At 70.4% G+C, this 56405-nt stretch carries 51 protein-coding genes (1 of these 51 cut by a window edge); 21 read left to right on the top strand and 30 right to left on the bottom strand.

Annotation, left to right across the window (positions count from 1 at the left end; genetic code table 11):
* The first annotated feature begins 125 nt into the window (after positions 1 to 125).
* Positions 126 to 797, top strand: coding sequence for a hypothetical protein (locus MKK64_RS13290; RefSeq protein ID WP_243935403.1), 672 nt, complete (start codon positions 126 to 128; stop codon positions 795 to 797).
* 44 nt (positions 798 to 841) lie between these two features.
* Here the strand turns inward: MKK64_RS13290 and MKK64_RS13285 are convergent, their stop codons facing one another.
* From MKK64_RS13285 to MKK64_RS13275, 3 genes are all read right to left on the bottom strand, one after another.
* A complete protein-coding gene (locus MKK64_RS13285) occupies positions 842 to 1123 on the bottom strand; it encodes a hypothetical protein (RefSeq protein WP_243935402.1) in 282 nt (93 codons plus the stop codon).
* Between the two features lie 199 nt (positions 1124 to 1322).
* Positions 1323 to 2051, bottom strand: a complete 729-nt coding sequence (locus MKK64_RS13280; RefSeq protein ID WP_243935401.1) for a MarR family winged helix-turn-helix transcriptional regulator — start codon at positions 2049 to 2051, stop codon at positions 1323 to 1325.
* A gap of 129 nt (positions 2052 to 2180) precedes the next feature.
* Positions 2181 to 2579, bottom strand: coding sequence for a response regulator (locus MKK64_RS13275; RefSeq protein WP_147725563.1), 399 nt, complete (start codon positions 2577 to 2579; stop codon positions 2181 to 2183).
* A gap of 170 nt (positions 2580 to 2749) precedes the next feature.
* On the opposite strand from MKK64_RS13275, the gene MKK64_RS13270 reads away from it, so the two are divergent.
* Positions 2750 to 3319 carry a hypothetical protein gene (locus MKK64_RS13270; RefSeq protein WP_243935400.1) on the top strand — a complete coding sequence of 190 codons (570 nt, stop codon included), beginning with the start codon at positions 2750 to 2752 and terminating at the stop codon, positions 3317 to 3319.
* A gap of 129 nt (positions 3320 to 3448) precedes the next feature.
* On the opposite strand, the gene MKK64_RS13265 is transcribed toward MKK64_RS13270, so the two are convergent.
* Positions 3449 to 4720, bottom strand: coding sequence for an adenosylmethionine--8-amino-7-oxononanoate transaminase (locus MKK64_RS13265; protein ID WP_243935399.1), 1272 nt, complete (start codon positions 4718 to 4720; stop codon positions 3449 to 3451).
* Positions 4721 to 4810: 90 nt separating this feature from the next.
* Between MKK64_RS13265 and MKK64_RS13260 the strand changes: the two genes are divergently transcribed.
* Complete coding sequence (locus MKK64_RS13260) at positions 4811 to 5932, top strand: aminotransferase class I/II-fold pyridoxal phosphate-dependent enzyme (protein WP_243935398.1); 1122 nt, start codon at positions 4811 to 4813, stop codon at positions 5930 to 5932.
* 6 nt (positions 5933 to 5938) lie between these two features.
* Here the strand turns inward: MKK64_RS13260 and MKK64_RS13255 are convergent, their stop codons facing one another.
* The 4 genes from MKK64_RS13255 to purE all read right to left on the bottom strand — a co-directional run bounded on the left by MKK64_RS13255 (position 5939) and on the right by purE (position 9327).
* On the bottom strand, positions 5939 to 6385 hold the full coding sequence (locus tag MKK64_RS13255; protein ID WP_243935396.1) for a DUF6894 family protein: 447 nt from the start codon (positions 6383 to 6385) through the stop codon (positions 5939 to 5941).
* 200 nt (positions 6386 to 6585) lie between these two features.
* The gene (locus tag MKK64_RS13250; protein ID WP_147725558.1) at positions 6586 to 7458 is read right to left on the bottom strand and encodes a tetratricopeptide repeat protein; all 873 of its coding nucleotides are present in this window, start codon (positions 7456 to 7458) and stop codon (positions 6586 to 6588) included.
* A gap of 274 nt (positions 7459 to 7732) precedes the next feature.
* Positions 7733 to 8833 carry a 5-(carboxyamino)imidazole ribonucleotide synthase gene (locus tag MKK64_RS13245; RefSeq protein WP_243935394.1) on the bottom strand — a complete coding sequence of 367 codons (1101 nt, stop codon included), beginning with the start codon at positions 8831 to 8833 and terminating at the stop codon, positions 7733 to 7735.
* On the bottom strand, positions 8830 to 9327 hold the full coding sequence (gene purE / locus MKK64_RS13240; protein WP_147841380.1) for a 5-(carboxyamino)imidazole ribonucleotide mutase: 498 nt from the start codon (positions 9325 to 9327) through the stop codon (positions 8830 to 8832). Before purE ends, MKK64_RS13245 begins: the two co-directional genes overlap by 4 nt.
* On the opposite strand from purE, the gene MKK64_RS13235 reads away from it, so the two are divergent.
* Positions 9296 to 9460, top strand: coding sequence for a hypothetical protein (locus MKK64_RS13235; protein ID WP_243935606.1), 165 nt, complete (start codon positions 9296 to 9298; stop codon positions 9458 to 9460). The two genes, purE and MKK64_RS13235, sit on opposite strands and share 32 nt — an antisense overlap.
* Here MKK64_RS13235 and MKK64_RS13230 read toward each other — a convergent pair.
* Positions 9450 to 9668 carry a YdcH family protein gene (locus MKK64_RS13230; RefSeq protein WP_147725555.1) on the bottom strand — a complete coding sequence of 73 codons (219 nt, stop codon included), beginning with the start codon at positions 9666 to 9668 and terminating at the stop codon, positions 9450 to 9452. The genes MKK64_RS13235 and MKK64_RS13230 overlap by 11 nt on opposite strands.
* A 157-nt stretch (positions 9669 to 9825) precedes the next feature.
* Here MKK64_RS13230 and MKK64_RS13225 point away from each other — a divergent pair, with 157 nt between their 5' ends.
* The 8 genes from MKK64_RS13225 (at position 9826) to MKK64_RS13190 (ending at position 18206) form a co-directional block, all read left to right on the top strand.
* Positions 9826 to 10008 (top strand): YdcH family protein, encoded by a 183-nt coding sequence (locus MKK64_RS13225; RefSeq protein ID WP_147725554.1) that lies wholly within the window; start codon positions 9826 to 9828, stop codon positions 10006 to 10008.
* A 151-nt stretch (positions 10009 to 10159) separates the two neighbouring features.
* Entirely contained in the window at positions 10160 to 12088 is a 1929-nt protein-coding gene (locus MKK64_RS13220) for an AMP-binding protein (RefSeq protein ID WP_243935393.1), read from the top strand.
* Positions 12089 to 12191: 103 nt separating this feature from the next.
* Positions 12192 to 13310, top strand: coding sequence for an NADH:flavin oxidoreductase/NADH oxidase (locus MKK64_RS13215; protein ID WP_147725552.1), 1119 nt, complete (start codon positions 12192 to 12194; stop codon positions 13308 to 13310).
* Positions 13311 to 13424: 114 nt separating this feature from the next.
* Positions 13425 to 14300, top strand: coding sequence for a glycosyltransferase family 2 protein (locus MKK64_RS13210; protein ID WP_243935392.1), 876 nt, complete (start codon positions 13425 to 13427; stop codon positions 14298 to 14300).
* Positions 14297 to 15256 (top strand): glycosyltransferase family 2 protein, encoded by a 960-nt coding sequence (locus MKK64_RS13205; protein ID WP_243935391.1) that lies wholly within the window; start codon positions 14297 to 14299, stop codon positions 15254 to 15256. Before MKK64_RS13210 ends, MKK64_RS13205 begins: the two co-directional genes overlap by 4 nt.
* Positions 15257 to 15310: 54 nt before the next feature.
* On the top strand, positions 15311 to 16069 hold the full coding sequence (locus tag MKK64_RS13200) for a glycosyltransferase family 2 protein (RefSeq protein ID WP_147858102.1): 759 nt from the start codon (positions 15311 to 15313) through the stop codon (positions 16067 to 16069).
* Positions 16066 to 16764 carry a TVP38/TMEM64 family protein gene (locus MKK64_RS13195; RefSeq protein WP_243935390.1) on the top strand — a complete coding sequence of 233 codons (699 nt, stop codon included), beginning with the start codon at positions 16066 to 16068 and terminating at the stop codon, positions 16762 to 16764. Before MKK64_RS13200 ends, MKK64_RS13195 begins: the two co-directional genes overlap by 4 nt.
* The gene (locus MKK64_RS13190) at positions 16761 to 18206 is read left to right on the top strand and encodes a DUF2142 domain-containing protein (protein WP_243935389.1); all 1446 of its coding nucleotides are present in this window, start codon (positions 16761 to 16763) and stop codon (positions 18204 to 18206) included. The genes MKK64_RS13195 and MKK64_RS13190 overlap by 4 nt, the downstream gene beginning before the upstream one ends.
* 13 nt (positions 18207 to 18219) lie before the next feature.
* On the opposite strand, the gene glgA is transcribed toward MKK64_RS13190, so the two are convergent.
* Both glgA and MKK64_RS13180 read right to left on the bottom strand, forming a co-directional pair.
* Entirely contained in the window at positions 18220 to 19755 is a 1536-nt protein-coding gene (glgA, locus tag MKK64_RS13185) for a glycogen synthase GlgA (protein ID WP_243935387.1), read from the bottom strand.
* Between the two features lie 177 nt (positions 19756 to 19932).
* Positions 19933 to 21519, bottom strand: coding sequence for an alpha-amylase family glycosyl hydrolase (locus tag MKK64_RS13180; protein WP_243935386.1), 1587 nt, complete (start codon positions 21517 to 21519; stop codon positions 19933 to 19935).
* 392 nt (positions 21520 to 21911) lie between these two features.
* Here MKK64_RS13180 and MKK64_RS13175 point away from each other — a divergent pair, with 392 nt between their 5' ends.
* Positions 21912 to 24374, top strand: a complete 2463-nt coding sequence (locus tag MKK64_RS13175) for a glycogen/starch/alpha-glucan phosphorylase (RefSeq protein WP_243935587.1) — start codon at positions 21912 to 21914, stop codon at positions 24372 to 24374.
* A 150-nt stretch (positions 24375 to 24524) separates the two neighbouring features.
* Here MKK64_RS13175 and MKK64_RS13170 read toward each other — a convergent pair whose 3' ends face one another.
* The 15 genes from MKK64_RS13170 to coxB all read right to left on the bottom strand — a co-directional run bounded on the left by MKK64_RS13170 (position 24525) and on the right by coxB (position 39939).
* The gene (locus MKK64_RS13170) at positions 24525 to 25454 is read right to left on the bottom strand and encodes a ferredoxin--NAD(+) reductase (protein WP_243935384.1); all 930 of its coding nucleotides are present in this window, start codon (positions 25452 to 25454) and stop codon (positions 24525 to 24527) included.
* A 34-nt stretch (positions 25455 to 25488) separates the two neighbouring features.
* The gene (locus MKK64_RS13165) at positions 25489 to 25875 is read right to left on the bottom strand and encodes a hypothetical protein (protein WP_243935382.1); all 387 of its coding nucleotides are present in this window, start codon (positions 25873 to 25875) and stop codon (positions 25489 to 25491) included.
* 305 nt (positions 25876 to 26180) lie between these two features.
* Positions 26181 to 26612, bottom strand: coding sequence for a DUF805 domain-containing protein (locus MKK64_RS13160; RefSeq protein WP_187275379.1), 432 nt, complete (start codon positions 26610 to 26612; stop codon positions 26181 to 26183).
* Positions 26613 to 26779: 167 nt separating this feature from the next.
* The gene (locus tag MKK64_RS13155; protein ID WP_147725207.1) at positions 26780 to 29650 is read right to left on the bottom strand and encodes an EAL domain-containing protein; all 2871 of its coding nucleotides are present in this window, start codon (positions 29648 to 29650) and stop codon (positions 26780 to 26782) included.
* A gap of 211 nt (positions 29651 to 29861) precedes the next feature.
* The gene (locus MKK64_RS13150) at positions 29862 to 31157 is read right to left on the bottom strand and encodes a M16 family metallopeptidase (RefSeq protein WP_243935381.1); all 1296 of its coding nucleotides are present in this window, start codon (positions 31155 to 31157) and stop codon (positions 29862 to 29864) included.
* Complete coding sequence (gene thrC / locus MKK64_RS13145) at positions 31154 to 32566, bottom strand: threonine synthase (protein WP_243935380.1); 1413 nt, start codon at positions 32564 to 32566, stop codon at positions 31154 to 31156. Before thrC ends, MKK64_RS13150 begins: the two co-directional genes overlap by 4 nt.
* Before the next feature lie 69 nt (positions 32567 to 32635).
* Positions 32636 to 33049 (bottom strand): DUF4864 domain-containing protein, encoded by a 414-nt coding sequence (locus tag MKK64_RS13140; RefSeq protein ID WP_243935379.1) that lies wholly within the window; start codon positions 33047 to 33049, stop codon positions 32636 to 32638.
* 63 nt (positions 33050 to 33112) lie between these two features.
* Positions 33113 to 33805, bottom strand: coding sequence for an SURF1 family protein (locus tag MKK64_RS13135; protein ID WP_243935586.1), 693 nt, complete (start codon positions 33803 to 33805; stop codon positions 33113 to 33115).
* A gap of 74 nt (positions 33806 to 33879) precedes the next feature.
* Positions 33880 to 34251, bottom strand: a complete 372-nt coding sequence (locus MKK64_RS13130) for a DUF983 domain-containing protein (protein ID WP_243935313.1) — start codon at positions 34249 to 34251, stop codon at positions 33880 to 33882.
* Between the two features lie 153 nt (positions 34252 to 34404).
* The gene (locus MKK64_RS13125) at positions 34405 to 35262 is read right to left on the bottom strand and encodes a cytochrome c oxidase subunit 3 (protein ID WP_243935378.1); all 858 of its coding nucleotides are present in this window, start codon (positions 35260 to 35262) and stop codon (positions 34405 to 34407) included.
* 166 nt (positions 35263 to 35428) lie between these two features.
* Positions 35429 to 36031 (bottom strand): cytochrome c oxidase assembly protein, encoded by a 603-nt coding sequence (locus MKK64_RS13120; RefSeq protein ID WP_243935377.1) that lies wholly within the window; start codon positions 36029 to 36031, stop codon positions 35429 to 35431.
* Positions 36031 to 36210, bottom strand: coding sequence for a hypothetical protein (locus tag MKK64_RS13115; RefSeq protein ID WP_147725195.1), 180 nt, complete (start codon positions 36208 to 36210; stop codon positions 36031 to 36033). Before MKK64_RS13115 ends, MKK64_RS13120 begins: the two co-directional genes overlap by 1 nt.
* Positions 36210 to 37154: a heme o synthase gene (locus MKK64_RS13110; protein WP_243935525.1), complete on the bottom strand. Its 945-nt coding sequence runs from the start codon at positions 37152 to 37154 to the stop codon at positions 36210 to 36212. Before MKK64_RS13110 ends, MKK64_RS13115 begins: the two co-directional genes overlap by 1 nt.
* Positions 37155 to 37391: 237 nt before the next feature.
* Positions 37392 to 39020 (bottom strand): cytochrome c oxidase subunit I, encoded by a 1629-nt coding sequence (gene ctaD / locus MKK64_RS13105; RefSeq protein ID WP_147725193.1) that lies wholly within the window; start codon positions 39018 to 39020, stop codon positions 37392 to 37394.
* 82 nt (positions 39021 to 39102) lie between these two features.
* A complete protein-coding gene (gene coxB, locus MKK64_RS13100; RefSeq protein WP_147725192.1) occupies positions 39103 to 39939 on the bottom strand; it encodes a cytochrome c oxidase subunit II in 837 nt (278 codons plus the stop codon).
* A gap of 285 nt (positions 39940 to 40224) precedes the next feature.
* On the opposite strand from coxB, the gene fdhD reads away from it, so the two are divergent.
* Entirely contained in the window at positions 40225 to 41100 is an 876-nt protein-coding gene (gene fdhD, locus MKK64_RS13095) for a formate dehydrogenase accessory sulfurtransferase FdhD (RefSeq protein WP_243935376.1), read from the top strand.
* 7 nt (positions 41101 to 41107) lie between these two features.
* Here the strand turns inward: fdhD and MKK64_RS13090 are convergent, their stop codons facing one another.
* Positions 41108 to 42097, bottom strand: coding sequence for a hypothetical protein (locus MKK64_RS13090; protein WP_243935375.1), 990 nt, complete (start codon positions 42095 to 42097; stop codon positions 41108 to 41110).
* A gap of 794 nt (positions 42098 to 42891) precedes the next feature.
* Here MKK64_RS13090 and gltB point away from each other — a divergent pair.
* The 5 genes from gltB to MKK64_RS13065 all read left to right on the top strand — a co-directional run bounded on the left by gltB (position 42892) and on the right by MKK64_RS13065 (position 50334).
* Positions 42892 to 47592 carry a glutamate synthase large subunit gene (gene gltB / locus MKK64_RS13085; RefSeq protein ID WP_243935374.1) on the top strand — a complete coding sequence of 1567 codons (4701 nt, stop codon included), beginning with the start codon at positions 42892 to 42894 and terminating at the stop codon, positions 47590 to 47592.
* Positions 47593 to 47617: 25 nt separating this feature from the next.
* Entirely contained in the window at positions 47618 to 47887 is a 270-nt protein-coding gene (locus tag MKK64_RS13080) for a BrnT family toxin (protein WP_243935373.1), read from the top strand.
* Positions 47850 to 48140, top strand: a complete 291-nt coding sequence (locus MKK64_RS13075) for a BrnA antitoxin family protein (RefSeq protein ID WP_147725183.1) — start codon at positions 47850 to 47852, stop codon at positions 48138 to 48140. Before MKK64_RS13080 ends, MKK64_RS13075 begins: the two co-directional genes overlap by 38 nt.
* A gap of 100 nt (positions 48141 to 48240) precedes the next feature.
* Positions 48241 to 48852: a glutathione S-transferase family protein gene (locus tag MKK64_RS13070; protein WP_243935585.1), complete on the top strand. Its 612-nt coding sequence runs from the start codon at positions 48241 to 48243 to the stop codon at positions 48850 to 48852.
* Between the two features lie 48 nt (positions 48853 to 48900).
* A complete protein-coding gene (locus tag MKK64_RS13065; RefSeq protein WP_147725179.1) occupies positions 48901 to 50334 on the top strand; it encodes a glutamate synthase subunit beta in 1434 nt (477 codons plus the stop codon).
* Between the two features lie 16 nt (positions 50335 to 50350).
* Here MKK64_RS13065 and MKK64_RS13060 read toward each other — a convergent pair whose 3' ends face one another.
* Both MKK64_RS13060 and MKK64_RS13055 read right to left on the bottom strand, forming a co-directional pair.
* Complete coding sequence (locus tag MKK64_RS13060; RefSeq protein ID WP_243935372.1) at positions 50351 to 51748, bottom strand: DUF459 domain-containing protein; 1398 nt, start codon at positions 51746 to 51748, stop codon at positions 50351 to 50353.
* 277 nt (positions 51749 to 52025) lie between these two features.
* Positions 52026 to 53708 (bottom strand): methyl-accepting chemotaxis protein, encoded by a 1683-nt coding sequence (locus tag MKK64_RS13055; RefSeq protein ID WP_243935371.1) that lies wholly within the window; start codon positions 53706 to 53708, stop codon positions 52026 to 52028.
* A gap of 281 nt (positions 53709 to 53989) precedes the next feature.
* On the opposite strand from MKK64_RS13055, the gene MKK64_RS13050 reads away from it, so the two are divergent.
* Entirely contained in the window at positions 53990 to 54736 is a 747-nt protein-coding gene (locus MKK64_RS13050; RefSeq protein WP_243935369.1) for a PAS domain-containing protein, read from the top strand.
* Positions 54696 to 54977 (top strand): multiprotein-bridging factor 1 family protein, encoded by a 282-nt coding sequence (locus MKK64_RS13045; RefSeq protein WP_243935367.1) that lies wholly within the window; start codon positions 54696 to 54698, stop codon positions 54975 to 54977. The genes MKK64_RS13050 and MKK64_RS13045 overlap by 41 nt, the downstream gene beginning before the upstream one ends.
* A gap of 345 nt (positions 54978 to 55322) precedes the next feature.
* Here the strand turns inward: MKK64_RS13045 and MKK64_RS13040 are convergent, their stop codons facing one another.
* A protein-coding gene (locus MKK64_RS13040) for a lytic murein transglycosylase (RefSeq protein ID WP_243935366.1) crosses the window boundary here: on the bottom strand, positions 55323 to 56405 show its 3' portion. It continues 141 nt past the right edge of the window; the window shows 1083 of its 1224 coding nt (coding positions 142-1224); the start codon falls outside the window, past its right edge — the gene reads right to left on this strand; it ends in the stop codon at positions 55323 to 55325.

Below are 56405 nucleotides of genomic sequence, written 5' to 3'. Positions count from 1 at the left end.
GAAGCGACCGGTCTCGGCGGGATCGACGACCCTTGGATGCCTAAGAAAACGGCACCGGGTCAACCGCCCGTCATATCATTCGGGATGATCCGTCGTTTCGGCGCCCGCCGCGAGGGCGCGCACGCATGGATCGCCATGCACCATGCGGGACTCGTGCCAGCGGTTGCGGATCGCCGACCGCGCCGGATCGATCTCGGCGGTGCATGACCTTTCCGAGGCCCCTCGACTCTCGATGCACCGTCGTCCACGGCTCTTCGCGCGCGCCGCGATCGGCGACGGGGGAGGTTGTCTTGAGAAACATCATTGCAACGACGGCGGTTCTTGGATTCCTTTTCGCAAACCCAGCATCCACCGCGTCGGCGAAGCCGTTCGAGCTGCCCGACACCAAGCCGATCGTGACGATCGACCTCCCGAACGCGTGGTCGCCCGAGGAAATCGAGAAGGGTGCCCAGGCGACGTCCCCGGATACGTCGATCTACGTCGCTTTCGAGGTGCAGAACCTTAAGAACCTCGAGAACGCCATCGTCGAAGGCGTGAAGTTCTTCGCCGAGAGCGGTGTGAAGATTGATCCGAAGTCGCAGAAGAAGTCCGAAGCCAAGATCAACGGCTTCGACGTGGTCGATCTCGGCTGGGACGGCGTCGACAAGGACGGCCCGACCAAGGTGAGCCTGTCGATCATCGTGCTGTCGGAGACCAAGGTCGGCATGCTGTCCTATTGGGGCTCGCCCGCTGGCGCGACGAAGTACGCGGCGCAGCTCAAGGCGATCGCCAGCAGCATCCAGCCGCTCGGCCGATAGGCGACTCGCTGTCGCCGGGCCGGACCTAGCTCGCCGGGGCGGACCTAGCTCGCCGGGCCGGACCTGCCCTCGCGGCGGTCGGGCCCGGCGCCGCCGCACAGGTGCTGGGAATCGCCGAGCGTCCGGAAATCCTGCGTGCGCAGGTTGGTCGTCGTGAAGACCTTGCCGCGGTCGTCGCCCTTCGGGATCGAGACCGGGCAGGTCTCCCTAGGGTCGCCGACCTTCGCGTTCGCGACCGCCGGGTCGAAGTCGTACGACACGCCGTGGACGCCGTTTCCAAGCTCGACGCCGGTGCCGTCGTCGGTGGCCTTGCTCTTGGGTCTCATCAGCGGAGCGCCGAAGCGCCTCCCGATCGCGGGAATCACCGTCGTCGCGCAGACCCCGACCCGCCTCGGCATCGCATCGCCGGCGACGGTGGGTCCGGCAAGGCGTGCGGCGATCACGACGGCGACGGCGAGGGGCGTGGGCGTGCCCGCAGCGTATCGCCCGCGGCCATCGTGTGCAGCGGCTCCGAACGGCGCCGCGTCAGTGCGCCGGGATCGGGGCGAGCGCGTCGGCTTCGTCCTCGTCGGCCTCGATTTCCGCATCGGCCTCGGTCTCGTGCCCGGTCAGCCCGCCGGCCTCGGCGAGTCCCTTGGCGGCCTTGCGCAGAAGCTTGCGCAGGCGTCGCCGCTCCTTGTTGTCGAGGCCGGCGAGCAGCTCCGCCTCGACCGCGTCCCAGATGCCCTCGATCGCCTCCGCCTTGGCGAGGCCCGCCTCGGTGAGGCGCACGCGCACGATGCGGCCGTCGCCGGCCTCCGCGCGCCGCTCGACGAAGCCGAGGGCGGCGAGCCGCGAGATCGTCTTCGATGCGGTCGGCGGGCGCACGCGCAAGGTCGCGGCGAGGTCGCCCATCGTCATCGTGCCGGAGGCCGCGAGCACCTGCACGACCTGCTCCTGGCCGGCGAACAGGTCGAGCGTCGCCAGCCGGTCGCCGATGCGGGCGCGATGCAGGCGCGCCGCCTGGACCAGCGCCCAGCCGACGCTCTTGGCGCCCGGTGGCTTCGATCCGGGCCGCTTCGCGGCCGCCGTTTCGGGGCTCGGAGCCGGGACTTCACCGGGGCGCTCAGCCGAGGCGTCGCGGCTCTTGCGCTTGATCCGCGCCGCGTCGGGAGCGGGCCGCGCGTCCTTCCGGTTCTTCGCCTTGCCGTTCACGGGCAGCCCCGGGTTCTCGATGACCGGCGCGGCTGCCGGGATCTCGTCCGCCGCTGACATCCCATACCCCGCGCTGCACGACCGAACACGCCGAAAATCCGGCCCCGGAAACGGGACCGGCCTCGTTCGCGGCCGGCTGTGCCTCGGGCGTGTGAAGCTGGGATGACGGTCGGGGCGGCGATCCCCTGCTCAGCAGGGCATGAGGCGGCGGAGCTGGTCGAGGATGTCCTCGCCGCTGCACGGGCGGGCGATGAAGTGCGCGCCGGCCGGCATCCGGGCCGGGTCGGGCGCGGCGCGGCCCGAGACGATCAGGATCGGCAGCTTCGGTCGCGCCTCGGCGACGGAGCTGGCGAGGTCGAAGCCGTTGGCCTTGCCCGATAGCTCCACGTCGGTGACGAGGCCGCAGATGTCCGGCCGCGCCTGAAGGATGCTCATCGCCCGCTCGGCCGATGCGCATTGCACCGTCTCGTAGCCGCCACCCTCGAGAACGTCGCCGAGATCCATGATGGTCAGCGCCTCGTCCTCGACGAGGAGGATCACGGGCCGGTCTTCCTGGGGACTCGTCTGCTCGCTCGTCACGATATGCATCTCCAGCGTTTCGGTCCGAGAGCGTCGCCGGGTCACGCCCCCCGCCGCACCCTCATCCTGGATGTCCAACGGCAGAGGGGCGTTCCGGTTGCAGCGACGCTGGCCGGTCCTCGAAGCGTCCGTGGCAGGTCGAATGCCACCGACATCGGGTCGGAAAGTCTTTCCCGTGGATGACGGCCGAAGGTCGTCGCTCCGCCCTGCAACGATCCGCCGCCGATCCGGCGATGTCCCCGCTTCGTGCCGGCGACCCGCAACGCGGCGTTCGGCGACACGGGCGGCCGCGATCTCTGTCGCTAGGTAATTATTCCGTGATAATGGGGCGCCTCCGGATCGTCGATCTCGGCGCGGTTCCGGCCCCCGACCGCGACGACGGATCGGAGGATGCCATGCGACGGCGTGACCTCGAGCAACTTCTCCCCCTCGCCATTCTCAGCGTTTCCACAGTGCTGGCCGTACGACTCGACACGCGGCCTGGAGCGCTGGCCATGGCCGCGAGCGCCGCTTGTTCGCCTCTGATGAAATGGTGGCTGGAAACCCGGCGAACGCCATCGGCATCCGATGACGGACGGGCGATCAGGAAGAGGCCTATCATCATCGCAGTGGGTTGGACGCTCCTCGGTACGGCGATCGCCGCGCGGCCGCTCTACGACCTCGTCGCCGCGCTTGATGGTGGAGTCGCGATCGGATCGGCCGTTTGCGTGGTCTGGAGCGGCACGCTGTACTGGATCCTGAGATCGTGACGGTCAGCGCGGTACCGCACGTCCGTGCGGGCCGGCGAGATGCGACATCCGGCGCGGCCTTGAGTGGGTGGGATCCCATTCCTTCGCGAAGCACCGCCCTCCTCGCCGCAGCCCGCGTCATGGTGCCCGTCAAATCGCCCTGTGCGACGCGACCCCCGTGGATACCGAGACGACGGATTCGATGAGGTGGTCGAGGTCGTCCCGGCCGATGGTCAGCGCCGGCGTCAGGTAGACGACGTCGCCGAACGGGCGCACCCAGACGCCGCGCTCCACGAGCCGCGCCTTGAGCGTCGCGAGGTCGGGCGGCTCGGCGAACTGCACCACGCCGATCGCGCCGAGCGTGCGGATGTCGGCGATGCCCGGCCGCCCACGGAGCGGTTCGAACCCTTCCGCGAGGCGCGTGCCGATCGCGCGGGCCTGCTCGAGCCGCGGCTCGCGCGCGAACAGGTCGAGGCTGGCATCGGCGGCCGCGCAGGCGAGCGGGTTCGCCATGAAGGTCGGGCCGTGCATCAGCGCGGCGCCGGGATCGTCCGACCAGAAGGCGGAGAACACCTCGCTGGTGGCGATCGTGGCCGCGAGCGCCATCGTGCCGCCGGTCAGCGCCTTCGACAGGCACAGGATGTCGGGCACGATGCCGGCCTGCTCGCAGGCGAACAGCGTGCCGGTGCGGCCGAAGCCGGTGAAGATCTCGTCGACGATCAGCGGCAGGCCGTGGCGGCGGGCGAGGCGCGCGATCGTCGCCAAGACATCGGGCGGATGCATCCGCATGCCGCCCGCACCCTGCACCAGCGGCTCGACGATCACCGCGGCGAGCTCGGTGCGGTGGTGCGCGAGGATGCCGTCGAGGGCGGCCGCCTCCGCCTCGGTCCGCGGCAGGTCGGAGAAGAGCTGGGTCGGCAGGAAGGCGCCGAAGCGGCGGTGCATGCCCTCCTCGGGGTCGCAGACCGACATCGCCCCGACCGTGTCGCCGTGGTAGCCGCCGCGGAACGCGAGGATGCGGGTGCGGCCGGCCTCGCCGCGGTTCAGCCAGAGCTGCACCGCCATCTTCAGGGCGACCTCGACGGCGACCGAGCCGGAATCGGTGAAGAACACGTGGTTCAGGTCGCCGGGCAGCAAGCCGGCGAGCCGGCGCGCCAGACGCTCGGCCGGGGCGTGCGTAAGGCCGCCGAACATCACGTGCGGCATGGTGCCGAGCTGCTCGGAGACGGCCGCGGCGATGTGGGGATGGTTGTAGCCGTGCACCGCCGTCCACCACGAGGCGATGCCGTCGACCAGCGCCCGCCCGTCGGCGAGCACGATGCGCGAGCCGTGCGTGCGCACCGCTTCCAGCGGGGGCGCCGCATGCTTCATCTGCGTGTAGGGGCGCCACAGGGGCGCGGCGCTCGGATCGTCGGTCGGCATCCGCAGATCGATGCGGGCATGCCGCGCGACGGTCAACCGGGCGCGACGCCGGACTTGACTCCGGCCGGCGCCGCGGGGCTTTGAGGCCCGATGTCGAGCCTCGAATCCTTCGCCCGCGACAAGCTTTCCGGCCTGGATGCCGCCGCCCTCCGCCGCCGCCTAGTGCCGACGATCCGCGCCGCCGACGCGATGGCCGAGCGCGGCGCGCGCCGGCTCGTCTCGTTCTCCTGCAACGATTATCTCGGCCTGAGCCACGACCCGCGGGTGATCGCGGCAGCGCAAGCTGCCGTCGCCGCCTACGGCGCCGGCTCCGGCGGGTCGCGGCTGGTGACCGGCAACCATCCGCTGCTGACCGCGCTCGAAGCGCGGCTCGCCGCGCACAAGGGCACCGAGGCGGCGCTGGTGTTCGGCAGCGGCTACCTCGCCAACCTCGGGATCACCCCGGCGCTGGTCGGTGCGGGCGACCTCATCCTCGTCGACGAACTCGCCCATGCCTGCATGTGGGGCGGTGCGCGGATCTCGGGCGCGACGATCCTGACGTTCCGGCACAACGACGTCGCCGACCTCGGCCGCCTGCTTTCGGCGCATCGCGCGCAGCATCGCCGGGCGATGATCCTGACCGAGCGGGTGTTCAGCATGGACGGCGACCGCGCGCCGCTCGGCGACATCCTCGGGCTCGGCGACGCCCACGACGTCTGGACGCTGGTGGACGACGCGCACGGGCTCGGCGTCGTCGAAGGCGGCCCGCGGGCGCCGCTGGAGATGGGCACCCTGTCGAAGTCGCTCGGCTCCTACGGCGGTTATCTCTGCGCGTCGCAGGCGGTGATCGACCTGCTCATCAGCCGCGCCCGCAGCTTCGTCTACACCACCGGGCTGCCGCCGGCCTCCGCGGCCGCCGCCCTCGAAGCGCTGGCGATCCTGGAGGCGGAACCGGAGCGGGGTGCCAAGCCCCTGGCGCTCGCCCGCCGCTTCACCGCGCGGCTCGGATTGCCGGAGGCCGAAAGCGCCGTGGTGCCGGTGATGGTCGGCGAGGCGCAGGCCGCGCTCGCGCGCTCGGCCGCCCTCGAAGCGCAGGGCTTCCTCGTGGTGGCGATCCGGCCGCCGACCGTCCCGGCCGGCACCGCGCGGCTGCGGGTGGCGTTCTCGGCGGCGCACGACGCGGCGAAGGTGGACGCGCTGGCCGACGGCATCGCCGCCCTGCGCTCGGCGTGACTTGACCTAAGAGGCGACGGCACCCGATCGCGGCGAGGCGCCCCATGGATCGGCCGCGCCGCTCGCGCGCGACCGGGCGACGATCAGCTGGGACATGCAGATCGTCTGGCTCAGGCGATCGATCGAGTCGGAGACGGCTGCGCGCAGATGCACCGCCCGCACCATCTCGCGGCGCTGCGTGGCCGACGAGACGTGAAGAAGCCGACGCCTGCTTCGGAGACCCTTGCTCAGCATCTCGCGGAACGGGACGTCCATGAGCAGGAGGCCGTCGGCATCCGTGATCTCGAAGGCGTAGGGCATCGGGTCGTGGCCGGACCGTGCCAGCTCCGCCGCCATGTCGAGGATGGCGCGGCAGACCTCGAGATACGCCGCATCGAGGTCGGCGAATTCCAGCCCGATCTCGTCGCGTTCATAACCGCTCGGGCCACGTAGATGACAGTAGAAGTACGGCATCCGACGAAGTGTGACAGGTTTCGAGCGCCGGCGCCATGGGTGTTCCTCGGCCCGATGGCGGCAAAGGTCGTCAGTTTCCTGTCGCTTTCACCCTACGGTCTTGGTTGTCTCGGCTGTTCGCGCGGTGGTAGTCATCGCGATCCGAAACGAAGAACGCCGCGCTCTCGCGCGGCGTTCTTCGTTCGAGCAAACCCCGGGCTTCAGTTGAACAGCGAGCCGACGCCGCCCTGCACCCGGCCGAGGCCCTGGCGGGCGATCGGGTTGCTCGGGTCGATGGTGGAGGCGCGCTGGTAGTTCTCCATCGCTTCCTTCTTGCGGTTCGACTTCTCGTAGGCGAGGCCGCGATAGGCCCAGGAGGTCGCGTCCTTGTTGTTCACGTTGAGGGCCGCGTTGTAGTCCTCGATCGCCTTGTCGTACTGGTTCGTGGCGATCAGGCTCTGGCCGCGGGCGGCGTAGGGCGCGCTGACGAAGGGATTGCGGTCGATCGCGGCGTCGAAGTCGCCGATGGCGGCGGTGTTCTGGCCCTGCTTCTGCCGGACCAAGCCGCGGGCATGATACGCCTCGGCCGATTCGGGCATCAGGCGGATCGCCACGTTGAGGTCGCTCATCGCGCCGTCGAGGTCGCCCTGCGCCCGCAGCACGTTGGCGCGGCCGATATAGGCGGGGCCGTAATTCGGGTCGGAGGCGATCGCCTTGGTGAAGTCCTGCAGCGCCGCGTCGTTGCGGCCGGTCTGGCGATAGGCCAGCGCGCGGTTGTTGTAGGCCGAGCCGGAATTCGGGTCGATCTGCACCGCCTTGGTGAAGTCGCCGATCGCGTCGTTGAACTGGCCCGCGCGGGCATAGGCCGCGCCGCGGGTGTTGTAGGCGGCGGCGTCGTTCGGGTTGCGCTGCACCACCTCGGTCAGCGAGGCGATGTTGACGTTGGTCGCGCCCGTGGTGTCCGCCTCGAGCACCGCGAATTGCCGTGGGCCGGCAGCGCTCCCCACGGTCTCGCAGCCGGCGAGCGCCACGCTCGCGAGCGCAGCGAGGCCGAGCAGGGCCGACCGTTGAAACCGCACGCTGTCTGACGTCATCGCCCCATTCCCCTCGGCACGGTGCTCAAGTCTGCAGCACGCCCGAACCTTGATCCACGCACCCCGAGCGGCGCGGCCGACACGGAACCGGTCCGATCCGGTCGCGTAGGCTCCGGCACGTTCGCGCATCGCGGTGAACGCCCGATTAAGCACGGGCGACGGACCCGTTGATGCGGGCCGATGTGGCGAACATATGGCTCGACTGGAAAAGACCTTGCGATCTTGGGAGCAGGGCGCACGCGAAGCATTCGCTGTTGTGCGGATGCATCGGATTTCAGGGCTCGAGGCGGGTGACGTGGCCCATCTTGCGGCCGGGCCGGGCTTCGCCCTTGCCGTAGAGATGCAGATGCGCGCCGGGCTCGGCCAGCAGCGACCGCCAGCCCGAAACCTCGTCTCCGATGAGGTTGCGCATCTCGGCACGCAGTCCGCCGGGGCGGGACGGATCGCCGAGCGGCCAGCCGCAGACCGCGCGCACGTGCTGGGCGAACTGCGAGGTCGCGGCGCCCTCGATCGTCCAGTGCCCGGAATTGTGCACCCGCGGCGCGATCTCATTGACGACGAGCCGCTCGCCGCCGTCGGCCTCGCGCACCAGGAACATCTCGACGGCGAGCACCCCGACGTAGTCGAGGGCGTCGGCGATCGTACTGGCGATGGCGAAGGCGGCCTGCGCCGTCTCCGGCGCGATCCCCGGCGCCGGCGCGCGGGTGACGGCCAGGATGTGGTTGCGGTGCTCGTTCTCGCACAGGTCGAAGGCGGCGAAGCTTCCGTCGGCCGAGCGCGCGGCCACCACCGAGACCTCGCGCTCGAACGCGACGAAGCCTTCGAGGATCAGCGCCGCGCCGCCGAACTCGGCGAAGATCGCGTTGCGATCCGATTCGGCCTCCGTCCGGATGATGCGCTGGCCCTTGCCGTCGTAGCCGAACCGGCGGGTCTTCAGCACCGCCGGGCGGCCGATGGCGTCGAGCGCACGGGCGAAGTCGTCCGGCGTGTCGACGGCGCGGAACGGCGCCGTCGGGATGCCGAGGCGGTTGATGAAGTCCTTCTCCGACAGCCGGTCCTGCGTCGTCGCCAGCGCCGAGGCGCTCGGGTGGAGCGGCGCGTGCGCCGCCAGCAGGTCGGCGGTCTCGCGCGGGATGTTCTCGAACTCGTAGGTGACCACGTCGACGCTCCGCGCGAAGCGCGCCAGCGCCTCGGCGTCGTCGTAGGCCGCACAGGTGGTCGCGGCCGCGACGTCGAAGGCTGGGCTGTCGGCGTCGGGGCAGTAGACGTGGACCTTGAGGCCGAGATTCGCCGCCGCGAGCGCGATCATGCGGCCGAGCTGGCCGCCCCCGACGATGCCGAGGGTGCTGCCGGGCGCGATGGTCTTCGTGGTCACGGGGTCTCGGTCTCCGGCCGTTCGGCGACGGATGCAGTCTGGGCCGCGCGCCACGCATCGAGGCGGGCGGCGAGGTCGTCATCGGACAGCGCGAGCACAGCGGCCGCCAGGAGCGCGGCGTTGACCGCGCCGGCCCGGCCGATCGCCAGCGTCCCCACCGGAATGCCGGCCGGCATCTGCACGATCGAGAGCAGGCTGTCCTGTCCTGACAGCGCCTTGGATTCGACCGGCACGCCGAAGACCGGAAGGCTCGTCATCGCGGCGGCCATGCCGGGCAGGTGCGCGGCACCGCCGGCGCCCGCGATCACCACCTGGAAGCCGGCCGCCTTCGCGCCCTTGGCGAAGGCCACCAGACGGTCCGGCGTGCGATGCGCCGAGACGATGCGCGCGTCATGGGCGACGCCGAGCGCGTCGAGCGTCTCGGCGGCGTGCCGCATGGTCGCCCAGTCGGACTGGCTGCCCATGATGATCGCGACCGCAGGCGCCGGCACCATCCGCGTCAAACCCATTCTCTGCGCGAAGGAAGCCCGTGAGCCCGAATCCGCCGCTGGCAAGCTCGCCGCTTACAGGCGCGGGCCCGATGCGGCAAGGCGAGGCGCGGCGGCATCCACCGGCATCAGGCGATGATGTCGGGGGTGATCTGGTCCTCGACGAAGGCGATCCGGTCGCGCAGCGTGAGCTTGCGCTTCTTCAGCCGCTGGATCTGCAGCTGATCGCCGGCGACGTTGCGCTCGAGGGCGTCGATGGCGTCGTCGAGGTCGCGGTGCTCCTGCCTCAGCCGCGCCAGCTCGACGTCCAGTTCGGACTGCTCATCCGGGACCAACTCAACCGTCATCGTCGCCTTCGAAACCCGCCGCGTGCCTGGAGCGAGCATGCGTCAGGCACGCCCGAGCGGCAAGCATTCGTGAGGCATAGGCTGAGGATTGCCTTCGACAGCCGGCTCGACATGTGCGAGATTCGACCGGTCGGAACGATGACAGGAGACACGACTCATGTCGCTGCAGACGCATCTGAGCCAGCTCACCCGGAAGCACGAAGCCCTCGAACGGGAAATCCACCAGGCGACGCTGAGGCCGTCCGAGGACGACCTTCGCATCGCGGAGCTGAAGCGGCGAAAGCTTCTCCTGAAGGACGAGATCAACCGGTTGCAGGCCGACGTCGACACCCTGCACTGACGCGCCTGATCCCCAGCACGGCACCGAGGTCCGCCGCGCCGTCCCTGACGGCGCGGTTTTTTTGTGCGGTCCGCCGATCCTGCGGCGAGCGCGAGTCTGCTAGGCTCGCCCCGTAAGGCGCCCCGTGAAGAGGTCGCCCCGAGGAGCCGCCATGCCGACCGACCCCTCCGCCGATGCGCCGTCGCGCTATGCCGACGTGCACGCCGCCGCGATGCGCGATCCCGAGGGGTTCTGGCTCGACGCGGCGTGGGCGATCGATTGGGCGACCCGGCCGACGCGGGCCTTCGACGCCGCCTCCGGCTCCTACGGCCGCTGGTTTCCGGACGGATCGCTGAACGCCTGCTGGAACGCGGTCGACCGCCACGTCGCGGCCGGCCGGGCCGACCAGGTCGCGATCCGGTACGATTCGCCGGTGACCGGGACCAAGCGCGCGATCACCTACGCGGAGCTGCTCCGCGAGGTCTCCGCCCTGGCGGCGGTACTCGGCGACCTCGGAGTGGTGCGCGGCGACCGGGTGATCCTCTACATGCCGATGGTGCCCGAAGCCCTGTTCGGCATGCTGGCCTGCGCCCGGATCGGCGCGGTGCATTCGGTGGTGTTCGGCGGGTTCGCCGCCAACGAGCTCGCCGTCCGGATCGAGGACGCGGCGCCGAAGGTGGTGCTCGCCGCTTCCTGCGGCATCGAGCCTAGCCGGTTGGTCGCCTACAAGCCGCTGCTCGACGCGGCGCTCGCCGCGGCCAAGCACAAGCCCGCCGCCTGCCTGATCCTCCAGCGTCCGCAAGCGGCCGCGAGCCTCGTCGAGGGGCGCGACCGCGACTGGGCCGAGGCGGTCGCCGCGGCCTCGGGACGGTCGACGGACTGCGTCGCGGTGACGGCGACCGACCCGCTCTACGTGCTCTACACCTCCGGCACGACGGGCAAGCCCAAGGGCGTGGTGCGCGACACCGGCGGCTACCTCGTGGCGCTGGCCTGGTCGATGCCGAACCTCTACGGCGTCCAGCCCGGCGAGACCTACTTCTGCGCCTCCGACATCGGCTGGGTGGTCGGGCATTCCTACATCGTCTACGCGCCGCTCCTGCACGGCTGCACCACGGTGCTCTACGAAGGCAAGCCGGTCGGCACCCCCGATCCCGGCGCGTTCTGGCGGGTCGTCGCCGAGACCGGGACCGTCTGCCTGTTCACCGCGCCGACCGCGCTGCGGGCGATCAAGAAGGAAGACCCGAAGGGCACTTACGTCGCCGGCCACGACCTCTCTCGCTTCCGCACCCTGTTCCTGGCCGGCGAGCGCGCCGACCCGGATTCGGTCGCCTGGGCCGAGCGGGTGCTCGACCGGCCCGTCATCGACCATTGGTGGCAGACCGAGACCGGCTGGCCGATCGCCGGCAACCCGGTCGGCCTCGGGATGCTGCCGGTCAAGCACGGCAGCACCTGCGTGCCGATGCCGGGCTACGACGTGCAGGTGCTCGACGAGGGCGGCAAGCCGGTGCCCGCCGGCACGATGGGCACCATCGCGATCCGCCTGCCGCTGCCGCCGGGCTGCCTGCCGACCCTGTGGGGCTCCGACGCCCGGATGCGCACGAGCTACCTTGAGACCTTCCCGGGCTGGTACGACACCTCGGACGCGGGCGTGATCGACGCCGACGGCTACATCACCGTGCTCGGGCGGACCGACGACATCATCAACGTCGCCGGCCACCGCCTCTCCACCGGCGGGATGGAGGCTGTGCTCTCCGCCCACCCCGACGTCGCCGAATGCGCCGTCATCGGCATCCGCGACGCGCTCAAGGGCGAGGCGCCCTGCGGCTTCGTCGTGCTCAAGGCCCAGGTCGCGCGCGATCCGGCGGAGATCGAGCGTGAGCTCGTCGCCAAGGTCCGCGACGAGATCGGGCCCGTGGCCGCGTTCAAGCTGGCGCTGACGGTCCAGCGGCTGCCGAAGACGCGCTCGGGCAAGATCCTGCGCGCCACGATGAAGCGCATCGCCGACCACGAGCCCTGGACCATGCCGGCGACCATCGACGATGCCGGCGTGCTCAACGAGATCGGCGAGAGCCTGAAGGCCCGCGGGATCGGGGAGGGGTGAGCCGCCCCCTGCTACGGCGCAAAGGGCCGGCATGAGGCGGCGAGCTGGCGTCCGTCCCGAGAGTGCGGCACACAGCCGATGCCCCCGCAACCCGGAGTTGCCGATGACCGCCCGCCTGTTCGAACCGCTGACGCTCGACGACCTGACGCTGGAGAACCGCATCCTGATCGCGCCGATGTGCCAGTACTCGGCCCGCGACGGCGAGGCGACCGACTGGCACATGATGCATCTCGGCCAGCTCGCGATGTCGGGCGCCGGGCTGCTGACGCTGGAGGCGACGGCGGTGTCGCCCGAGGCGCGGATCACCGCGTGGGACCTCGGGCTGTACTCCGACGGCTGCGAGCGCGCGCTCGGTCGGGTTCTGGCGGCGATCCGCGAGTACGCGCCGATCCCGGTCTGCATCCAGATCGCCCATGCCGGCCGCAAGGCGTCGAGCCGGGCGCCCTGGGACGGCGGCCAGCAGATCGCGCCGGATCATCCCTACGGCTGGCGCACCGAAGCCCCGTCCGCCCTGGCACACGGCGACGGCGAGGTGGCCCCGCACGCCCTCGACGGCGCGGACCTCAAGCGCATCCGCGACGACTTCGTCGCGACCGCCAAGCGCGCGGTGCGCCTCGGGATCGAGGCGTTCGAGCTGCACGGCGCCCACGGCTACCTGCTGCACCAGTTCCTCTCGCCGCTGGCCAACCAGCGCACCGACGCCTACGGCGGCAGCCTCGAGAACCGGATGCGGTTCCCGCTCGAGCTGTTCGAGGCGGTGCGGGCGGTGGTGCCCGCAGGCCACCCGGTGTGGATGCGGGTCTCGGCGACCGACTGGGTCGAGGACGGCTGGGACCTCGAGGAGACCGTGGAGCTCGGCCAGCGCCTGAAGCGCGCCGGCGCCCCCGCGATCCACGTCTCGACCGGCGGCGTCTCGCCGAAGCAGGCGATCAAGCTCGGGCCTGGCTACCAGGTGCCCTATGCCGAGCGGATCAAGGCCGAGACCGGGCTCGCCACCATCGCCGTCGGGCTGATTACCGAAGCGGACCAGGCCGAGGCGATCCTCGCCGAGGGCCGGGCGGACGCGATCTCGCTCGCGCGCGCCCTGCTCTACGATCCGCGCTGGCCCTGGCACGCGGCGGCCGCGCTCGGCGAGACGGTGCGCGCGCCCAAGCAGTACTGGCGCTCGCAGCCCCGCGAGCACAAGGACCTGTTCAAGGATCCGACCTTCGGCCAGCGTTGATCGCACCTATACCTGGGCCTGGGCCCGAGCCTCGGCCCGGGCCTCGCCCCGGGCGTGCGTTTCCGTTATCGGCTCGGGCCGCAGGCCGGCCGCGGCCTGTCCTGGATATGCGTGATGCTCGCCATCGGCCTGACCCTGTTCCACCCGAGCCGAGACCAGGTCGACGACATCGTCCGACGCTATGCCGGCAGCCGGCATCCGGTCCTCGCCTTCGACAACGGCGGCCTCGGCCCCGTGGATCGGATGAAGCTCGAGGCGGCCGGCGTGCGCTTGCTGTCGGCCGGGAGCAACGTCGGCATCGCGGCCGCCCTCAACGGCGTCGTCGAGGCCGCGACGCGGGTCGGCGCGGACGGCGTCCTCCTGCTCGACCAGGATGCGCAGGTCGGGCCGGAGATGATCGGCGCGCTCGCCGATGCCCGCACGCGGCTCCGTGCGGAGAATCGGCCCTGTGCGGTGATCGGACCGGTGCCGGGCCGCGCAAACGCCGAGGCCAAGCCGCCGCGGTTTCGGCGCCGGCCCCGGCAGGCGGCCGTCGGCACGCTGGTGCCGGTGGAATTCCTTGCGACCTCGGGCTCGCTCGTCGACGTCGCGGCGTTCCGCGCCGTGGGGCCGTTCCGGGCGGACTACTTCATCGACGGGGTCGAGCTCGAATGGTGCTTTCGCGCCTGGGATGCGGGCTACGGCTGCTGGATGGCGCAGGACGCCGCGATCGGCCACCGCGTCGGCGGCGGCACGATCCGCGCGCTCGGCATCGAGACGCCGCGCCAGCCGCTGTTCCGCATGGCGACCTACCTGCGCAACTCCGTCTACGGCTGGCGCCTGCGGCACATCCCGCTGCCGTGGAAGCTGGGCCAGGTCGCCTACCTCCCGGTGCAGACGCTCCTGTACTGGCGCGACAGCGGCTACCGCCCGGCGGTGCTGCGGCGGCTGGCCGGGGCGGTGCTCGATGGTCTCCGCGGCCGCCTCGGCCGCCCCTTCGACGCGCCATGACGACGCCCCGCACCGATCGACGGCCTGCCATCGACGTCGTGATCGTCAACTGGAACGGCGGCGCCCTGGTGCGCGCCTGCCTCGCCAGCCTAGCCGCCGCCGGCGACGATCCCGCCACGGACGTGGTCGTGGTCGACAACGCCTCGACCGACGGCTCCGCCGACGGCCTGGAGCGGCCGGACCTGCGCCTCACCGTGATCGGGAACGCCGACAATGCCGGGTTCGGGCGCGCCTGCAACCAGGGCGCGGCGGTCGGCCGGGCGCCGGCGATCCTGTTCCTCAACCCCGACACCGAGGTCGGGCCGGATGCGCTGCGTCTGGCGCTGGCGGCGCTTGACGCCGATCCGACGGTCGGCGTCGTCGGCGCACAGCTGGTCAACGAAGCCGGCCGTGTGCAGCGGATGTGCGCAAGGCGCCCGACCGCGGGCAGCCTGATCGGCCAGGAGCTTCATCTCGACCGGGTGATGCCGAGCCGGGTGCCGACGCATTTCATGACGGAGTGGGACCATGCCGCGTCCGGTCCGGTCGACCAGGTGATGGGCGCCTTCCTGCTGATCCGCCGGTCGCTGTTCGAACGGCTCGGCGGCTTCGACGAGCGCTTCCACGTCTATTACGAGGATGTCGATCTCTGCGCCCGCGCCTGGGATGCGGGCTTCACGGTGCGCCACGTCGCCGAGGCGACGGTCCGGCACGACGGCCAGGGGACGACCCGGCAGGTGAGGGCGCGGCGCCTGTTCTACATCCAGCGCAGCCGCATCCTCTATGCGGCCAAGCACCAGGGTGCGGCGACCGCCCTCGCGCTGCTGGCGGCGACCTTCGCGGTCCAGATCCCGTTGCGCCTCGCCCTGGCGCTGCGTCGCCGGTCCCTGCGCGAGGCCGGGGAGGTCGTCCACGCGGCGGCGCTGCTCGGCGGCGCCGTTCCCGCCCTTCTCGCGCGGCTGCGCCGCGCCGATTGACCCGAACACAAGCGCGACGGACCGTCCCGAAGCGCGCCGACGTCAGCAGGATCCATGCTTCACGGACAGAAGATCGCCGTCGTCCTCCCGGCCTACAACGCTGCCGCGACCCTTCAGAAGACGTTCGACGACATCCCCAAGGACATCGTCGACGACATCATCCTGATCGACGACGCGAGCCGCGACCGGACCGCCCTTATCGCCGAGGGCCTCGGCATCCACACCATCCGGCACGAGCGCAACCGCGGCTACGGCGGCAACCAGAAGACCTGCTACGAGGCGGCGCTGGCGCGGGGCGCCGACATCGTCGTCATGCTCCACCCCGACTACCAGTACGCGCCGCGCCTGGTCACCGCGATGGCCTCGATGATCGTCTCGGGCGAGTACGATGCGGTCCTCGCCTCCCGCATCCTCGGCAAGGGCGCCCTCGTCGGGGGCATGCCGCGGTACAAGTACGTCGCCAACCGCGTGCTGACGCTGCTGCAGAACCTCCTCATGGGCCAGAAGCTCTCGGAATATCACTCCGGCTACCGCGCCTGGAGCCGCACGGTGATCGAGACGATCCCCCTCGACCGCTGCTCGGAGGACTTCGTGTTCGACAACCAGATGCTCGCCCTGGCGATGCAGGCCGAGTTCCGGATCGGCGAGATCTCCTGCCCGACGCGGTACTTCCCCGAAGCCTCGTCGATCAATTTCCGCCGCAGCGTCGTCTACGGCTTCGGCGTGCTGCGGACGGCCTTCGCCTACCGCCTGCACCGCCTCGGGATCCGCCGGGAACCGCTCTTCGCCCCCACCGGGACGCCGCGGCGATGAACGCCGCACGTACCCGCCTCGTCCTGGCGGGCGGGGTCCTGCTGGCTGCGATCGCGGTCCCGATCGTGCTCGGAGCGGTCTTCCCCGGAACGATCCTCGACCTGCTCAACGCAGCGATGAGCGCCGGTGCGGCCTTCGGCGTGGCCGGATGGGCCTGCCTCGTCCTCGCGCAGACCCTCGTCGCCACCGTCGGGATCCTGCCGGCCTCCTTCATCGGCGTGGCGGCGGGCGCGCTCTACGGGCCCGGCCTCGGTTTCGCCCTCGCGACGGCGGGGACGCTGCTCGGCGCGGGCGCGAGCTTCGCCATCGGCCGGTCGTGGCTCCGCCCGCACCTCGCGGGCTGGGTTTCGGGCGGCCGCCGGCTGGCTGCCATCGACCGGATGATCGTTGCCGACGGTTGGAAGGCGGTCGGCCTGATCCGCCTGTCGCCGATCCTGCCGTTCGCGCCGACGAGCTTCGCCCTGAGCCTCACCACCGTGCACGCGGGCGCCTACGCCATCGGCACCCTTGCAGCCTTGCCCGGCCTCTTCGTCTGCGTCCTCACGGGCGCGGCCGGGCGCAGCGGCGTCCTGGCCGCGACCGGCGGAACGGCATGGCTTTCGCCGATCCTCCTCGGGATCGGGATTGCGGCGACCCTCGGCCTGACGATGAGGCTGCGCAGCGCGCTCGGGCCGTTCGAGGGCGCCGAGCGATGACCCTCGGCTCGGTTTCCGGCCGCGCAGCCGACGACCTCCGTCTCTGGCTCGGTGCGTTCCTGCTCCTGGCGATGCCGCTCTGCCTGGTGCTGGCGCTGGCGATCCCCCTCGGCGAGGTGGCGGACGAGCCCGCCCACCTCATGCGCGCGGCGAGCCTCGTCGACGGGCAGATCGTCGGGCATCGCGAGACCATCGTCGGCGCCGACGGGCGATCCGCGATGGCGGCGGGCGTCCGGGTCGATCCCGTCTGGGAAGAGCTGGCGCGCACCCGCATGCCGGACAACGCCAAGATCGCGGCGCCGCCCGTCGATCCGGCCGTCGGCACCGGCCCTTGGCGCCGGACCGGCGCCTTCGCGCCGCTCTACACGATCGCCACCTATTTCCCCGTCTTCTACCTGCCGGCGGCCGCCGGCCTCGGGATCGGTCATGCCCTCGACCTGTCGGCCCGGGCCACCGCCCGGCTCGGGCGCCTGTTCGACGTGGCGGCCTACGCGCTGATCGGCCTCTGCGCCCTCGCGGTGGCACGCCGCGGCCGGGCCTGGCTGTTCGCCCTCCTCGCGTTGCCGATGACCCTGTCGCTCGCCGCCTCGTTCAACCAGGACGGGCTGATCGTCGCCGTCGCGATCCTGGCCGTCGCGCTGCTCACCCATGAGCCGGACGACCCGCGTGCGCGGCGACGCTTCGCCGGCGCCGCCATCCTGATCGCGCTGATCCTCCTGGCGAAGCCGCCCTACGCTCCGATCGCGCTGATCCTGCTCCTGCCGCTCCCGCGCGGAACTGGGCGCCGGATCGGCGCCGGCCTGCTTTCGCGCCTGGCTGCGGTCGCGGCGGTCGTCCTGCCGGCCGTGCTCTGGACCGCATACGCCACCGCGACGATCGCGACCCCGGTTCCCCGGCCGCCCTACGAGGCCGGCCCGCTCTGGCCCGGCGACCGTCCGGCCACCTTCCACGGCACCGACCCGGCGGCGCAGCTTCGGGTGCTGATCGCGGAGCCGATGCGCTTCCTGACCGTGCCGGCGCGCTTCCTGCTGACGGTGAAGCACGCCGCGACGATGACCGAGGGCGTCGTCGGCATCCTGCGCTGGCACGACCGCCACCTTCCGGTCGTGCTGCACGCGCTGTGGATTCTCGCCCTCGCGGCGGCCGTGGCCGGCACCGGGCGAGCCCCCGGAAGCGGCGCCACGCTCGCGCTGCTGGTGCTCGCCGCCGCGCTCGCCCTATGGCTCGTCCTGATCTCGCAGTATCTCAGCTGGACCAATGTCGGCGATCCGCGCATCGACGGGCCCCAGGGACGCTACCTGCTGCCGATCCTGCCGATCTTCGCGCTGGTCCTGAGGCCCGATGCCGAGGCGGGCGTCGCGCCCCCCCGACGCCTCGTCCGCTACGCGGCGGTCGCCGTCGCGGCCCTCGGCCTCGTCGTGGTCCCGATCGTAGCCTTGTGAGCGGCGGCTCGGGTCAGGCCGCGCGCCAGCGCAGGGCGGCGCCGTTGCCGAAGGCGCGGCCGTAGAGGGTACCGTAATTGGCCGCGGCATCGTCCCAGCCGAAGGTGCGCGACATCGCCGTGCGGCGCATGGCGTTCAGGCGCTTCTTCTGGCCGAAGGTGTCGAGCGCCCGGCGGACGGCCCCGGTGAAGCCCTTCGACGAGGTGTCGGCGAAGGTGAAGCCGGTGACGCCGTCCTCGACCGTGTCGGCGAGGCCGCCCGTGCGGCGCACGATCGGCAGCGAGCCGAAGCGCTGGGCGTACATCTGCGCGAGACCGCAGGGCTCGAAACGCGACGGCATCAGCAGGAAGTCGCTTCCGGCGAACATCCGCCGCGCGTCGCGCTCCTCGAACCCGACATGGACGCCGACCGAATCGGGGTGCCGCCGGGCGAGGCCGCGCAGTGCATCCTCGAACCGCGCCTCGCCCTGGCCGATGGCCACGAGCTGCCCGCCTTCCGCGACGATGGTCTCGGCCGCCTGGATCGAGAGGTCGATGCCCTTCTGGTGCACGAGCCGCGAGACGATGGCGAAGAGCGGCCCGCGCGAGACCGCGAGCCCGAACTGGCGCCGCACCGATTCCGCGTTGGCACGCTTGCCCTTCCAGTCGTCGGCCTCGAACCGCGTCGCGAGGTGCGGATCGATCCGCGGGTCCCAGCTCTCGTCGATGCCGTTGAGGATGCCGGCGAGCCGCCCCTGCGCCGCGCGCGTGCGCAGCAGCCCGTCGAGGCCGCAGCCCGAATCCGGCGTCAGGATCTCGCGGGCGTAGGTCTCGCTCACGGTGGTGACGTGGGTGGCGTAGTATAGGCCGGCCTTGAGGAACGAGAGCTGCCCGTAGAACTCGACGCCGTTCATGTCGAAGGCGTCCTCGGGCATGCCGAGGCGCGCCATCGTCTCGCGCGGGAACAGGCCCTGGTAGGCGAGGTTGTGGATCGTCAGCACGCTCGGCACGCGGATCCGGCGCCAGGCGAGATAGGCCGGGGCGAGGGCCGACTGCCAATCGTTGAGGTGGAGGAGATCGGCCGCCCAGGCCGGGTCGGCGCCCTGCGCGATCTCGGCGGCGGCGAGGCTCAGCCGGGCGAAGCGCAGGTCGTTGTCGGGGAAGTCGCCGTCGGCGTTGCCGTAGGGGGTCCCGTCGCGCTCGTAGAGGCCGGGGCTGAGCAGGACGTAGATGCGTAGTCCGTCGCCGGTCTCGACGAGGCCGAGGTCGCAGGGCGGGACGCCGGCGAAGCCGTCGAGCCGCGCCACGACGGGCATGTTTGGAAACGCGTCGACCACCTGCCGGTAGCCGGGGATCAGGACGCGGACGTCGTAGTGCTTGCGCAGCGCCCGCGGCAGCGCGCCGGCGACCTCGCCGAGACCGCCGGTCTTCACGAAATCGGCCATCTCCGGCGTCGCGTAGAGGATGCGGGGCTGGAGTGCGGTGCGAAGGTCGGGCAGGGCGTGCGACGGCGTCAGGATCGGCCGATCGAGGTTCGCGGCGGCCGGGTGGTACGCGTGGGGCTCGACCATCGATGGGTTTCCGCGCCGTGCGGATCGGTCCTGGCGCACCGTTCCATCCGCAGCCGATCTCGACATTGCCAACGCCCTCGTTCTCCGCCGGGTTTCTGCTGCGACGCACAATCTAGGCCAGGCAGATCGTTAATGCGCAGTTCATCGCATTGCACTGCGGCATTTAGGTTCGCGGTTTCAGCACTTCTGCAGGATCAGCCCCTCGTCCGGCCCGAGCGCGATGGAAGCGACCGCGCCATCGCCGCCACGATGCCCGCGGGTCGAGAGAAGCACCGTCCAGGTCTCGTCGGCGGGCAGGGCCAGCGTGTGCGAGGCGCCGCCGAAGTTCAGCAGGATGCGGAACGCGCCGTCATCGCCGAACCGCTCATAGGCGAACACGTCGGCCGCTTCGGTCGCGATGCCGCGATACACGCCCACCGAAAGCGCCGCGTGCTCGCGCCGCAGCGCGAGGAGGCGTCGGTACAGGGTCAGGATCGAGGTCGGATCGTCGCGGAGCGCGTCGACGTTCCGCGCCGCCGCATCGCCGGAGAGCGGCAGCCACGGTTCCACCGTCGAGAAGCCGGCATGGACCTCGCCGTCCCACTGCATCGGCGTCCGCTCGGGATCCCGGCCGTGTCCGGGCTCGTTCCGCTCCCACGGATCGCGGACGCGGTCGGCCGGGATCGGCACGTGGGCCAGGCCGATCTCGTCGCCGTAATACAGCGTCGGCGTGCCGCGCAGCGTCAGCAGCAGCATCGCCGCGATCCGCGCCTGATCCGCCCCGACGCGGGCCGCGATGCGCGGCTGGTCGTGGTTGCCGAGCACCCAGTTCGGCCAGCCGCCGTCGGGCAGCGCGGCTTCGTAGTTCTCGACGAGGTCGGACACCGCCTCCGCGCTCCACGGCGTCTGGATCAGCTGGAAGTTGAACGGCATATCGGCGCCGGAGAGGTCCGGGCCGTAATAGGCCATCAGCCGCTCCATCGGCAGGTAGATCTCTCCGATCAGCACCCGCTCGCCGTAGGGGCGCAGCACCGCGCGCATCTCGGCGATGACGTCGAGCACCTCGGGGCGGTCGGCGGAGTAGACCTGGGCGAAGCGGTTGATCTCCGGCTGCTCGGGCGAGAAGTCGGGATTGGCCGGATTGTCGCGGAATCCGGCATCCTTCATCAGGTGCCAGATCACGTCGACGCGGAACCCGTCGACGCCGCGCTCGAGCCAGAACCGGAGGGCGTCGTGCATCGCCGCCCGCACCGCCGGGTTGCGCCAGTTCAGGTCGGGCTGCTCCCTCAGGAAGGCGTGGTAGTAGTATTGCCCGGTGGCCGGATCGAGGGTCCAGGCCGGTCCGCCGAAGTTGCTGAGCCAGTTGTTCGGCGGCCCACCATCCGGGGCCGGATCGCGCCAGATGTACCAGTCGCGCCGCGGGTTCGTGCGCGACGCGCGGCTTTCCGCGAACCAGGGATGCGTGATCGCGCTGTGGTTCGGCACGAAGTCGAGAATCACCTTCAGCCGCCGCCGATGCGCTTCTGCGACCAGGGCGTCGAAATCGGCCAGCGTGCCGAACAGCGGGTCGATCCCGCAATAGTCGGCCACATCGTAGCCGTAGTCGGCCATCGGCGACGGGTAGATCGGCGAGATCCAGACCGCGTCGACCCCGAGCCAGGCGAGATGCTCGAGCCGGGCGGTGATGCCGGGCAGGTCGCCGATCCCGTCGCCGTCCGTGTCCTGGAAGGAGCGCGGATAGACTTGGTAGACCGTGCCGCGCTTCCACCAGACCGTGCCGGCCATGAGCGATATCCCCGAAGTTGACAGGCTCGGCTTTAGCGTTTTCGCTGGCGGGAGGCGACGGGGGTACGGTTCACCCGGAGTTTAACACCGGCGTGACAAAGTCCTGTCGGGTTTCGGTGCGACGGTGCTTGTGTCTGAAAGGACACAAAGGCGAATCAGATCGCCGCCATCGACGGGATCGAGCCCCAGCGACGCCTCGACAAGACCGGTGAGCGACCGCAGGATCGTCGATCCGAGACAGGGGTCGATCGCCGCCGACGAACGCAAGCGGCGCTCCCGAGACGCGAAGACGCGCCGGGGCCGACGATGGGGGATTGCACGTGCTGAAAGACGCTATCTTGGCACCCGTACCCGGCGACGAGCGATCCGACGCGCCGGATCGGACGAGCACCGTGCCGTTCCGTGAACCGCAGGTGTGGGACAAGCCGGCGCAGCCCGCCTCGGGCGATGCCGTCGCCGACCTCCGCGAAGCGATCCGCGCCAAGCTTGCCTACGCGATCGGCAAGTCTCCCGAGACGGCGCGGGAGCGCGACTGGTTCGCGGCCACCGCCCTCGCGCTGCGCGACCGGATCGTCGACGCCTGCCAGGCCGCAGACCCGTCGGTACCGAACAAGCGGGTCTACTATCTCTCCCTCGAATTCCTGATCGGCCGGCTCCTGTCGGACGCGATGAACAATCTCGGCCTGGTCGAGACCACGCGTGCCGCCCTGCAGAGCCTGGGCGTCGACCTCGGCACGGTCGAGGGCGCCGAGCCCGACGCGGCTCTGGGCAATGGCGGCCTCGGCCGCCTCGCCGCCTGCTTCATGGAGAGCATGGCGAGCATCGGCATCCCGGCGATCGGCTACGGCATCCGCTACGACCACGGCCTGTTCCGCCAGACCTTCGAGGACGGCTGGCAGCGCGAGGCACCCGAGACCTGGCTCGCGGAGGGCAACCCCTGGGAGTTCGTGCGTCCGGACGCGACCTACGCGATCGGCTTCGGCGGCCACGTCACCATGGCGGCGGTCTCGGACGGCGTGATCCGCCGGCACTGGCATCCGGCCGAGACGGTGCTCGCGGTGGCGCACGACGTGCCCGTCGTCGGCTGGCGGGGAAAGACCGTGAACACGCTCCGCCTGTGGAAGGCCGAAAGCGAGGCGCCGGTCGATCTGGCGCAGTTCAACGGCGGCGACCATGTCGGCGCGGTCTCCAACCGGATGCGCGCCGAGGCGATCTCGCGGGTGCTGTACCCGAGCGACTCGTCGACCGCCGGCCAGGAGCTGCGCCTGCGCCAGGAATACTTCTTCACCTCCGCCTCGCTGCAGGACCTCGTCCGGCGGCACGTGGCCGAGCGCGGCGACGTCCGCTCGCTGCACGACCACGCCGCGATCCAGCTCAACGACACGCATCCGGCCATCGCCGTGCCCGAGCTGATGCGCATCCTGCTGGAGGATCACGGGCTGCAGTGGGACGATGCCTGGCACGTCACGACCAACACGTTGAACTACACCAACCACACCCTGCTGCCGGAGGCGCTCGAGACCTGGCCGGTGGAGCTGATGGAGCGGCTGCTGCCGCGCCACATGCAGATCATCTACCTGATCAACTGGATGCACCTCGAGGAGCAGGGCCGCCACGGCCGCCACGACGCCGCCCACCTCGCCTCGGTCTCGCTGATCGACGAATCGCAGGGGCGCCGGGTGCGGATGGGGCACCTGGCCTTCCACGGCGCGCGCCGGGTGAACGGCGTCTCGGCGCTCCACACCGATCTGATGCGCTCGACGGTGTTCCGCGACCTGCACGCGCTCGACGGCGACAAGATCGTCAACAAGACCAACGGCATCACCTTCCGCCGCTGGCTGCACAACGCCAATCCCGGCCTGACCCGCCTCGCGGTGGAAGCGGTCGGGCCCGGCGTCCTCGACGATCCCGGCCTGCTGCGCGGGCTCGACGCCTACGCCGAGGATCCGGCCTTCGTGAAGCGCTACGCGGCGGCCCGCTTCAGCCGCAAGCAGGCGCTGGCCGGGATCATCGCCGAGCGCACCGGGATCGACGTCGACCCCTCGGCGCTGTTCGACGTGCAGATCAAGCGCATCCACGAATACAAGCGCCAGCTTCTCAACGTCATCGAGACGGTGGCGCTCTACCAGGCGATCAAGGCCGAGCCCCACAAGGACTGGACGCCCCGCGTCAAGATCTTCGGCGGCAAGGCGGCCCCGAGCTACAGCCAGGCCAAGCTGATCATCAAGCTGGCGCTGGACGTGGCCAAGGCCGTCAACGACGACCCCGAGGTCGCCGACCGCCTGAAGGTGGTGTTCCTGCCGAACTATTCGGTGAGCCTCGCCGAGGCGATCATTCCGGCCGCCGACCTCTCCGAGCAGATCTCGACCGCGGGCATGGAGGCGTCGGGCACCGGCAACATGAAGCTGGCGCTCAACGGCGCGCTCACGGTCGGCACGCTCGACGGCGCCAACATCGAGATCCGCGACCATGTCGGTGCGGACAACATCTTCATCTTCGGGCTCGACGCCGCCGGCGTTCAGGCCCGCATCGCCGAGACCAACTACGCGCGCGACGCGATCCAGGCCTCGCCGCGCCTGGCCGCCGCCCTCGACATGATCGCCTCGGGCCGGTTCTCGCCGGACGAGCCGAACCGCTTCCGGCCGCTGACCGACGACCTGCGCCACCGCGACCAGTACCTGCTCACCGTCGACTTCGACGATTACTGGCGGGTCCAGCGCGAGATCGACGCCGCCTGGAAGGACCAGGCCGGCTGGTGGGCCAAGGCGATCCGCAACACGGCGCGGATGGCCTGGTTCTCGTCGGACCGGTCGATGCGGGAATACGCGCAGGAGATCTGGCGGGTGCAGGTCTAGGGGGACGCCTCTCGCCGCGGTTTTTCCCTCCCCCCGCTTAAGGGGGGAGGGAAGGGCGGGCCCCTTCAAGAGAATCGCTGCACACACCAGCCGCTCAGACTCAGGGTGGCTCGTGTCGCAAAGCGAGAACGAGGCAAGCGCCTGGGCGATCTACGCGTCGACCAGGACCGGATAGCATCGTGCGCCGACGGCAGCCGCGAGAACCTGCACCGCGCCGACCGTCGAGCTGTCGCCGGCCACGTGCACCACGTCCGTGGCGCGCAAAGCCGGCAGATGGGCGGTGAGCGGTCCGGGCCGCACGTCCGGCGGCCGCTGGCGGCTGCGATCGGCGCTGAGCACGATGCGCCCGACGCCCGTGACCCGCAGCCATTCCAGGCTCTCGCGCATGTAGAGATCCAGCGGATCGCGCGCGCCGACGACGACGCAGAGGTCGCGGGTCGGCTCGATGTAGCGGGCGGCGCGGGCGATCGACCAGATCTGCCCGAAGCCGCAGCCGGCCGAGACCAGCACGAGGCGCCCGCCGCCGGGGCGGTACTGCGCCCGTCCGACCGGGCCGCGAATCTTCACCTCGGAATGCAGCGGCAGCGAATCGGCGAGCGACCAGCCGTCCTCGTCCCGCGCGAGGTGGAACACCAGCTCGTTGAGTTCCGCCGAGCCGTCGACGCGCAGCGTCGGGCACAGGGTGCGCAGGCCGACGCCGTCGAGCGCGAGCGCGACCTGGGCGCCGGGTCCGAGCGGCAGGTCCTTGCTCACCGTGACGACGAGCTCGATCACATGCGCGGTGAGCGCGCGGACCTCGGTGACGGTGCCGGTGCGCATCGCGACCGCCGGGGCCGGCTCCTCCGCATGCGCGTGGATCGACGGGCCGGCCGGAAGCGCCAGCTTGATCGGGTCGACCCGCTCGCGGCGGCCCGGGACGCGGCGCGCCCCGGGAGTCGCTCCCTGTCCCGGAACGGCGGCGCCGTGGGTCGCCTGGGCGGTCGCGATCATGCCGTCGGCGACCGCCGCATCGAGCGGGGTGTCGCCGGTGGCGATGCGGACGGACTTGCCGTTGACGACGAGCGAGCAGCGCGCGCTCATGGTCGTCTCCCGAATGTCATGAGGATGGCGGCGATCAGCGCGGGGCCATCAGCAGGCGATCGACCATGCCGGCCCAGCGCTCGCGGGTGGCACGCGCCTCCGCGCCGATCGGCTCCGGCTCGACGTGCAGCGCCATGCGGGCGCGCAGGGAAGCCGCCTCGGCCCGCTCGGCCATCAGGATGGCCTTCATCACCGCCATCTCGGCCTGAAGCCGCTCGATGACGTCTTCCTCGGGCTCTCCGTCGAAGGTCTCGTCCTGGAATTCGAGGTCTTCGAGGGCCGCCATCTCGTGCTCCGAGGTGGCGAACGCGGTCTCGAGCCGGACGTCGGCCGGCTCATAAGCCGGCATCGCGTACGCGGTCGGCGCGGCGCTGCGCGGCGGGTCGAGGCGGATCGGGCGCGCGATCAGCCGGCGTACCACATCGGATCCGCTCGTCTCGCGAAACCGCCTTGCCGCTTCGGCCATCACCGTTCTCCAGCACGCGGCAGGGGCGTCGTGCGCCCTGCCATTTCTCCACACAACCTTCCGTCGGCATGGTTAAGGGAGGCTTAAATCGCGGTTGTCGCGCGCAGATTCCTCCGGTCGGCGACGGGCGAGCATGGCGCCCGTCCGCCTTCTAAAAATTCGGCTGCGCACCCGGCGCCGACCGAAATGGGTACGCATCGTCGCGCGGAAACGCTGCGACGTCACCGATTCGGGATCGTCGCAGCGCCGATCGAGCGGCGTCAGATCGCGGGAGACAGGCCCGCGGACGTCGCGAGGCCGCGGCCGCGCGGGTCGGGGCCGAACGTGTTCGGGCCGACCGTGCCCCGCAGGAACCCGGTCTCGATAAAGTACCAGAGGTTGCCGAGCGGAATGAGCGAGAGCAGCACCCAGACGCCGGGCTTGTCGCGGTCGTGGTAGCGCTTGATCCCGAGGCAGACCGACGACCAGACGATGAAGACCGTGGTGAGGAGGTTCAGGATTACGAACGGGATCGCTGCCGGCCCATCGACCTTGAAGCCTTCGCCTGCGGCGGCCTCGTTCGGGATCATCTGGGCCAGCACATAGTTCAGCGCGGACGCGACGATGATGGCGCCGAGCACAGAGCCGAGGATGCCCTTCCAGAAGGTCGCGCGCCCGATCCGGCCTTCGGCGGAGAAGAGAAGTTTTTTCATGATGTCGACAGCCCCATCGGCCCTCCGTCCGCGCATGGTTCTGCGGGATCGGCCGGCGATCGAGCCGTAGGGTGCCGAAAGCTTAGCTTCAACGCGAAGGGCGACCACGGGACGGGGGTGCAAGAGTTCGGGACACCGGAGCAATCGACCTGGGGATGAAACCGCGATCAGGCGGCTTCCGGTGCCGCCCCCACGAGCTGGCGGGCCTGCAGCATCGTCATCGGCTCGCCGAAGGCGTAGCCCTGCGCGTAGTCGCAGCCGAGCTCGGCCAAGGCCTGGGCGTCGGCCTCGGACTCCGCACCCTCGGCGACGATGGCGAGGTTGAGCTCGTTGGCCATCCGCACGATCGAGCGCAGGATCGCCGTCTTGCCCGAGGCCATCTGACGGACGAAGGACTGGTCGATCTTGATCGTGTCGAAGGGGAAGCGCTGCAGGTAGGACAGCGCCGAGTAGCCGGTGCCGAAATCGTCGAGCGAGAGCCCGGCGCCGAGATCGTGGATGCGGGTCAGCATCTGCGCGGCGTATTCGGGGTTCTCCATCACCAGGCTCTCGGTGAGCTCGAGCTTGAGCGAGCCCGGGATCACGCCGGAGCGGGCGAGCACCGTCTTCACGTCGTGCAGCAGGTCGTGCCGCAGCAGCTGGCGCGACGAGACGTTGACCGAGGCGAAGATCGGCGGGTCGACCTCGAGCGAGCGCTGCCATGCGGCGAGCTCCAGCGCGGTCCGTTCGAGGGCGAAGATCCCGAGGTTGACGACGAACCCGCTCTCTTCCGCGACCGGCATGAAGGTGGCCGGCGGGATGCGCCCGAGCTTGGGGTGATCCCAGCGTAGGATCGCCTCGAAGCCGGCCACCGTGCGGTCCTCCAGGCGGACGACCGGCTGGAACAGCACCTTCATCTCGTTGCGCTCGAGCGAGCGGCGGAGGTCGCTCTCCAGCATCAGCCGGTCCGAGCGCTCGGCGCGCATGTCGGCGCGGAACACCTCGATGCGGTCGCCGCCGCCGCGCTTGGCCTGGACCATCGCGGTCTCGGCGTTCTTGAACACCTCGTCGCGCTTGAGGCTGGCGCCGGTCTCGTGCAGCGCCAGGCCGATCGAGACGGTGAGGAAGATCTCGCGGTCGGCATAGGTGATCGGCGTCGCGATGGCGCGGCGGATCATCTCCGCGAAGGCCAGGATGCGGTCCGAATCGCGTTCCGACAGCAGGATGACCGCGAACTCGTCGCCGGCCACGCGCGCCAGCGTGTCCTGCGGCCGCAGCAGGCGGCCGAGGCGGCGCGACAGGGTGAGCAGGATCGAGTCGCCGGCCGAGAGGCCGATCGCGTCGTTGATGCCCTTGAACCGGTCGATGTCGAGGACGATCACCGTCGGCTTCAGCCGCGGGTCCTGGCTCGCGAAGGCGATCGCGGCATCGAGACGGTCGCCGAACAGCTCGCGGTTCGGCAGGCCGGTAAGGCTGTCGTGCACGGCGTCGTGCAGGAGGCGCTCCTCGGCGGTCTTGATCTCGGTGACGTCGGCGATGGTGCCGACGATGCGGATCACCTCGCCGTCGTTGCCGATCACCGGGCGGGCCTTGAGGCGGTACCAGTAATAGGCCCCGCCTGAGGTGCGCAGGCGGAAATCGTGCACGATGCGGCCGCGCCGCTCCTCGATCATGGTGTCGAGGGTGGCCGAGTAGCGCTCGATGTCGAACGGGTGCAGCAGCCCGAGCCAGTTCGCGGCCGGCCCCTCCAATGCGCCGCGCTTGAGGCCGAGCTGGACCTCGATCTCCTGGCCGGCGAAGACCCGGTCGCCCGGCACGTCCCAGTCGAACACCACGTCGCCGGCGCCGGTGAGCGCCAGCGCCCGCCGCTCGGTGTCGGAGACGAGGGCGTGGGTGAGGCCGCCGCCGGCGAAGGCGTGCTGCATCACCGTGAAGCCGATCAGCATGACGATCAGCACGAGGCCGCCGATCAGCGCCGGCTGGGTCAGCTCGCTGCCGATCTGGCCGGTCACCGCGAAGCCGGCGGCCGTGACCCAGACGACGAGCAGCGTCCAGGTCGGGACGAGCAGGATGGCGCGGTCGTAGCCGTTATGGGCGGCGAGGTAGGCGATCAGCAGCAGCCCGACCCCGGCGACCGCGGCGATCGAGATGCGCGCGACGCCCGCCGCCACCGGCGGATCGAACAGGGCGAGGCCGACGAGCCCTGCCAGGAAGGTCAGCCAGAAGAACGCGACGTGGCTGTAGCGCACGTGCCAGCGCGAGAGGTTGAGGTAGGCGAACAGGAACACCAGCAGCGTCGCGGCCAGCACCGCCTCCGCCGAGGCGCGGTAGACCCGCTCCGCCAGCTCGGTGACCGGGAAGACCCGCTGCAGGAAACCGAAATCGATGCAGGCATAGGCCAGGACCGACCAGGCGAGCGCGGCCGCCGCGGGGAAGATGATCGCGCCCTTGACCACGAAGACGATGGTGAGGAACAGCGCCAGCAGGCCGCTGATGCCGATGATGATGCCCTTGTAGAGCGTCAGGCCGGCGGCCTTCTTGCGGTAGGCGTCCTGATCCCAGAGGTGCACCTGCGGGATGTTCGGGCCGCGCAGCTCGGCGACGTAGGTGATCGTCGTGCCGGGATCGAGGGTGATGACGAACTCGTCGGCTTCCGGGTTCTCGTTGCGCTCGGGCCGGATGCCCTGGCTCGCGGTGATCGCTGCGATGCGCGAGCCGCCGAGATCGGGCCAGACCACGCCGGAATCGACCAGCCGGAAATGCGGCGCGACGAGGATGCGCTCGATCTGCTCGTCGGTGTCGTTGGTAAGCGCGAACACCATCCAGTCGGGCCGCGCGCCGGCATCGCGCGCCTTCACGACGATGCGGCGGACGATGCCGTCCTTGCCCGGTGCCGTCGAGATCTGGATCAGGTCGCCGTCCGAGCGGTAGCGCTCGATCGCCGTCGTCAGGTCGATCACCGGCGCGTCGAGGGTGACCCGCACCGCCTCCACGGCCCGAGCGGAACCGCTGAGCAGAAGGCCGCAGAAGAGTGCGAGATAAAGGGCGAGGATGCGCAACGGGCGAGTGTTCCGGCCGGGTACGGCGGCGAGTACGGCTCAGGTTCCGCGCAGTGGTAGAGGCGGGATTAACCTGGAGCAAGGCGGCAGAGGCCCGGCGGCCGGCGTCACCCACCGCTGGCATACTCGATCGTCCGGGCCGGGGATCGCCCGCTTTTGCGGCCAAAACAAGTTTTCGGTCGCAGCGCGGGCGTGTCGTCCCCGGTCTCGCTCAGGCGGCGCGCAGCACCGCCGTGATCCGGTCGAGGGACGGGAGCTTCTTGATCGGGCCGATGGCGGCGAGCGTCGGCGCGCCGGCGAGGACCGCGAGCCCGGCCGCGCGCACGTGGTCCACCGTGACGGCGTCGACCTTGGCGATCACCTCCTCGGCCGGGATCACGCGGCCCCAGGCGAGGATCTGGCGCGCGTTGCGCTCGATCCGGCCGCCGGGCGTCTCCAGCGCGGAGAGCAGCGAGACCTTCAGCTGGGCCTTGGCGCGGGCGATCTCGACGGTGTCGAGGTCGCGTGCCGCGCGCGCGGTCGCCGACAGCGTCACCTCGACAAGCTCAGGCAGGTCCGCGCCGGAGGTCGCCGCGCCGATGCCGAACAGCCCGCAATCGGAGAACGGCCAGTGAAACGCCTGGATCTCGTAGGCGAGGCCACGGGTCTCGCGCACCTCCTGCCAGAGCCGCGAGGTCAGCCCGCCGCCGAGCACCTGCGAGAACATGTGCAGCGCGTAGTAGGCGTCGTCGCGGAACGACAGGCCGGGCAGGCCGATCACCACGTTGGCCTGCTCGAGCTTCTTCGGCATGCGCCGCTCGCCGCCGGCATAGGTCCCGGGGATCGCCTCGGGCGCGCTCGACCTCGGCATGGCGCCGAAATGGCGCTCGGCCGACGCGACGAAGGCCTCGTGCTCGACGGCGCCGGCGGCGGCGACCACGAAGCGGTCGGGGGTGTATTCGCGGGCGAGGTAGGCGCGGATGCCGGCCTCGTCGAAGCTCCGGATGGTCTCCGGCCGGCCGATGATCGGGCGCCCGATCGGCTGCCCGGGGAAGGCGGCCTCGGTGAAGGCGTCGTAGACCACGTCGTCCGGCGTGTCCTCGATCCCGGCATGTTCCTGCAGGATCACGCCCTTCTCGCGGGCGAGCTCGCCCGCGTCGAACACGGAATCAGTCAGGATGTCGCCGAGCACGTCGAGCGCGGTGCCGACATCCTCGCCGAGCACCCGCGCGGTGTAGCTCGTGCCCTCGGCCGAGGTCGCGGCGTTGATCTCGCCGCCGAGGTTCTCGATGTCCTCGGCGATGGCCCGGGCCGAGCGCGTGCGCGTGCCCTTGAACGCCATGTGCTCGATGAGGTGGCTCAGGCCGTTCTCGTCCGGGCGCTCGTGGCGCGATCCCGCCCCGACCCAGACGCCGAGCGTCGCGGTGGCCACGCCCGGCATCGCTTCGGTCGCGACGGTGATGCCGTTGTCGAGGGTGGTGATGCGCAGGCCCGGGGAGGCGGCGTGGGTGGCGAAGTGCTGGTTCATGCGCCCCTCGTGATGCGCGCGCGGTCGCGGATCAGGGCCTCGACCGCGGCCTGGTCGTTGCCGACCCGCGTCATGCGCTCGGGCCGGTCCATCAGGTCGGCGAGATGCGGGGGGAGGGCAGGGCGAAGGCCGCCGGTGGCGCGGCTCACCGCATCGGGGAACTTGGCGGCGTGCGCGGTCGCCAGCGCCACCACCGGGGTCGCCGGGTCCTGCCGCAGCAGGCGGCGGGCGGCCCGCACGCCGATGGCGCTGTGGGGATCGAGCACGTGCCCGGTGGCGGCGTGGGTCTGGGCGATCTGGTCCATCACGTCGGGCTCCGACACGGCGGTGGCGTCGAACTCGGCACGCACCTTGGCGAGCACTCCCTCGTCGAGGCTGAAGCCGCCGGACTGCTTGAGCCCGGACATGAGGCGGCCGAGCGAGGCGGCGTCGCGATCGAGCGCCTCGAACAGCAGCCGCTCGAAGTTCGACGAGATCTGGATGTCCATCGAGGGCGAGGTCGTGGCCTGGACGCTGCGCAGCTCGTAGACGCCGTGCTCGAGGGTGCGCGCCAGGATGTCGTTGGCGTTGGTGCCGATCATCAGGCGCTCGATCGGCAGCCCCATGCGCTTGGCGACCCAGCCGGCCAGCACGTCGCCGAAGTTGCCGGTCGGCACCGCGAACGACACCTTGCGGTGCGGCGCGCCGAGCGCGACCGCGCTGGTGAAGTAGTACACGGCCTGCGCCGCGACGCGGGCCCAGTTGATCGAGTTGACGCCCGAGAGCTTCACCGCGTCGGCGAAGTCGGCGTGCTGGAACATGGCCTTCACCATGTTCTGGCAGTCGTCGAAGTTGCCGTCGACCGCGAGCGCGTGGACGTTCGGCGCGTCGACCGAGGTCATCTGCCGGCGCTGCACCTCCGACACGCGGCCGTGCGGGAACAGGATGAAGATGTCGACTTGGTCCAGCCCGCCGAAGGCCTCGACCGCGGCGCTGCCGGTGTCGCCCGAGGTCGCGCCGACGATGGTGGCGCGGCTGCCGCGGGCGCGGAGCACGTGGTCCATCAGCCGCCCGAGCAGCTGCATCGCCACGTCCTTGAACGCGAGCGTCGGGCCGTGGAAGAGCTCGAGCAGGAACAGGTTGTCGTCGAGCTGGGTCAGCGGGCAGATCGCCGGGTGGCGGAAGGTGGCGTAGGCCTCCTCGATCATCCGGTCGAGGTCGGCATCCGCGATCTCGCCGTCGATCAGGGGGCGCAACACCAGCTTGGCGGCGTCGGCGTAGCGCTTGCCGGCCAGCCCCGCGATCTCGCCGGCGGACAAAGTCGGCCACGCCTCGGGCACGTAGAGGCCGCCGTCGCGGGCGAGCCCGGCGAGCAGGGCATCGGAGAACGAGAGCGGCGCGGCGGATCCGCGGGTCGAGACGTGCAGCACGGGGGCCTCCAGGGAAGGCGCCCCCTCTACACGATGCGGTCGGGCGTGTCGAAGACCGCCGAGGCGGGTTCAGGCGTTCGTGCCCTCGGCCTTGACCAGCCGGCAGCCGCTGATGCGCCACGCTCCGTCGGCGCCGCGCTCGAGGCTGTAGACGGCGGTCCAGTCGACGCCGTCCTCGTCCTGGATCGCAACGTCCTGCGAGAGCGCCCCGTCGCCGAGGTCCTGCATCTGCCCGAACACGAAGGTGCGGTGCCGATAGACCGGCCGGTAGTGGTTGCGCACCATGCCGAGGAACACGTCGGCGGTCGGGAACATGCCCTGGATCGCCGGGGCGGCCTGGGCGTAGGCGGTGGCGGCGTCGTCGCGCACCAGCGCCTCGGCCTGCCGGGTGATCGCCGCGCGGGCCGCCTCGCGGGCGCCGTCGTCGGCGGCGTGCGCCGACGTCAACGCGAGGGCGAGGAACAGGGCGAGCCAGCTGCGCATCGGATCACTCCGCCATGGGACGCAGCGAGTGTAGCCGGCGTCGCCGCCGCCGCAAGCCCGGCCTCAGGCGCCGGAAGGCGCGTCCGGCTCGTGCAGGCGCTTCCAGGCAAACACGGAAAAGACGCCGAGCAGGCAGGCGGCGATGCCGAACCAGGTGAAGGCGTATTGCAGGTGGTTGTTGGGCAGGTCGACCCGGAGCTGCCCGCCGCGCGGCCAGGTGCGGCTGCCGGGCGCTCCATCCGCCTCGATCAGGTAGGGGGCGGCCTCCGGGAAGCCGCGCGCCGCGGCGATGCCCGGCACGTCGCGGTTGAACCACTCGTTGCGCACCGGATCGGGCGCCGGCACGAACATCGTCCGTGGCTCGCTGCCGCGCATCAGGCCGACGATCGTGGTGTCGCCCTCGACGAGCCCGTCGCGGCGGTCGGCCTGGTTCTTCAGCTCGGTCGGCACGAAGCCGCGGTTGACCAGCACCATCGAGCCGTCGTCGCGCCGGAACGGCGTGATCACATAGTAGCCCTGCAGCGCGCGGCCCGGCGTCTCGCCGGCCGCGAGCCCGTGGACCAGCGTCTCGCGATCGTTGAGGAAGCGGCCGCCGACGCGGACATGCTCGAACTCGTCGCGCGCCGGGTTCCAGTCGGCGGGCGGCGGCACCGGCTCGGCCTGCGAGCGCGAGACGATGCGGGCGATCAGCGCCTCCTTCTCGCCCTTGCGCTCGAGCTGCCACACCCCGAGGCCGAGGAGGATCGCGAGCGCCATCAGCGTCGCGAGCGCCGGCGGGACAAGGTCGCGGATCGCGCCGGGGCGCGTCCGCGAGGCGGTCTCGGCCGCGGTCACGGCTCGAAGCGTCCCTGCTCGGCCTTGTTGGTGTATTGCAGGGCCAGCAGCATGCCCTTCAGCGGGCGGACCAGGATCAGGCTGAGGCCGATCGAGAGCGATCCGGCCACCAGCGCGTGGACCCACATTGGCGGCTGGTAGGTGATCTCCATCCACAGGGCGAGGCCGACCACGAGGATGCCGACGATCGACATCACGAAGAAGGCCGGCCCGTCGCCGGAATCGAACGCGCCGTAGTCGAGGCCGCAGACCTCGCAGGCGGGGGCGACGGTGAGGAACCCCTTGAACATGTGGCCTTCGCCGCAGCGCGGGCAGCGGCCGCGCAGGCCGGTCGAGATCGGTGCTTGTGGCGTGTAGGTCCGGGCCAAGCTCAGGTTCCTTGCATGACGTGAAGCCCCGCAGCGATGCACCACGTGTCGGCCTCACTGAGGATATGGGTGCCCGGACACGAAAAAGGGCGGCCGGAGCCGCCCTTCGATGCATGTCCCCCCTGCGTCACAGGGGATCCTGCCCGATCGCGATCAGTGCGCCGCGTGCCCGGCGCCCGAACCCCAGACGTAGATCGCCGCGAACAGGAACAGCCACACCACGTCGACGAAGTGCCAGTACCAGGCGGCGAACTCGAACCCGAGATGCTGCTTGACCGTGAACTGCCCGAGATAGGCGCGGTACAGGCAGATCCCGAGGAAGATCGTGCCGATGAGGACGTGCGCGCCGTGGAAGCCCGTCGCCATGAAGAAGGTCGACGAGTAGATGCTGCCGGCGAAGCCGAAATGCGCATGGCCGTACTCGTAGGCCTGGCAGGCGGTGAACAGCACGCCGAGGATCACGGTCAGCCACAGGCCGTACTTCAGGCCCTTGCGGTCGTCGTGGAGCAGGGCGTGGTGGGCCCAGGTCACGGTGGTGCCGGAGGTCAACAGGATCAGGGTGTTCAGCAGCGGCAGGTGCCAGGGGTCGAACGCCTCGATCCCCTTCGGCGGCCAGACGCCGCCGGTGAAGCCGACGCGCGAGGCCTGGATCGGGTCGGCGGTGTAGAGCGCCGCCTCGAAATAGGCCCAGAACCACGCGACGAAGAACATCACCTCGGAGGCGATGAACATCATCATGCCGTAGCGGTGATGAAGCTGCACCACGCGGGTGTGGTCGCCTTGGTTGGCCTCTTGGACCACGTCCTTCCACCACGAGAACATGGTGTAGAGCACGCCGAGCGAGCCGGCGCCGAAGATGTAGGGGCCGGGGGTGAGCGTGCCGATCTGCAGGCTCTTCATCCAGAACACGGCGCCGAAGGCCATCACGAAGCCAGAGAAGGCGCCGATGAGCGGCCAAGGGCTCGGTGCGAGGATGTGGAAGTCGTGATTCTTGGCGTGCGCCTCGGCCATCTTACCCGTCTCTCCTCGACCCCGTCGGTCCTGCGCCGTCGCCGGCTCGCGGTCCGCTTACCCTGAACGCCGAATTCGGGCCGTCCGGCCCGTCCGGTCTACCCGCACCCTTAGCGGAGGCGGGCGCGTGTTGTCACGCTTCGCGCACCGGGAAATCCCGGCGCGGTCAGAAATCCCGCTTGTTTCCGGGTGTGCTCGTGTTGGCGACCGCAGCGGTGACCGGCTCGCCGTTCTTCGAGGCGAAGTAGGTGTAGGACAGCGTCATCTCGGAGAGATGCGCGGTGTTCGAATCCTTCCGCACCTCGGGATCGATGTAGAACACCACCGGCACGTCGAGCGTCTCGCCCGGCTGGAGCGTCTGCTCCTTGAAGCAGAAGCACTCGATCTTGACGAAGTAGCTGCCCATCAGCCCGGGCTGCACGTTGAAGGTCGCCACGCCGGTGGACGGCGTCGTGCCGGTGTTCTTGACCTGGAAGAAGACGGTCTTCGTCTCGCCGAGATGCGCCTCGACCCGGCGCGACTCGGCCTTGAACCGCCACGGCAGCGAGGAAGACACGTTGGTGTCGAAGTGGACGACCATGCTGTCGTCGGTGGCGACGCCGGCGGTGAGCGCCGGGCCCTGGCGCGGCGTGCCGTCGTAGCCGGTCGCCTTGCAGAACGCGTCGTAGAGCGGCACCGACGCGAAGGCGAGGGCGATCATGCCCACGGCCATGCCGCCGCAGGCGAAGGCGGTGCGCAGCATCGTCCTGTCGGTGTTCGGTGTGCTCATCAGAGCGGCCGGTTCAGGATCTGCGGCCCGAGCTTGGCGATCGTCAGGACGAAGAACAGCAGCACCATGGCGCCGAGCGCCAGGGCGATCGCGATCGAGCGCTTGCGCCGGCGCGCCTCCTCCTCGGGGGTGAGGGGGCGCATCTCGATCTTGGGAAAGCCGTGCGGATCGTATTCCATCAGGCGAAGACCGGGCGGAACAGGCCGAGGCTCTGCTCGGCGAGCAGCGCCGAGAACAGAACGAACAGGTAGAGAATCGAGAAGCCGAACATCCCCATGGCGGCCTTCTTCTCGGCCTCGCCCTCGCGGTTGCGATAGACCTGCACGCTGAAGGCCAGCATGCCGAGGCCGCCCAGCACGCCGACCACCGCGTAGAGCAGGCCGGCGAAGCCGAGCCAGACCGGCAACAGGCCGAGCGGCGCGAGCAGCAGCGTGTAGTAGATGATCTGGCGGCGGGTCGAGGTCGGGCCGGCGGTGTTCGGCATCATCGGGATTCCGGCCTTGGCGTACTCGCCGGCCTTCACCAGCGCGAGCGCCCAGAAGTGCGGCGGCGTCCAGATGAAGATGATCGCGAACAGCACGAGCGACTCGATGCCGACCGAACCGGTCACCACCGCCTGCCCGATCACTGGGGGGAGGGCGCCGGCGGCGCCGCCGATGACGATGTTCTGCGCGGTCGCCCGCTTGAGCCACATCGAGTAGATCACCGCGTAGAACACGATGGTGAAGGCGAGCAGCCCGGCCGAGAGCCAGTTCGCGGCGAGCCCGAGCACCATCACCGAGCCGACCGAGAGCACGAGTCCGAAGGCCAGGGCCTCGTTCGGCTGGATGCGGCCGTCGGGGATCGGGCGCTTGGCGGTGCGCGTCATGATCGCGTCGATGTCGGCGTCCCACCACATGTTGAGGCAGCCCGAGGCGCCGGCGCCGATGGCGATCATCAGCAGCGAGATCACCGCGACGGCCGGCGGCACGTGGCCGTGCGACACCACCATGCCGACGAGGGCGGTGAAGATCACCAGCACCATCACCCGCGGCTTCAGCAGGGCGAAGTAGTCGGGCACGTCTCCGCCGACGACCGAGACCGGCGTCGCGCCGGCGGGCAGGCTGTTCGACAGGGTGGTCATGGACACCGCAACCATTCTGCTTTTCGCGCTCGGGCCCGCGCGGCGGGAGCGCTCGATCCGGCACGGGAAGTCGCGAACCGGAACAGTTCCAAACGTCCGGGCGTCGCACGCCCGGAAAAAGGGGGGATCCTGCCGAGCGCCGCTCAGACCGGACCGTCGCACCGCCCTTGCCGGGACCCTTCGCGGGAAGGATCCGGGGAAGGGCGGGGGCCGCGCGATGCGGCCCCCGCGAAGTGGTTAGTGGTGACCCGGCTCATCGACGATGCGGGGCAGCGTCTCGAACTGGTGGAAGGGCGGCGGCGACGACAGCGTCCACTCCAGGGTGGTCGCGCCGGGACCCCAGGGGTTGTCCGCGGCCCGCTCCTTCGAGCGGAAGGCGAGGATGACGCCGATCACGAACACCATCATGCCGAGGCCGAAGATGTGGCCGCCGTAGGTCGAGACCTTGTGCCACCCCGCGAACGCCTCCGGGTAGTCGGCGTAGCGACGCGGCATGCCGGCGAGCCCGAGGAAGTGCATCGGGAAGAACAGGATGTTCGCGCCGATGAAGGCCAGCCAGAAGTGCAGCTTGCCGGCCCATTCGGGGATGATGTGGCCGGTCATCTTCGGGAACCAGTAGTAGATGCCGGCGAAGATGATGAACACGGCCCCGAGCGAGAGCACGTAGTGGAAGTGCGCGACGACGTAGTAGGTGTCGTGCAGGTACTTATCGACCGCCGAGTTCGCGAGCACGACGCCGGTGACGCCGCCGACGGTGAACAGGAAGATGAAGCCCACCGCCCAGTGCATCGCCGCGGTGAAGCGGATCGAGCCGCCCCACATCGTCGCGATCCAGGAGAAGATCTTCACGCCGGTCGGCACCGCGATCACCATGGTGGCGAACACGAAGTAGGACTGCGTCTGCAGCGACAGGCCGACGGTGTACATGTGGTGCGCCCACACGACGAAGCCGACGACGCCGATCGCGACCATCGCGTAGGCCATCGCGAGGTAGCCGAAGACCGGCTTGCGCGAGAACGTGGCGATGATGTGCGAGACGATGCCGAAGGCCGGCAGGATCATGATGTACACTTCGGGGTGACCGAAGAACCAGAACAGGTGCTGGTACAGGATCGGGTCGCCGCCGCCGGCGGGGTCGAAGAAGGTTGTGCCGAAGTTGCGGTCGGTGAGCAGCATGGTGATCGCGCCGGCGAGGACCGGGAGCGACAGCAGCAGCAGGAAGGCGGTGACGAGCTCGGCCCAGGCGAAGAGCGGCATCTTGTGCAGCGTCATGCCGGGGGCGCGCATGTTGAGGATGGTCGTGATGAAGTTGATCGCCCCGAGGATCGAGCCGGCGCCGGAGAGGTGCAGCGCGAAGATCGCGAAGTCGACGGCCGGGCCGGGATGGCCGGCGGTGGAGAGCGGCGGGTAGACGGTCCAGCCGGTGCCGGCGCCGGACGCGCCGGGCGCGCCCTCGACGAACAGCGAGCAGATCAGGCTGCAGAAGCCCGCCACCGTCAGCCAGAACGAGATGTTGTTCATGCGCGGGAAGGCCATGTCCGGCGCGCCGATCATCAGCGGCACGAACCAGTTGCCGAACCCGCCGATCAGCGCGGGCATCACCATGAAGAACACCATGATGAGGCCGTGGCCGGTGACGAAGACGTTGTAGGTCTGCGGATTGGAGAAGTACTGGAGGCCGGGCGCCTCCATCTCCATCCGGATGCCGAAGGACAGGAACGCGCCGATCATGCCCGCGCAGAACGCGAACAGCAGGTAGAGCGTGCCGATGTCCTTGTGGTTCGTCGACAGGAACCAGCGGGCGAAGAACGAGGGTTTGTGGTCGTGGGCCTCGTGGGCCCCTGCATGCGCTGCGGCGGTTGCCATCTGAGCTGAGCCTTGTGCGTGTCTCTCGAGATCTCGGTGGGTCGGGCCGGCGCCGTCGCGGCGCCGGCCCGAGGCGCGCCCGCTACCGGGCGTCGGCGAGCTTGGACCCGTCGTCGATGCGGGCGTACTTGGTCTTGGCCTCGCCGAGCCAGGCTGCGTAGGCCTCGTCGTTCACCACGCGGACGACGATCGGCATGTAGGCGTGGCGCTGGCCGCAGAGCTCGGAGCACTGGCCGTGATAGGTGCCCTCGCGGTCGGCCTTGAACCAGAACTGGTTGAGGCGGCCGGGGACGGCGTCGATCTTGAAGCCGAAGGACGGCATCGCCCAGGAATGCATGACGTCGGCGGCGGTGACCTGGATCTTGACGATCTTGTTCACAGGAACGACCATCTCGTTGTCGGTCTGCAGCAGCCGCGGCTGCTTGTCCTCGTCGATGTTGGCATCGAACGAGAAGCCGCCGCCCTGGTCGGCGGGGTACTCGTAGGACCAGTACCAGGCATGGCCGGTGACCTTAATCATCACGTCGGACTTCGGATCCGATAGCTGCACCCGCAGCAGGCGGAACGACGGGATCGCGACGGCGACGAGGATGAGCACCGGGACGATGGTCCAGGCCACCTCGATCAGGGTGTTGTGGGTGGTCTTCGAGGGCGTCGGGTTCCGCTTCTCGCTGAAGCGGTAGATGCACCACAGGATCAGGCCGAGCACGAACACGCAGATGGCCAGCGACAGCCAGTGCACCCACGACTCGAACTGGAGGATGTCGCGGGCGTTCTCGGTCACGGGGACCTGGCGGTCCATCTGCCAGGGCTCGGGCTGGCCGATGCCGGCGGCCAGGGCCTGCGACGAAGTCAGGAGCAGCGCGCCGAACGCGGCGAGCCCCCTCATGGAGCGGTGTTTCGTCTGCGCCGTCCGCATGTGCCTCTCGTGGCTCCCCTTGGTCACGTTACGCTCCGTCGACCGCCCGCATCTTGCTTGAACGAGGTTTGCGGTGTCGCTCGACGGAATGGACGCCCCGAAGGCGCGAGGCCCGGGTATCCGATCGCGGTGTCAGACCACAAGGTCGTGAAAGGCGCAACCGCACAAGCGTCGCATCGCACGCTTTCCGGCCGCTCCGCTCCGTCACCCGGGCGATCGCCGCAGGGGCGGCTCGGCCCGCAGCCTGCTATAGGGCGTGCTCGGGTCGAGCGGCGGGAACAGCCCATGACGGACGGACGGCGGCCGGTTCAGGCCACTTCGGAGACGGGCCTGCGTGAGACGGCCTTGCAGGAGACGGCCTTGCAGGTGGCGACCCGCGTCGTCGCCTACGCCGCGCCGGAGCCGCGCGACGATCACCGCGCGCTCGCCGTCGAGATGCCGGTGAACCTCGTCTACGGCAGCGTGCCCTATGCGGTGATGATGGCGACGCCGGCCGACCTCGAGGATTTCGCCTACGGCTTCAGCCTGACCGAAGGCATCGTCGCGGCGGCCGACGAGATCCGCGGCGCCGCGGTCGAGCCGGGCGACGGCGGGCTGCGCCTGCTGGTGGATTTGGCGCCCGGGCGCCTGCGCGAGCATCTCGCCCGCAAGCGTGCGATCAGCGGGCGCACCGGCTGCGGCGTCTGCGGGATCGAGGATCTCGCCGCCCTGCCGCGGGCCGAGACCCGGGCCGCGTCGGGCCGCGTGCGCGTCGGGGCGGAGGCGATCACGCGGGCCTTGTCGGATCTCGGCGATTCCCAGGTGCTCGGGCGCGAGACGCGGGCCGTGCACGCCGCCGCCTGGGCGCGCCTCGACGGGAGCCTCGTGGCGGTCCGCGAGGATGTCGGCCGGCACAACGCGCTGGACAAGCTGATCGGGGCGCTGATCCGGACGGGAACCGACCCGGCCGCGGGCTTCCTCGTGATCACCAGCCGGTGCTCGTTCGAGATGGTCGAGAAGGCTGCGCATTTCGGCGCGTCGGTCCTGGTCGCGATCTCGGCCCCGACCTCGCTCGCGATCGAGCGGGCGCGCCTGCACGACATGACGCTCTGCGCCATCGCCCGGGCCGATTCGTTCACGCTGTTCTGCGGGGACGAGCGCGTGGTCGGCCGCGCAGGGTAGGGGCCGATCAGGGTGTCGGCGCGTCCTTGTCCGGCGCGCCGGGCACGAGGGTCGCGCCACCGATGACGCGGACGTTGCGCTTGGCCTCGGGCGGATTCTTCCAGCTCTGGTCGGCGGGTTTGACCTCCGAGGTCTTCACGTCCGCCGGCTTCGATTCGCCCGGCTTCGATTCGACTGACTTGGCCAAGGTCCCGTCGGCGGGCGGCTGGACCGCTGCCGGAGTCGGCGTGACGCCGGGAACCGGCGCGGCCTTCGGCTGATCCACGGCGGCGACGGAAGCCTCCGACTTCGCCTCGGGCTTGGCGGCGTCCACCGGGCGGAGCTTGGGCGCCTCGGGAACGGTGCGCGCCTGCGCTTTTCCTTCGATCGCCTTGCCATCGCGCGCCTTCTCGTCGAGCGCTTTGGTGTCGGACAACCGTGGCGGGTTGGCGACTCGGGCGAGCTTGCGCGGCGATTCGGCGGGGCCGCGCCGATCGGGGTTGATGCCCTGCGGGTTCGGGTCCGCGAGCAAGCGCCCCGGCATGCCGTTCGATCCGTCGCGTCGGGCATAATCGGCCTCGGCCGGCGCACGGCGCAGGGGCATTCCGCGCGCCTCGGGCAACGGGATGTCGGCCGGCGGGAGCAGGCGCTCTGCCTGCCGCATCGGCTGGTGCGGCATCTCATCCTCTTCGGTCCAGCCGTAGCCGGGCGCCGGACGGGCAAGGGCGATCGGGCCGTCGTCGAGGCGCTGGCGGCCGAGGATCGCGCCGTCCCGGGCATCGACGAACAGGCGCACGCGGGCACCCATCGGGTTGAAGGCCTCGACGATGTAGGCGCGTCCGTCGAAGCGCGGGCGGCTCATGCCGCTGAAGCCGCGCTCGCTCAGGCGCCATGCGACGGCGCGCGGCGGCATGATCGCGTCGTCGTACGCGTATTGCGCCTGCGCCGCGTCGGCGGCACCGATCAGCAGGGCGCAGGCGGCGAGGCCCGCGAGGAGACGACGATAGGATCGGTTCACGGCTGACCTCCCGGTCGCATTCTCAAGATCGCCCGAATCTCCGCAGGCGCTCGCCCCGCGCCGGGGAGTCCCGATCGGGACCTGCCGACGATCCGGCCCGGGCCCCGCGCCGAAGGACCGCGTCCCGCGTGTCCTTCGGCCATTCCGGCAGGGTCGTTGCCCCGCATGCCGCTTGTGCTCGGCGCTCGCCTTTGAGCGGAGGATTTGGGCGCAATTGCGGGAGAAAGCGGGCGGCGAAGGGCCGATCTCGACCACGATCCACCCGTTCGCATGGCCCCTCGCACGACGGGGAATTGGGTCGCCTGCCGATCCGGTGTGGGGGCGGACATGGGACCGGACATGGGATCCGGCATGGGATGCGGCATCAAAACGCCGCTTTTGGTCCCGCGGGGCCCTTGCTGGAATTTTTGAAATCTGCCAGTTTGCAGCGTTAGGACAGTATGACTGTCCCATTTCTAGTGCGCGCGTGCGAACGATGCCGCGCGGTGGGGCCGTTCAGGCCTGGGCAGAGGGTTTCGGGACGTGACCATCGTGACGTCGAAACGAGATCGCGAGCCGGTCGCCGCAGAGGCGATCCGGGCCCACGCCGGCTGACATCGGGCCGGTGCGAGCCCGCGGGTAGCGGGCGCTTCCTCCACCGAGGACCCTCCCGAGACCCGACGAGACAAGATGACTGGCCCGGCCTCGCTTGAGCGCCGGGCATGAAACATGCTCGCCTGGCGGGCATGGGCGTTCGAACGGGTCTGGTCGATCTTTCGGGGATGGTGGGCATGGCGGCTTTCGGGAATGCGGACATGGCCGTGAGCGGGAACCTCAACGCCGACACGGCGCCGGCGGCCCGCGACGGCGTCGCGCCGCTGGTGGTGCGCGATCCGGCGATGCCGGTGGCGCAGGGCGCCTACGATCCCCGCAACGAGCGGGACGGCTGCGGCGTCGGCTTCGTCGCCGACATGCACGACCGGCGCACCCACGCCATCGTCGAGCAGGGCCTGAAGATCCTGGAGAACCTCGACCATCGCGGCGCGGTCGGAGCCGACCCGAAGATGGGCGACGGCTGCGGCATCCTCACGCAGATCCCGCACGCCTTCTTCGCCGAGGAATGCTCGCGCCTCGGCTTCGAGCTGCCCCCGGCCGGCGACTACGCCATCGCGCAGCTGTTCATGCCGAAGGCCGACGAGCCGCGCGCGATCATCGAGGCCATCGTCGAGGAAGCGCTCGCGTCGGAAGGGCTGCCCCTGCTCGGCTGGCGCGACGTGCCGGTCGACCCCGAGGATCTCGGCATCGCCGTGAAGGCGACCGAGCCGCATCACCGCCAGCTCTTCATCGGGCGCCCGGCCTCGGCGGCCGATGGCGACGCGTTCGAGCGGCGCATCTACGTCGCCCGCAAGGTGATCTCCGGCCGCGTCTACGGCCTGAAGGACCCGCGGGTGATGGAGTTCTACCCCGTCTCCGTGTCGAGCCGGACCATCGTCTACAAGGGCATGGTCCTGGTGAACCAGCTCGGGAACTACTTTCTCGACCTGAAGGACCAGCGCTTCGTCTCGGCGATCGCGCTGGTGCACCAGCGCTTCGCCACCAACACCTTCCCGACCTGGCGCCTGTCGCACCCCTACCGGATGGTGGCGCATAACGGCGAGATCAACACGCTGCGCGGCAACGTGAACTGGATGTCGGCCCGCCAGGCGAGCGTCGATTCGGAGCTGTTCGGCAACGACATCTCGAAGATCTGGCCGATCTCCTACGAGGGCCAGTCCGACACCGCGTGCTTCGACAACGCACTCGAGTTCCTCGTGATGGGCGGCTACCCGCTGGCCCACGCGATGATGATGCTCATCCCCGAGGCCTGGGCCGGCAACCCGTTGATGGGCGAGGATCGGCGCTCGTTCTACGAGTACCATGCCGCGCTGATGGAGCCGTGGGACGGGCCCGCCGCCGTCGCCTTCACCGACGGCCGCCAGATCGGCGCGACCCTCGACCGCAACGGCCTCCGCCCCGCCCGCTACGTCGTCACCGACGACGGCCTCGTCGTGCTCGCCTCCGAGATGGGCGTTCTGCCGATCCCGGACGAGAAGATCGTCCAGTCCTGGCGCCTGCAGCCGGGCCGGATGCTGCTGATCGACCTCGAGAAGGGCCGCATCGTCGACGACGAGGAGATCAAGGGCGAGCTCGCCGCCGCGCACCCCTACGCGGAGTGGGTGAAGAACACCCAGATCGTGCTCGAGGACCTCAAGCCGGTCACCGCCCGCGAGAGCCGCACCGACGTGTCGCTGCTCGATCGGCAGCAGGCCTTCGGCTACAGCCAGGAAGACCTCAAGCTGCTCATGGCGCCGATGGCCGTGACCGGCCAGGAGGCGGTCGGCTCGATGGGCACCGACACGCCGCTCTCCGCTCTGTCCGACAAGTCGAAGTCACTCTACACCTACTTCAAGCAGAACTTCGCGCAGGTCACCAACCCGCCGATCGACCCGATCCGCGAGGAGGCCGTGATGAGCCTCGTCTCGTTCATCGGCCCGCGCCCGAACCTGCTCGACATGGAAGGCGCCTCGCGCCGCAAGCGCCTGGAAGTCCGCCAGCCGATCCTGACCAACACGGATCTCGAGAAGATCCGCTCGATCGGCCATTTCGAGGACCGCTTCGACACCAAGACGCTGGACATCACCTACCCGGCCGAGACCGGCGCGGCGGCGATGAACGGCGCGCTCGACCGGCTCTGCGACCGCGCGGAAGTCGCGGTGCGCGGCGGCTACAACATCATCGTCCTGTCCGACCGCGCGGTCGGCCCCGACCGCATCCCGATCCCGGCGCTGCTGGCGACGGCGGCCGTGCACAACTACCTGATCCGCAAGGGGCTGCGCACCTCGGTCGGGCTCGTGGTCGAATCGGGCGAGCCGCGCGAGATCCATCACTTCGCGTGCCTGGCCGGCTACGGCGCCGAGGCGATCAACCCGTATCTCGCCTTCGAGACGCTGGTGGCGATGAAGCACGAGTTCCCGCCGGACCTCGTCGACGAGGAGATCATCTACCGCTACATCAAGTCGATCGATAAGGGCCTGCTGAAGGTCATGTCGAAGATGGGCATCTCGACCTACCAGTCCTATTGCGGCGCGCAGATCTTCGACGCGATCGGGCTGAACTCGGCCTTCGTCGCGCGCGACTTCTTCGGCACCGCGACGATGGTCGAGGGCGTCGGCATGGCCGAGATCGCCGAGGAGACCGTGCGCCGCCACGCCGACGCGTTCGGCGACGCGCCGATCTATCGCAACGCCCTCGATGTCGGCGGCGAGTACGCCTACCGGCTGCGCGGCGAGGCCCATACCTGGACCCCGGACACCGTCGCGACGCTGCAGCATGCGGTGCGCCTCGGCGTGCCCGAGCGCTACCGCGAATACGCCAAGCTGGTGAACGACCAGGAGCAGCAGCTCAAGACCCTGCGCGGCCTGTTCCGGATCAAGCTCGCCGGCGAGATCGGGCGCGAGCCGGTGCCCGTGGAGAGCGTCGAGCCGGCCGCCGACATCGTCAAGCGCTTCGCCACCGGCGCGATGTCCTACGGCTCGATCTCGAAGGAGGCGCACGAGACCCTGGCGATCGCCCTGAACTCCTTCGGCGGCCGTTCGAACTCGGGCGAGGGCGGCGAGGAGGTCGAGCGCTTCAAGCCGCTGCCGGACGGTCGCTCGCGCCGCTCGTCGATCAAGCAGGTCGCGTCCGGCCGCTTCGGCGTCACGACCGAGTACCTCGTCAACGCCGACATGATGCAGATCAAGGTCGCGCAGGGCGCCAAGCCCGGCGAGGGCGGACAGCTGCCCGGCCACAAGGTCGACGCCAAGATCGCCAAGGTCCGCTACGCCACGCCCGGCGTCGGCCTGATCTCGCCGCCGCCGCACCACGACATCTACTCGATCGAGGATCTGGCACAGCTGATCTTCGACCTGAAGAACGTGAACCCGGCGGCCGATGTCTCGGTCAAGCTCGTCTCCGAGGTCGGCGTCGGCACGGTCGCGACCGGCGTCGCCAAGGCGCGGGCCGACCACATCACCATCTCGGGCTTCGACGGCGGCACCGGCGCGGCGCCGCTGACCTCGCTCAAGCATGCCGGCGGCCCGTGGGAGACCGGCCTCGCCGAGACGCAGCAGACGCTGGTGATGAACCACCTGCGCGGCCGCGTCGCGCTGCAGGCCGACGGCGGCATCCGCACCGGCCGCGACGTGCTGATCGCGGCCCTGCTCGGCGCCGACCAGTTCGGCTTCTCGACCGCGCCGCTGATCGCGGCCGGCTGCATCATGATGCGCAAGTGCCACCTCAACACCTGCCCGGTCGGCGTCGCGACCCAGGACCCGGTGCTGCGCAAGCGCTTCAAGGGCACCCCCGAGCACGTGGTGAACTACTTCTTCTACGTCGCCGAGGAGCTGCGCGAGCTGATCGCGGCGATGGGCTTCACCAAGCTCGAGGACCTCGTCGGGCGTTCCGACTTCCTCGACAAGGTGGAGGCGATCCAGCACTGGAAGGCGCGCGGGCTCGACTTCTCGAAGCTGTTCCACCGTCCCGACGTCGGGCCGGAGGTCGCCATCCGCTGGGTCGAGACGCAGAAGCACCCGATCGACCACGTCCTCGACCGGCGCCTGATCGCCGGCGCGCAGAACGCGATCGACACCGGCGAGCCGGTGGTGCTCCACGACGTGATCCGCAATTCCGACCGCACCGCGGGCGCGATGCTCTCGGGCGCCGTCGCCAAGGCGCACGGCCACGAGGGCCTGCCCGACGACACCATCGTGGTGAAGCTCTCCGGCACGGCCGGCCAGAGCTTCGGCGCCTGGGTCGCGGCCGGCGTGACGATCGAGCTCACCGGCCACGGCAACGACTACGTCGGCAAGGGCCTGTCGGGCGGCAAGCTGATCATCCGGCCGAGCGACGCGCTGAAGGCGCCCGCCGACAGGACCATCATGGTCGGCAACACCGTGCTCTACGGCGCCATTGCCGGCGAGTGCTACGTCCGCGGCTCGGCCGGCGAGCGCTTCGCCGTGCGCAACTCCGGTGCGATCACCGTCGTCGAGGGCATGGGCGACCATGGCTGCGAGTACATGACCGGCGGCGTGGTTGTGTCGATCGGCGAGACCGGCCGCAACTTCGCCGCCGGCATGTCCGGCGGCATCGCCTACGTGCTCGACGAGGACGGCTCGTTCTCGGCCCGCTGCAACCTCTCGATGGTCGATCTCGAGCCGGTCGAGGAGGAGGACGACCTGATGCGCCGCTTCCACCAGGACGGCGACCTGGAGACCAAGGGCCGCGTCGACATCCTCGCCGACATGTCCGGCCACGACGAGGAGCGCCTGTCGCAGCTCATCACCAATCACTTGAAGTATACGGGCAGCCCGCGTGCCAAGGCGATCCTCGACGACTGGGCGGGCTACCGCACCAAGTTCGTCAAGGTGATGCCGGTGGAGTACCGCCGGGCGTTGCGCGAGATGGAGATGGCACGGATGCCGGTGGCGGCCGAGTAGGCGCGCGCCGGCCTCGTGCCGGTCGATGGAGATCACGTTCGATGCCGCGAAGCGTCTGGTGACGTTGCGCGAGAGGGGCCTCGATTTCGCACGCACCCCTGAAGTCTTCGCCGCCGCGGTGACGACGTTCCGGGACGAGCGGATGGACTACCGCGAGGCGCGATCGATCACGGTGGGAATGCTCGACGGACGGATGGTGGTCGTCGTTTGGACCGAACGGGATCATACTCGCCGGATCATCAGCATGAGGAAGGCCAATGACCGAGAGCAAGCGCGCTATCGCGAACGCGGCTGACCGACCGCTGAACCCCGACGAGATCGGCTGGGATCCGGACGACGCGCCGGAACTGGACGAGGCTTGGTTCGAGAAGGCCGATCGTTTCGTCGGCGGCCGCCTGATCGAGCGCGGGCACCGTCCCGGCGAGACTGAACGGTTGGTGCTTCCCACCGATCTCGTCGAGCGGTTCCGAGCCGGAGGGCCAGGCTGGCAGATACGGATCGAGACCGCGCTCAAGGAATGGTTGCGCGAGCATTCCGACCGGCTCTGAGCCGGCCGACGAACGGCCCGGACGAAACACGCGAGCGATGGCGGACATCGCGAGGGGGGACGACATGACGGCGACGCTAGCGACGATCCCACCTGCCGCCATGCGGATCTACGGCGATCTCACCTCGGGCAATTGCCTGAAGATCAAGATCGTCGCCGATCGGCTCGGCCTCGCCTACGAATGGGTGCCGGTCGACGCGGTGAAGGGCGAGAGCCGGACGCCCGCCTACCTCGCCCTGTTTCCGGCAGGCCAGATCCCGGGCGTGGCGTTCGCGGACGGGCGTCGGCTCGCGCAGTCGAACGCGATCATCCGCTACCTCGCCCGCGGCAGCGCGTTGCTGCCGGACGATGCCTTCGCGGCGGCGACGGTCGATCAGTGGCTGTTCTGGGAGCAGTACAGCCACGAGCCGGCGGTCGCGGTCTGCCGGGCGGAGATGAAGTTCCGCGGCGTGCGGCGCGAGGCCCGCGATCCGGCCAGGGTCGCGCGCGGCGAGGCGGCGCTCGACCTGATGGAGCGGCATCTCGCCGGAACGGGCTGGTTCGTGGGCGACGACGCGACCATCGCCGACGTCGCCCTGTTCGCCTACACCCAGTGGGCCGACGAGGGTGGATTCGATCTGGCCGCGAGGCCCGCGATCCGGGATTGGCTCGACCGATGCAAGGTCGCGTTCCGGATCGAACCCGACGCTATCGCCACCGCCGCCGGTCGCTGACCCGATCGCGGCACCACCGATTTTTCGCTACCGACGCTGAGCATCCCGATGGGCAAGATCACCGGCTTCCTCGAATTCGACCGGCAGGACCAGAAGTACCAGCTCGCGGCCGACCGCGTGCGACACTTCCGCGAGTTCACCCTGCCGCTCGACGAGCACGACCTGAAGAAGCAGGCCGCCCGCTGCATGGATTGCGGCATCCCGTTCTGCCACGGGCCGACCGGCTGCCCGGTGCACAACCAGATCCCGGACTGGAACGACCTCGTGTTCCAGTCGGATTGGGAAGAAGCCGCGCGCAACCTGCACTCCACCAACAACTTCCCGGAATTCACCGGCCGCATCTGCCCGGCGCCGTGCGAGGAAGCCTGCACGCTGAACCTCGAGAACCAGCCGGTCGCGATCAAGACGATCGAGCAGGCCATCGCCGACCGCGCCTGGAACATGGGCTGGGTCAAGCCCGAGCCGTCGTCGATCCGCACCGGCAAGAAGGTCGCGGTGATCGGGTCGGGCCCGGCCGGCCTCGCGGCGGCGCAGCAGCTCGCCCGGGTCGGGCACGCGGTGCACGTCTACGAGCGCGAGCCGAAGGCCGGCGGCCTGCTCCGCTACGGCATTCCCGACTTCAAGATGGAGAAGCGCCACATCGACCGACGCGTGAAGCAGATGGAAGCCGAGGGCGTGGTCTTCCACTACAACCAGAACGTCGGCGTGACGAAGCCGGTCGAGGAGCTGACCGCGGAGTTCGACGCGGTGCTGTTCTCCGGCGGCGCCGAGGACCCGCGCAACCCGCAGCTGCCGGGGCAGGAGATGGAGGGCGTGCACTACGCGATGCCCTACCTGATCCAGTCGAACCGCCGCGTCGGCGCCGAGCCGATGCGCGGCAACGGCGAGGCGCCGATCCTGGCATCGGGCAAGAACGTGGTGGTGATCGGCGGCGGCGACACCGCGTCCGATTGCGTCGGAACCGCCTTCCGGCAGGGCGCCCTGTCGGTGACGCAGCTCGACATCCGGCCGCGGCCCCCAGAGCGCGAGGACAAGCTCTCGGTCTGGCCGTACTGGCCGACCAAGATGCGGACCTCGTCGAGCCAGGCCGAGGGCGCCGAGCGCGAGTTCCAGGCGGCGACGCTCCGGCTCGAAGGCAACAAGAAGGGCCGGCTCACCGGCGTCGTCTGCGCGCGCGTCGACGCCAAGCGCCAGCCGATCGAGGGCAGCGAGTTCGTGCTGCCGGCCGACCTCGTCTTCATGGCGATCGGCTTCGCCGGCTCGATCCAGAAGGGCCTGCTCGAGCAGTCCGGCATCACGGTCGACAAGCGCGGCAACGTCACCGCCAACGAGGAGGATTACCGCACCTCCGACCCGAAGATCTGGGCGGCCGGCGACATGCGCCGCGGCCAGTCCCTCGTCGTCTGGGCGATCCGCGAGGGCCGTCAGGCCGCCCGCTCGATCGACGAGACGCTGATGGGTGCCTCGATCCTCCCGCGCTGAGGTTTTCGCCGGGCGTTCAGCCCGGCGGCCAGCGGAAATCGTCGGCGCGGCCGGGCTGCGGCAGCGGTGCCGCCCCGCGCTGGAGCGCGCGCTCGACCGTGCCGGTGGCGTCGCCGTCGCGCGGTCGACCGCTGACCAGGACGCCGCCGGGCGACAGCTCGATCCGGCCGAGCGGGACGACCGGCCCCGCCGCCGACTTGACGGGGAGGGCCGGGACGCCGGGCGGCTCGGGCAGGCTCGGCAGCATCGCCGTGATCTGCCTGTCGATCGCGGTGACGTCGTCGAGGGTCGTCGCCGGTGCCCCGTCGAGTGGCGTCGCGGGCAGGGCCGAGACGGCGGCGGCCGGCTGCTCGGGCGCGGTGGGCGCCGTCGCACCCATCAGGCGCTTCAGCTCCACGTCGGCGAAATGCGCGAGCTTGCGGGCGCCGGCATGGGTGAAGTGCACGCCGTCGGCGGTGCGGAGCTTGGCGCTCTGCCCGTCGAGGTCCGGTCCCGTGGCGGTGTAGTGGTTGCGGTCGTCGGAGAAGCCCGGCCCGACATCGACGTAGGTGCCCCCCGCCTTGGTCACGGCATCCCGGACGATCTCGTTGAGGCTGCCGAGGTCGCGCGTCAGGCTCTCGCTGCGCATCGGCGGGGCGCCGACCCAGACGAGCGGAATCTTCCGGTCGGTGAAGACCTTCACCAGTGCGTCCACGCGGGTGCGGTAGACCTCGCGCCAGCGGTCAGAGAGCGGATCGAGGGTCTGGTCCCCGTCGCGCATCGGCTGGCGATCGTTGGCGCCGAGCATGACCACGGCATAGCCGACCTTAGGGTTCGCCTTCAGGTAGTCCTCGGCGGCCTTCGGCCAATCGACGACGTCCCTGCGCACGAGGCCGCTGTCGGCCTTGGCGCGGTCGATCACCGCGACGTCGGCGGTGTCCTCGAACACGTCGTCCAGCCCGCGGCTGAGATGGTCGGCCAGCGAATCGCCGAACACCGCGATCTGGACCTTCGCCTCGGTCTTCTTCACGGCCGGCGCCGGCGCCGCGACCGTGGGCGCCGGCCGGGTCTGCGGACGCCGAAGCTGGCGGCCGGTCTCCGCGCTGGCGGGCGGGCGCACGCGCGGCGGGCGATAGGTCGGGGCCGCCTGCCGCGGCTCCGGCGGGCTCGGCCGGTCTTCCCACGGCCAGTAGAACTGGCGCTGCTCGGGCTCCGGCGCGGCGCGGCGCGGCGCGCGGGCATAGCCGTCGTCCTCGCGGTAATAGGCGTCGCGGCCGCGTCGGCGCGGCTGGTCGTAGCTGTCGCCCCACTGCGCCTCGGCCGGCGACGGCGGCAGAAGGACGAGCGGAAGCGCGAGGCCGGCCCCGAGCGCCAGAACGAGGCGGCGCGCCTTGGCGGCTGCCGCGTCGGCTCGGTTTGTCGCGTCGCGTCTCATGCGCCCTCCGGTCCCGCGGGCTTCGACCCGCGGGCGACCATAGCGGAGCGGTCTCGCCGCGTCTAAGAGCCTCCCGCAAAACCTCCCGAGCGCCGGCGGTCTCCTGTGCCCACGATGGCGCGACGGCGGTTCCGTGACCGATGACGGGCGGCCATTCGACCCTGAGAGCGTCGGTCTTTCGACGAGTCCCGATCGTTCGGCCCCCTCATCCTTCGCAGACGCCGAAGCGGCACCGCGAGGATGAGGGAAACGGGCCGACGAACGCGTTGACGGGGTTTCAGGCGGCGCGGACGGTGGCCAGGAAGTGCGCGACCTCTGCGCCGAGGCGTTCGGACTGGCGCGACAGCTCGGAACTCGACGCCAGGACCTGGGTCGCGGCAGCGCCCGTGTCCTCCGACGCGCGCGCCACGCCCGCGATGTGGGCCGTGACCTCGCTCGCACCGGCCGAGGCCTGTGCGACGTTGCGCACGATCTCCTGGGTCGCCGCTCCCTGCTCCTCGACGGCCGCCGCGATCGTCGCGGCCACCGCGTTGATCTCGCGGATCCGGGTGGTGATGCCGCCGATCGCGCTCACGGCCTGATCGGTCACGTGTTGCACGTGCCCGATGCGCTGGCTGATCTCCTCGGTGGCCTTGGCCGTCTGGCCGGCCAACTCCTTCACCTCCGTCGCGACGACCGCGAAGCCGCGGCCAGCCTCACCGGCACGCGCGGCCTCGATCGTGGCGTTCAGGGCGAGCAGGTTGGTCTGCGAGGCGATGTTGGAGATCATCCCGACCATGGCCCCGATCTGCTCGGCGGCGTGGCTGAGCTCCTGCACCAGCCGCGCCGTCTGATCGGCGTCCACCACGGCGGCTCGCGCCAGCTCGGACGAGCTGGACATCTGCCGTCCGATCTCCTGCACCGAGGATCCGAGTTGCTCGGCAGCGATGGCCACCGTGCTCACGTTGTCCGCCGCCTGCGTGGCCGCCGCTGCCACGGTGCCCGACTGCGCCGCCGTGTCGCCGGCGGTCGCGGTCATCTGCTGAGCCGTCGCCTGCAGCTCGGTGGCCGCCGACGAGACCTGCCCGACGATGCCGCCGACGGCCGCTTCGAAGGCGTCGGCCATCTGCCGCATCCCGGCCTGGCGCTGCCGCTCCGCCTCCAGCCGCCCCTGGGACATCTCCTCCTCCAAGGCCTGTGTGCGGATCAGGTTCTCCTTGAACACCTGCACCGAGACGGCCATCGCCCCCAGCTCGTCGCCGCGCCGGGTCGCGGGCACCTCGGCCGCCGTGTCGCCCCGCGCGATGGCGCTCACGCAGGCGGCGAGCTTGCGGATCGGGCGGCCGATCGCGAGGGCCGAGAACACGGCCGAGCCGATCAGGACGAGGATGACGGTGCCGCCGATGGCGAGCCCGATCCGGTTGGCGGACTCGGCGGTCGCGACCGTGTTCCGCCGCGCCTCGTCCGCAAAGCGCTGGGCATTGGCGACCGATTCCGTTCCCGCCTCGTTCAACAGCGTGTTCACGCGCTGCTGCTCGGCGACGATCCGCGAGAGCCTGTTCCCGTCGACGGACCGCGCGCCATTCTCGAAGCGGATGACGTCGGCCAATGACGCCGCGAGGTCGGCGTAGGTGACGAGATTCGTCCGAAGGTCCTGAAGAACGCCCGGGATCAGCGCGATCCGGATCGGCTCGTCGAGCGCCGCTGCGCCGGTTGCCTTGCCGGCGCGGATGCGCTCGGCGACGCGGGCGACCTGCTCGGCGGTTTCCGCGGTGCGGATGTCGCCGACCGCCGCTTGAAGCTCCGCGTGCGAGAGGCGGGTCTGCTGGATGCCTGCAAGGATGATCTGCTCGCGTCCGGCCGCGGCGTTCGCGTCGATGATATGCTGGGCGCTGATCCACTGGTTCATGACGAGGGCCGTGGCGAGCAGGACTCCGATTACGCCCGAAGCACCAAGTGTCTTTCCGATCGTCCAACGCATGATGACAAATCCCCCGAATTCTTGAGAACATCAACAATCCGGACGACAGACCTACGACGCGACATCGCGACGACCATCACGGACGTCTCGGAAGATAGGAGAGTTTCATGGATGCATGATTGACCGCACGTCTCACAATGCGCGTTTCCGGCTTGCGAACGACACCGTCCGAGAGCGCAAACCGCTCGGTTCCACTCCGAGCGATGGATAAAAGAGCGATCTGCACTCTTTCGCCCCGGCTCGACGTTGCACTCCGACGGAGCGTCTGGCCAAGTCGGGCGATGCCCGCCCGACGCCATGCATCCTCCTACCAGTTGCTCAACCTTCTCGAGGCGACCGGCCAGGTCGGCGTCTGGTCCCTCAACCTGCGGACCGGTGAAATGAGCGGCTCGCTGGGCCTCGCCCACATCACCGGCCTGCCTTCGGACGAGAGCCTCCTCGGCCTGCTCGACCGACTTCTCCACCCGGACGATCGCGAAGCCCTCGGCGAGCTGTTCGACATGCTCTACAGCGGCCGGGCGATCGACCGCACGGTCCGGCTTGTGCGTCCCGACCACACCGTGCGCTGGGTTTCGGTCAAGGCCCAGATCGTTCTCGACGACGCCCATCGGCCGATGCGTGCCGAGGGCATCGCCTTCGACGTGACCGGCCCGCACGAGGCGCGTCTGCTCGCCGAGCAGAGCACCGCACGCTATCGCGGCCTCGTTCATGCCATCGCGGCCGTGGTCTGGACGACGGCTCCGGACGGGAAGGCGCGGCCAAGCCCGACATGGCAGGTCCTGACTGGGCAGACGGGCCCGGAAATGCAGGGCGACGGTTGGCTCGCCGCGATTCACCCGGAGGATCGGGCACGGATCGAGTCGGCATGGCGAACGGCGATGGAGCACGGCACGCCTTCTCTGCGCGGACGGCACGGTCCATTGGTACAGCAACCACACCATACCCCTCCACGATGCCGATGGTTCGGTGCGCGAGTGGATCGGGATCATGCAGAAGATGCCGCCCAGCGGTCGATTCTCGTCGCCTGAGATCACCGGGACGCTCGTGCGCGGAGCCCGCGCGATGCTGCGCTGGTCCGTCGTGGATCTGGCTCGGGCCGCCGGCGTCTCTGTCTCGAGCATCCGGCGCCTGGAGGAGGAGGTCGGGACGGTGCAGCCGCGAACCCGCTTGGCGATGCGTCGAGCCCTGGAAGGCGCCGGCATCGATTTCATCGGGACCCTCGACGGCATGACGGGGGTGATCTTGACCAGGGATCGGCGTGGCGCCTGATCGTGTGGATCTCGAGCCCACGCGCCGTCGGGGCCGGCGATCGATAATGCCGCGCCCTTGGCGGCCGGCATCGCCGGACGGTTCGACGTCATGCCCACTCGGATCGGACGTGTCTTGAGAGCGCCTTCAGGCGCGGTGGATGCCGGCTCGCGCGAAGCGCGGTCGACGATGCAACACGCGGGCGCCCCTCATAAAACGCCCGATCATCGGAGCCTCCTCCTGTGTCCAGAATGGCGCGACGGACATTTCGGGACGGCTGTCATGCCGGATCGCATAGACCGGGATCCCAGAGGCCCGGCGGAACGCCGCCGTGCGGCGCGAGGTCCGGGCCTCGACGGGTCGGCCTCAGCGAGGCCTGGCGTCGGTCCGGCCCGCGAGACGGTCGCGCAGGGCGGGCGTGGCGTAGCCGTCGGCGGTCAGGCCTTCGCGGATCTGGTAGCGCCGGATCGCCTCGCGCAGCTTCGGCCCGGCGCGGCCGTCGGCCTCGCCGGCATAGAGGCCCTGCGCGACGAGGCCCGTCTGCAAGGCCTGGAGGCCGGCCTTGTCGAGGCGGGACGCCGCGCTCGGCCAGGGTGCGACGAGGGGCGGCCCGCCGGCCAGGCGGTCAGCGAGATGGCCGACCGCCAGCGCGTAGGAATCCGAGGTGTTGTAGCCGCGGATCACCTCGAAGTTGTCGGTGATCAGGAAGGCCGGCCCGCCGGCGCCGCCGGGCAGGAACACGGACGCTCCGCCCTTGTCCGGCAACGGGCCGCCATCGATCCGGCTGACGCCGCGGCGCGAGAATTCAGGCAGGTCCGCGGCGTAGCGCGTCAGGTCGAAGCCCTCGGGCAGGCGGACGGCGTAGCCCCACGCGATCGCGGGATTCCAGCCGAGGTCTTTGAGGTAGGCGGCGATCGAGGCGAGGGAATCGGCGTCGCTCGCCCAGATGTCGCTGCGGCCGTCCCCGTCGAAGTCGACCGCGTGCGCCAGGAACGTCGAGGGCAGGAACTGCACCTGTCCCATCGCGCCGGCCCAGCTGCCGAGCATCCGGTCCGGCGCGACGTCGCCGCGCTGCTGAATCGCGAGGGCGGCGAGCAACTCGTCGCGAAACAGCGTGCCGCGGTGCCGGGCGGCGGCGAGCGTCGCCAGCGCGCGGATCGTCGGCACCGAACCGCCGCTCGCGCCGAAATCCGACTCGATGCCCCAGATCGCGAGGAGCACCGAGGCCGGAACGCCGTAGCGCGCCTCGATCGCCGGGAGGGTCGGCCCGAGCGCCGCTCCACGGGCCCGGCCGCGGGCGATCCGCGCCGGCGAGACCGCCCCGACGAGATAGTCCCACACCGGCCGCCCGAACTCGCTCTGCCCCTTGATGCGGGCGAGCACCGCGGGGTCGGGCACGACGCCGCGGAACGCCGCATCGAAGGTCGCCGGCGCGATACCCTTCGCGAG

The organism is Methylobacterium sp. E-025 (genome assembly GCF_022829705.1).
Classification (GTDB): domain Bacteria; phylum Pseudomonadota; class Alphaproteobacteria; order Rhizobiales; family Beijerinckiaceae; genus Methylobacterium.
This window is presented reverse-complemented; position numbering and strand designations above follow the sequence as displayed.

What these genes read in the sequence shown, in the direction of transcription:
- MKK64_RS13275 (WP_147725563.1), bottom strand. Translation starts at nt 2,579, where the DNA reads ATGCATATCGTGACGAGCGAGCAGACGAGTCCCCAGGAAGACCGGCCC.
- MKK64_RS13055 (WP_243935371.1), bottom strand. Translation starts at nt 53,708, where the DNA reads ATGCGTTGGACGATCGGAAAGACACTTGGTGCTTCGGGCGTAATCGGA.
- MKK64_RS13210 (WP_243935392.1), top strand. Translation starts at nt 13,425, where the DNA reads ATGCTCGCCATCGGCCTGACCCTGTTCCACCCGAGCCGAGACCAGGTC.
- MKK64_RS13070 (WP_243935585.1), top strand. Translation starts at nt 48,241, where the DNA reads ATGCGGATCTACGGCGATCTCACCTCGGGCAATTGCCTGAAGATCAAG.
- MKK64_RS13200 (WP_147858102.1), top strand. Translation starts at nt 15,311, where the DNA reads ATGCTTCACGGACAGAAGATCGCCGTCGTCCTCCCGGCCTACAACGCT.
- MKK64_RS13065 (WP_147725179.1), top strand. Translation starts at nt 48,901, where the DNA reads ATGGGCAAGATCACCGGCTTCCTCGAATTCGACCGGCAGGACCAGAAG.
- MKK64_RS13255 (WP_243935396.1), bottom strand. Translation starts at nt 6,385, where the DNA reads ATGCCGTACTTCTACTGTCATCTACGTGGCCCGAGCGGTTATGAACGC.
- MKK64_RS13160 (WP_187275379.1), bottom strand. Translation starts at nt 26,612, where the DNA reads ATGAAAAAACTTCTCTTCTCCGCCGAAGGCCGGATCGGGCGCGCGACC.
- MKK64_RS13195 (WP_243935390.1), top strand. Translation starts at nt 16,066, where the DNA reads ATGAACGCCGCACGTACCCGCCTCGTCCTGGCGGGCGGGGTCCTGCTG.
- MKK64_RS13075 (WP_147725183.1), top strand. Translation starts at nt 47,850, where the DNA reads ATGACCGAGAGCAAGCGCGCTATCGCGAACGCGGCTGACCGACCGCTG.
- MKK64_RS13205 (WP_243935391.1), top strand. Translation starts at nt 14,297, where the DNA reads ATGACGACGCCCCGCACCGATCGACGGCCTGCCATCGACGTCGTGATC.
- MKK64_RS13285 (WP_243935402.1), bottom strand. Translation starts at nt 1,123, where the DNA reads ATGAGACCCAAGAGCAAGGCCACCGACGACGGCACCGGCGTCGAGCTT.
- glgA (WP_243935387.1), bottom strand. Translation starts at nt 19,755, where the DNA reads ATGGTCGAGCCCCACGCGTACCACCCGGCCGCCGCGAACCTCGATCGG.
- MKK64_RS13125 (WP_243935378.1), bottom strand. Translation starts at nt 35,262, where the DNA reads ATGGCCGAGGCGCACGCCAAGAATCACGACTTCCACATCCTCGCACCG.
- MKK64_RS13265 (WP_243935399.1), bottom strand. Translation starts at nt 4,720, where the DNA reads ATGCCGACCGACGATCCGAGCGCCGCGCCCCTGTGGCGCCCCTACACG.
- MKK64_RS13290 (WP_243935403.1), top strand. Translation starts at nt 126, where the DNA reads ATGGATCGCCATGCACCATGCGGGACTCGTGCCAGCGGTTGCGGATCG.
- MKK64_RS13180 (WP_243935386.1), bottom strand. Translation starts at nt 21,519, where the DNA reads ATGGCCGGCACGGTCTGGTGGAAGCGCGGCACGGTCTACCAAGTCTAT.
- MKK64_RS13080 (WP_243935373.1), top strand. Translation starts at nt 47,618, where the DNA reads ATGGAGATCACGTTCGATGCCGCGAAGCGTCTGGTGACGTTGCGCGAG.
- MKK64_RS13190 (WP_243935389.1), top strand. Translation starts at nt 16,761, where the DNA reads ATGACCCTCGGCTCGGTTTCCGGCCGCGCAGCCGACGACCTCCGTCTC.
- MKK64_RS13110 (WP_243935525.1), bottom strand. Translation starts at nt 37,154, where the DNA reads ATGACCACCCTGTCGAACAGCCTGCCCGCCGGCGCGACGCCGGTCTCG.
- fdhD (WP_243935376.1), top strand. Translation starts at nt 40,225, where the DNA reads ATGACGGACGGACGGCGGCCGGTTCAGGCCACTTCGGAGACGGGCCTG.
- MKK64_RS13045 (WP_243935367.1), top strand. Translation starts at nt 54,696, where the DNA reads ATGCAGAAGATGCCGCCCAGCGGTCGATTCTCGTCGCCTGAGATCACC.
- MKK64_RS13060 (WP_243935372.1), bottom strand. Translation starts at nt 51,748, where the DNA reads ATGAGACGCGACGCGACAAACCGAGCCGACGCGGCAGCCGCCAAGGCG.
- MKK64_RS13135 (WP_243935586.1), bottom strand. Translation starts at nt 33,805, where the DNA reads ATGGCGCTCGCGATCCTCCTCGGCCTCGGGGTGTGGCAGCTCGAGCGC.
- purE (WP_147841380.1), bottom strand. Translation starts at nt 9,327, where the DNA reads ATGGTGCCGGCGCCTGCGGTCGCGATCATCATGGGCAGCCAGTCCGAC.
- MKK64_RS13115 (WP_147725195.1), bottom strand. Translation starts at nt 36,210, where the DNA reads ATGGAATACGATCCGCACGGCTTTCCCAAGATCGAGATGCGCCCCCTC.
- MKK64_RS13280 (WP_243935401.1), bottom strand. Translation starts at nt 2,051, where the DNA reads ATGTCAGCGGCGGACGAGATCCCGGCAGCCGCGCCGGTCATCGAGAAC.
- MKK64_RS13215 (WP_147725552.1), top strand. Translation starts at nt 12,192, where the DNA reads ATGACCGCCCGCCTGTTCGAACCGCTGACGCTCGACGACCTGACGCTG.
- coxB (WP_147725192.1), bottom strand. Translation starts at nt 39,939, where the DNA reads ATGCGGACGGCGCAGACGAAACACCGCTCCATGAGGGGGCTCGCCGCG.
- MKK64_RS13050 (WP_243935369.1), top strand. Translation starts at nt 53,990, where the DNA reads ATGCCCGCCCGACGCCATGCATCCTCCTACCAGTTGCTCAACCTTCTC.
- MKK64_RS13120 (WP_243935377.1), bottom strand. Translation starts at nt 36,031, where the DNA reads ATGAGCACACCGAACACCGACAGGACGATGCTGCGCACCGCCTTCGCC.
- MKK64_RS13150 (WP_243935381.1), bottom strand. Translation starts at nt 31,157, where the DNA reads ATGAACCAGCACTTCGCCACCCACGCCGCCTCCCCGGGCCTGCGCATC.
- gltB (WP_243935374.1), top strand. Translation starts at nt 42,892, where the DNA reads ATGGCCGTGAGCGGGAACCTCAACGCCGACACGGCGCCGGCGGCCCGC.
- MKK64_RS13225 (WP_147725554.1), top strand. Translation starts at nt 9,826, where the DNA reads ATGTCGCTGCAGACGCATCTGAGCCAGCTCACCCGGAAGCACGAAGCC.
- MKK64_RS13230 (WP_147725555.1), bottom strand. Translation starts at nt 9,668, where the DNA reads ATGACGGTTGAGTTGGTCCCGGATGAGCAGTCCGAACTGGACGTCGAG.
- MKK64_RS13250 (WP_147725558.1), bottom strand. Translation starts at nt 7,458, where the DNA reads ATGACGTCAGACAGCGTGCGGTTTCAACGGTCGGCCCTGCTCGGCCTC.
- ctaD (WP_147725193.1), bottom strand. Translation starts at nt 39,020, where the DNA reads ATGGCAACCGCCGCAGCGCATGCAGGGGCCCACGAGGCCCACGACCAC.
- MKK64_RS13270 (WP_243935400.1), top strand. Translation starts at nt 2,750, where the DNA reads ATGACGGCCGAAGGTCGTCGCTCCGCCCTGCAACGATCCGCCGCCGAT.
- MKK64_RS13235 (WP_243935606.1), top strand. Translation starts at nt 9,296, where the DNA reads ATGATGATCGCGACCGCAGGCGCCGGCACCATCCGCGTCAAACCCATT.
- MKK64_RS13170 (WP_243935384.1), bottom strand. Translation starts at nt 25,454, where the DNA reads ATGAGCGCGCGCTGCTCGCTCGTCGTCAACGGCAAGTCCGTCCGCATC.
- MKK64_RS13140 (WP_243935379.1), bottom strand. Translation starts at nt 33,049, where the DNA reads ATGCGCAGCTGGCTCGCCCTGTTCCTCGCCCTCGCGTTGACGTCGGCG.
- MKK64_RS13220 (WP_243935393.1), top strand. Translation starts at nt 10,160, where the DNA reads ATGCCGACCGACCCCTCCGCCGATGCGCCGTCGCGCTATGCCGACGTG.
- MKK64_RS13260 (WP_243935398.1), top strand. Translation starts at nt 4,811, where the DNA reads ATGTCGAGCCTCGAATCCTTCGCCCGCGACAAGCTTTCCGGCCTGGAT.